Source organism: Variovorax sp. P1_H12_2 (assembly GCF_056405335.1).
Genome location: NZ_JBFUCI010000006.1, coordinates 1 through 43440, shown reverse-complemented (window position 1 = coordinate 43440; position 43440 = coordinate 1). Strand labels below are relative to the sequence as shown.

Here is a 43440-nt window from a genome sequence, read left to right as displayed (position 1 = left end):
GGTCGGCCCGGACGGCTCCGGCAAGACCACCTTGCTGCGGCTCGCGGCCGGGCTGATGCGCGCCGACCAGGGCCGGCTCGAGGTCCTGGGCATCGACGTGGCGAGCGAACCGCAGGCGGTGCAGGACCGCATCAGCTACATGCCGCAGCGCTTCGGCCTCTACGAGGACCTCAGCGTGCAGGAAAACCTCGACCTCTATGCCGACCTGCACGGCGTCGACAAGGCAACCCGGCGCGAGCGCTATGCGCGCCTGATGGCGATGACCGACCTGGGCCGCTTCACGGCCCGCCCGGCCGGCAAGCTCTCGGGTGGCATGAAGCAGAAGCTGGGCCTGGCCTGCACCCTGGTGCGCTCGCCCGAACTGCTGCTGCTCGACGAGCCCACGGTCGGCGTCGACCCGCTGTCGCGGCGCGAGCTCTGGGAGATCGTGCAGCAGCTGGTCGAGCAAGAGCACCTCAGCGTGATCGTCAGCACCGCCTACCTGGACGACGCCGAGCGCTGCGCGCAGGTCTTCGTGCTGCATGGCGGCCGGCTGATCGCGCAAGGCGCGCCGCAGCAGCTGCGCGACCTCGCGAACGGCTTCTGCTTCGTCTCGACGCCGCCTCGCGGCACGGCGCCGCGCACCTTGCAGGCGCGCCTGCTCGATGCGCCCGCTTCGATCATCGATGCCGTGCCGCAAGGCGGTGAAGTGCGCTTCATCCGCCGGCCCGAGGCGCAGGCCGCGTCCGTGAACGCCCTGCTCGCGGGCGCGCCGGTGGCGCCCGTGCCCGCGCGCCTGGAGGACGGCTTCATGGTGCTGCTGCGCACGCAGCAGAAAGCCGCAGCCGCGACGGCCGCCCCACACCCGCCCGCGCAGTCGGCACCGCCCGCCGCCGACGCGCAGGAGATCGTCATCCAGGTGAAGGACCTGGTGCGCAAGTTCGGCGACTTCACCGCCGTTGCGAGCACCACATTCGACGTGCGGCGCGGCGAGATCTTCGGCCTGCTCGGTCCCAACGGCGCCGGCAAGACCACCACCTTTCGCATGCTCTGCGGGCTGCTGCCGGCCAGCAGCGGCTTCCTGCAGGTGGCCGGCCTGAACCTGCGCACCGCGCGCGCGCAGGCACGCGGGCGGATCGGCTACGTCTCGCAGAGGTTCGCGCTCTACGGCAACCTCACCGTCACCGAGAACCTCCAGTTCTTCGGCGGTGCCTACGGCCTGCGCGGGCAGCGGCTTCGCGAGCGCATGCAGACGGTGCTGCAGCAATTCGACCTGCTCGGCCAGGCGCATGCGACCAGCGGCCAGCTGCCCGGCGGCTTCAAGCAACGTCTGGCGATGGCGACCGGCCTGCTGCACGAGCCGGAGATCCTGTTTCTCGACGAGCCCACGAGCGGCACCGATCCGCTGGCGCGGCGCGAGTTCTGGCGCCGCATCACGGCGCTGGCCGAGGCCGGCGTGACGGTGATCATCACCACGCACTTCATGGAAGAAGCGGAGTACTGCGACCGCATCGTGATCCAGGACGCCGGCAAGCTGCTCGCCATCGGCACGCCGCAGCAGGTGCGCGTGCAGGCGGGCAGCGCCCCCGACAGCCGGCTCAGCATGGAAGAGGCCTTCATCGACATCGTGACGCAGGCCCGCGACGCCGCGAAAGCATCGCCATGACCGCGCCCACGCAGCCTCCGGCCGCCCACAGCCGCTTCTGGCAACGGCTGATCGCGCTCACGCGCAAGGAGACGCGGCAGCTGGTGCGCGACCCGAGCAGCCTCGCGATCGGCATCCTGCTGCCGATCATCCTGATCCTGATCTTCGGCTACGGGCTCTCGCTCGACGTCAGGAACGCGCCGATGGCCGTGGTGCTCGAAGACACCTCGCCCACCGCCGTGCAGGCGGTCGCGGGCCTGCAGCTCACGCCGTACATCTCGCCGGTGATGCTGACCTCGATGCACGAGGCCGAGGTGCTGATGCACCAGCGCAAGGTCGACGGCATCGTGCGCGTGCCCGGCGACTTCTCGCGCCGGCTCGCGGCCGGCGACGCCAGCATCCAGGTGATCGTGCACGGCGCCGATGCGAACAAGGCCGGCATCGTGCTGCGCTACGCGAGCGGTGCCCTGGCACAGAACGCGGTGCGGCTGGCCGACCGCGGCGCCGTCGCGGCGCCCGGCGTCGGCGCGGTCACCATCGAGCAGCGGCTGTGGTTCAACGCCGCCAACACCAGCACCTGGTACCTCGTGCCGGGGCTGATCGTGCTCATCATGACGCTGGTCGGCGCCTTTCTCACCGCGCTCGTGATGGCGCGCGAATGGGAGCGCGGCACGCTGGAGGCCCTGTTCGTCACGCCCGTGCGTCCGGTGGAAATCCTGCTGGCGAAGATCATTCCCTACTTCGGCATCGRCATGGTCGGGCTGCTGCTGTGCCTCATCGCCGCGCGCTTCCTGTTCGAGGTCCCGATGCATGGCTCGCTCATCGCGCTCGTCGTCAGCGCGATGCTCTATCTGTTGGTCGCGGTGGCCGTGGGCCTGGTCATCTCGTCCGTCACGCGCAACCAGTTCCTCGCGAGCCAGGTGGCGCTGATCTCGAGCTTCCTGCCGTCGCTGATGCTGTCGGGCTTTCTGTTCGACCTGCGCAACGTGCCGATGGTCGTCCGCATCGTGGGCCAGGCGCTGCCGGCGACCTACTTCATGGAGCTGCTGCGCACGTTGTTCCTCGCGGGCAACGTATGGTCGCTGATCTTCAGGAACTGCGCGATCCTGATCGCCTACGCGGTGGTGCTGCTCGGCGTCGCGCGCTTTGTCACGCGCAAGACGCTGGATTGAGGATCATGAACGGCTCATTCATCGACTTCGTGCGGCGCGTCGCCCACCTCTGCCGCAAGGAGCTGCTGGCGATCCTCAAGGACCCGTCCAGCCGGGTCATCCTGATCGTGCCGGCGCTGATGCAAAGCCTGCTGTTCGGCTATGCCGCCACCTACGACCTGAGCCGCGTCGACTACGCGCTGCTCGACCAGAGCCGCAGCGGCGCCTCGACCGCGCTCATCGCCAGGCTCGACGGCACCGGCGTCTTCCGCCGCGCGGCGACGCTCACCTCGCCCGAGCAGATCGCGCCGATCGTCAATGCGCAGGACGCGCTGGTCGTGATCCAGATCGGGCCCCAGTTCGCGCAGCAGCTCCACGCGGGCGAGGCGGCACCGATCCAGGTCATCATCGATGCGCGCAACTCCAACACCGCAGGCTCGTCGGCGGGCTTCGTGAGCTCGGTCGTGGCCAGCTTCAACGACGAATGGCGCCGGCAGCACGGCGGGCGCCAGGCGCCGATCGCGATCGAATCGCGCGCCTGGTTCAACCCCAACCTCGAAACGCGCTGGAACTTCATGCCCGGCCTGATCGCCGCGCTCAGCATGATCCAGACCCTGCTGCTGACCGCACTCTCCGTGGCGCGCGAGCGCGAGCAAGGCACCTTCGACCAGTTGCTCGTCACGCCGCTGTCGCCCACCGAGATCATGATCGGCAAGGCCATTCCACCGGTGATGATCGGCCTCGTGCAGTCCACCCTGGTGCTGCTCATCACGCTGCTGTGGTTCCGGGTACCGATGGCGGGCTCCTTCCTCACGCTCTACACCGGCCTGGCCTGCTTCACCGTCGCCAGCGTCGGCATCGGCCTGTCGATCTCGGCGGTGTCGGCCAACATGCAGCAGGCCATGCTCTACACCTTCGTGCTGATCATGCCGATGATGCTGCTGTCGGGCCTGACGACCCCTGTCAGCAATATGCCGCAGGCGCTGCAGATCGCGACGCTGGCCAACCCGCTGCGCTTCGCGATCGACCTGGTGCAGCGGGTCTATCTCGAAGGCGTCGGGCTCGCCGCGGTCTGGCACAACCTGATCCCGCTGCTGGTGATCGCGGCCGTCACGCTGCCGCTGGCGGCCTGGTTGTTCCGCCATCGGCTGGTCTGAGCCGCTCCCTTGCAAGGACACCGACATGACAAGCTCCCTTCGCTCACTGCATCGCACGGCGGGGCTGGCCGCGCTGATGCTGGCCGGCTGCGCCGTCGGCCCCGATTTCAAGCCCGAAGTGCCGGCCTCGCCGCCCAGCTTCTCGGCCTGGCACGGCGGCTCGCCGGAGCTGATCGCGCCGCAGGAGCGCGAGCGCACGAGCATGGCGCCGCCGGCCGCCTGGACCATGTTCGGCGACCCGGTGCTCGATGCGCTGGAGGCCCGCGCCCTGGCCGCCAGCCCCGACCTGCAGACCGCGGCGCTTCGCTTCGCGCAAAGCCGCACGCAACTGCTGGTCGTGCAGTCGCAGCGGGTGCCGCAGGTCAACGCCAGCGCCGGCGCGCGGCGCATACGCCAGAGCGAGGACGGCGATCCGACGCGCCTGATCGGCGCCCTCAACCCGGCCAACCGCGAGCAGCTGATCCAGACGCTGAGCGAACCGCACGACCTCTTCCAGGCCGGCTTCGACGCTTCCTGGGAGATCGACGTCTGGGGCCGCGTGCGGCGCTCGATCGAGGCAGCCGATGCCAACGTCGCCGCCTCGCGGGCACTGCTGGCGCAAGTGCAGCTCAGCGTGCAGGCCGAGCTCGCGCGCCACTATTTCGAGCTGCGCGCGGTACAGCGCCAGATCCGCATCGCGCGCGCCGACATCGCCGCGGCCGAGGAAACGCTCGAACTGGTCAGGGCGCGCGCCGACGCCGGCCTCACGACCGACCTCGACGTGACGCGGCAGAAGGCCCAGACGGCCGATCTGCGCGCGCGCGTGCCGCAACTGCTGGTGCAGGAGGCGGTGGCCGCAAACCAGATCACGCTGCTCGTAGGCGAGAGGCCCGGCGCGCTGCAGGCCCAGCTGGCCGGCCCGACCGACACGACCGAGCGCCCGCTGCCGGACCTGTCGCTCGGCCTGCCCTCGGAGCTGGCGCTGCGCCGTCCCGACATCCAGCTCGCCCAGGCGCAGCTGCATGCGGCCACCGCGAACATCGGCGTTGCGGTGGCGGAGCTCTATCCGCGCATCACGCTCGGCGCCAACTTCGGCTTCGAGTCGGTCGAGGCCAGCACCTTCGGCGAATGGGGCAGCCGCCAGTGGTTCGTCGGGCCCAGCCTGCAGATACCGGTCTTCGATGGCGGGCGCCGGCGCGCCACCGTGACCCTGCGCGAGCAGCAGCAGCAGGAGGCCGCCGTGGCCTACCAGCAGACCGTGCTCAAGGCCTGGCACGAGATCGACGATGCATTGAGCGTCTATTCGGCCGAGCGGCTGCGCAACGTGCAGCTGGCCGTGCGGGAGCSCAGCAGCCGCGACGCGCTGGAGCTGGCCCGCGTGCGCTACGACCATGGCCTGACCGATTTCCTGGTTCAGCTCGACGCCCAGCGCACCTGGCTGCAGGCGCAGCGCGAGTACACCGAAAGCACGAGCCGGCTGGCGCTGGGCCTGGTGGCGGTGTCGAAGGCGCTGGGGGGGGCCGGCGAACTGCCGGGAAAGTCCTGATCGGGCCGTCGCAGCCAGCCGTGGCCTCAATCCATCAAGTTGATCTGCAGATAGCCATTGGTGCCATGCGCGGGATCGTTGGCACCGATGATGGCGAAGACCTTGGCGCCCTGCATCGCAAAGTAGAAAGCGCCCGTGCTCGCGTTGGGCAAGCTGCGCATTCCATTCGGTTGGCTGGCTCCCATCGCATTGAAAGCATTGGAGGTCTGCACCGCGCTGCCATCGGTCGCGACGCCGCTGCGCGTCGACGTGTTGTTGGCCGAAACCTGTACGCGGGCCCACGAGCCCGGCGTGGCGGAGCCGTAGCCGGTGCCGGCAGGCCAGGCATTGCCTTCGGGCACGCCGATCCGGAAAACGGCGGTGCGCGGGTCGCTCGCGGACTTCCCGGCAATCAGGAAAATCTTCTGGTCGCCGATGCGCGCCAGCGCGATGTTGGCGGTGTTCGAAGGCGAGGCCGATTCAACCATGGTCCACATGCCGCTCACGCTGCCGGGGGAGATTTGCCAGGTCTGCTGATCAGCGATCGGGCAGAGTTCGATCCGGAAGATGTTGGCGGCGTTGCAGCGAACGAGCTTGGTGCCTCCTCCCGAGATCTCGAACTGGGAGATATCGGAGTTCTGCGCAGTCGGGCCTACGTCGATGCCGAAGCGGTTGTAGACGCCGTCCAGTGCCGCCTGCTGCGTTTCCAGCGCTCGCGAGGCCACGAAAGGCTGGATGGCATGGATCTCGGTCGCCGATTGCGTCACGACGAAGGGAAATGCGCCGATCACGGTGTCCTGGTTGACACGAAAGCGCGCGGTGTTCGCTGCGGTGGTGATCCGGGCGGACTGGAAGACATACGTGCCAGCCTCATTGGGATCCGCGGCAAAGGTCCCGGCGAGCACGGCGTTGTTGCTGTCGGTCCAGGTGTAGGCGCGGGTGTCGAAGTCGAGCGCAAGCGTTTGCCGGGTTCCGTTGGTGGCGAAGGCCTTGTAGCTTCCGTTGCGCAGGTCGGCGCCCGCCACCACGAATTGCAGCGCCTTGGTGTTTGCTGCTTCGGCGCCCGCCGACGCGGTCACCGTGTAGGTGGCCGGCGAGGAGGTCTCGTTGATCAGCTGCGCGCTCCATTGGGTGAGTGTGCTGGCGAGGCCCTTGGCGGTGATGCCGGCCGGCGAACTGCTGCCGGTCCACGCGACGCTCTGACTGGGCGTGATCTCCACCGTGTCGCCGGGCTTCACGGCGTACTGGTCTGCGCTCTGGGCCGTTGCGGCCTGCCCGTTGATCTTCACCGACGCGGTCAAGGCCGGCTTGGGGGCCACGCCTGTGATGCCACCGATGCCGCCGCCTCCCCCACCGCCGCCGCCGCCGCCGCCGCAAGATGCCAATGTCGCCGCGGCCAGGATGCCGGCGGCAAGAATCCACTTTCTCATTCACTCGTCTCCATCAAGATGTGTTTGTGTTGTTTTGCTGCGTTGCTGGCCAGGAACGCCTTGTGTTCCCACCGCCCCTACACGGCGGGGCCGCTGCGCAAACGGGCGCAAAGATACATGTAGTTGCATTATTCCGCAACAAAAAGTACTGCTTTTTTTGACAGGACACAATTCACGTCCTCGACGGGTGCGGCTTTCGTATCCGGTGCGCAACTCGATCGGCGTTAAACTCACGGCTGCGTTGAAATCGCAGTGGCGAGGTGAATTGGCAAACCGATCGTCGCTTTTGAGCTTCCAGAGCCACCTGGGTTTTGGTTGCGGACTTGCTCCTCGATGACGCACGTGCTCGTGCGGCCAATGAGCGGCCGATTTCAATTCGTTCTGATTCAAATCTGAGAGGGCTTCGCGTCAGCGATCGCGCCTCTAGGCGTGCCGGTCATCCCTGATCGGCAGCCAGGCTGCGTGCCCCATTTTTATTTTTTATTATTGGAGGCCCTTTCGAGGCCAGAGAATTCCTAGAGGGTGGCGACGAGTGTGAGTATTGTTTGTATGGGAGCCGGGGGCGACAGAGGGGTCGTTCGCCTGGTCGGGGTAGATGGTGAAATTCACACGGCTCTGGATCAGACCCTTCGGAATGAAGGGCATGGGGTTCGCGCCCACGCGTGCTGGGAATCGTTTGCGGAGTCGGGCATTGGCGGCGAAGCAGGCTGTCTGGTCGTCGACATCGATGCTCGCGAAATGCCGAACGAACTTCTGGCGCTGCTGGCCCAGGGAGCGGATTGTGGTGTTCCCGGCATCGTCATCGCGACAAGGCCGAGCCCGGCAGATGTCGTGTCCGTGATGAAGGCTGGCGCCTCCGACCTGCTTCTGAAGCCCTTCGGCAATGCGGCGCTCGTGAGCGCAATCGACAATGCCATGGCCAAAGGACTCACGCGGTACAGAAGACAAGTGCGACTGGGCAGAATGAGAATGTGCTACGCGTCGCTCACCCCGCGCGAACAAGAAGTGGCGCACCTGGTGGGCGCTGGGCATCGGAACAAGGAAATCGCCCAGGCCCTTGAGATTTCCGCGCGCACGGTCAAGGTCTATCGAGCCAACGCGCTGGTGAAGATGGCCGCCCGTGGCGTGCCAGACCTGGTTCGCGCGCTTGGAATGCTTCGCGTGGAGCATGAGCCCGCCGCGTGAACACCAAGGCAAAGGTGGCACACCTTAGCTTCCGATTTCGGGAGCCTTGCGACACGAACACGACGAGGTCGTACCTTCAGGTGCCGGCTCTGTAGACGACTCTGAACCGCTCGCACGCAACAGGCATGACCTGACTGGGTTCTCGGCCCAGGCGCGCGCATTCGCGGCCGAAGTAGGCCCAGTGAACGCGGCGCCAGTACGCCAGCGATCCATCGCCCTCCCCCTCGCTCGCGGCGAACTCTGCGCCGACTTGCTCGAAGGGCACAACCTCGACCTTCAGCGTCTCGATGACGCATGCAGGCTTTCCGTCCCAGTAGGTGACCACACTGAGGGCGCCCGGCTTGGGTGGCGAGCCGCCGGCATTCTCGAACGACCAGACGAGACTGGCAGTGGCCCGTTTGACACCTGCGAGTACCAGGTCCGCAAGTGCGTCGGCATCGGCTTCGTTGTCATCGAAGTGGAACGCCTCGAAGAACCGGGCGGCGCAGTCTTCTCCCATCTCGGCGCAGAAGGCGTCCCAGAAAGTGGCGATGCTTGAGGGAATGTTCATGCTTGTCCCAAGAGAGAAACCTCGCGCAACCGCTGGTGCGCCGTGCCATCCCAGGCAATGGGCTGCTGGTTCTTCGCATGCAGATAGTGATGGGTGAATACCGCCAGGTAGGCCTCCAAGGTTTGCTCGGCAAGGTGTTCTCCCGCCAGGTTCATGCACAAGGCAGCCACCTCGCTGGTGCAGAAGTGGTCGTCGCGGCCGGAGCGGCGCAGCTTGTAGTGCGATATCTGGTCAGGCTGCAGGCTCAGCACCGGCAGTGGATCCAGGTAAGGGCTTCGACGGAACATCTTGCGGGCCTCGGCCCAGGTCGCGTCCAGCAGGATGAACAGCGGGCGTTTTCCGGTCACACCACTGCGGGTCTCAGGCGGCTGCACGGTGCGCACCACCCGCTCGGGCGCCGCATACTGGCCCGGAAACACCACGTAGGGCTGCCACTGCGGGTCGCCCAGCAGGGCCAGAAGTGCGGGGTCGGTTTCGGTGCGCGCCCAGCCAAAGGCAAAGGTATCGGCCACCACGTCGGCGATCAGCCAGCCCGTGTTGCTTGGCTTGAGTGGCTCGATATCGGCCATGAGCAGACACACCCCTGCGCGTGTGGCCACCGACGGGCGCAAGGCACACATGCAATGGCTGGGGACGAGCCGGCAGCCCGCGCAACGCTCGCGCTTGAATCCACCACGGGCGAGAAAGGGTTTGACGCTGCGCRCCAGGCGGGCGGCGCGCAGGAGGGAGACGGCGTGGGGCATGCGGCGATTTTCGCTACTGCGCGCGAGGCACGGCTTCCATCAGCAGCGCAAGGGCCTTGTTGAGGCTGGTCACTCCGGAGCGCTCCCCCTTGTCGTGGCCCAGGCGTACGACGACCAGCTCGTGCGATGGAACCACGAAGACGAACTGGCCGCCCGCACCCAACATGTAGTACGCGGTCTGCGGCACGGCATAGGTCGCCGCTCCATTGATCCAGAAGAAGCCACCGTAGATCATGCGCTTGTCCGCCGCCCAGGCGGGGGCGACGGTGCTCACGAAGTTCACGAACCCCTCCGGCAGGATCCGCTCACCCTTCCATACGCCGTCCTGCAGGTAGAGATTGCCCAGGCGCGCCCAATCGCGCCCCGACATCGCCTCGTAGCCTTGCGTGAGAAAGTTGCCGTGGGGATCGGTCTCCATCACCATGCTGCGGATGCCGATCTTGTCGAAGAGATGGCGCTGTGGAAACGAGAGGTAGTCCTCGCCGCGCTTTTCGACTGCGAGGCGAATCAGGTAGCTCGCAAGCACCGGATCGGTGTTGCGGTAGCGGCCCACGGTGTTGGGGGGCCACTGCTGAGGCCGGGTCGCCGCGTAAGTGAACGCGTTGTTCCGTCCGGTGTAGAAGTAGAGGTGATCGGGGTAGGAGCCGTTGGGGTCGAAGTCCGGATCGTCCGGCGCCTTGATGCGCAGCCCGCTCGACATGCGAAGAATGTCCGAGATGCGGATCTTCCGCCGGCCATCGTCGGCGCCTTGCCACTCGGGAATTGGCGCGGGCTGGTCGAGCTGATAGACGCCCTGCTGGACAAGAACGCCCATCATCGTTCCAACCACGCTCTTGCCCATGGACCAGGACTGGAGCGGCGTTGTGATCCCGATGCCGTTCGTGTAGCGCTCGCCAACGAGCCGCCCCTTGTGCGTGACCACGAACGCTTCGGTGTACGCGTCGGGCGCAAACGCGGCCTCCACGGCCTGGCCGATTTTCGCCATGTCGACGCCGGCCGGTGGCGGGTCGGTGGGCAGCACGTCCCCCATCGGCCAGGGTACTTCCGCCGGATCCGGCAATGCGCTCTTGATCTCCACCGGCTTGAAGAAGACGTCGTCCTGGCCAGGCGGAAGGGTGATGCAACCCTGCGAGCCGAAGTGGCGCGCGACCAGGGTCGGGCCGTTCGGGATCGTGATGCGGATTTCTTTCCGCGCACGGTCGATCACCGGCTTTCCCACCTTCTTGCGTTGTTCATACGGTGCCGTGAAGTAGCCGACGCTCTCGGCCGCGAAATCGGGATCCAGCCCGGTGATGAACACCGCCGAACACATCGTCTTGGCAAAGCCGGCGGTGTGGTGCTCCAGCGGATCGCCGGGTGGCGGCACGTAGGTCGTGTCGAGCTCCAGGCCTCGCGCTCGAGCATTGAGCGCCTCTTTGGCCGGCAGTTGGGCGGACGTCTGTGCGGCTGGGGCAGGGGTCGCGGTGCCGCCAACGACACCTCCACCTCCACCGCCACCTCCTCCGCAAGCAGTGAGCAACGCGGCCACCGCCAGCCATGGAGTCACGGGCCGCACCTCTTGTGAGGCGCTCGAAAACTGAAAGGGAGTGCGCAGTCTCATCGTTCTTCTTTTTTTTGAAGGTTGAGCGGAAACGTCCGGTCGGCGACGCGACCGCGCTTGGCAGGGTGAAGCTCAGGGTGCGGCTGCGCAACCTTCGGGCTTGAACACCCGCGTGGTCGAAGCCGGGTATTTTTCGAGCTTGCTGGCCAAGCGTCGTGGACGCGCAAGCAACTCACCGCCGCAGTTCGGGCAGATTCCGCCCAGGCGCTGGCCGGCGCAATCGCTGCAGAACGTGCACTCGAAGGAGCAAATCCGCGCGGCTGCCGAATCGGGCGGCAAGTCTCGGTCACAACACTCGCACCCGGGACGCATTTGGAGCATGGCGAAGACCTCGGTTGGCATGGTCGGAGCAGCTTGAGCGAAGCCGTACCGGCGCCGCCTTGATATGACTGCTGGTGGCTGGAACTCAGCTTATCGTAATCCGGGCGTCGGCCGGCAACGGTCAACGACGTGCAGACCCGATCGCTTCCAGAGTGCAATCAATGCAGCGGCGCAGGCTTGATGGTCAACACGACGTCGAAGAACTCGCTGCTGCCGTCGTCGTTGTCGCTGACCAGGGCACCGGTGGCGCGACGCCGTCCCGTGTGCGTCAGCGCGATGGACTCCACCTTGGTCTTGAGCGGCACTCCGGCCTTGGACAGGCGCTGCGCGCTTCGGGTCAGGTCCAGTGGCGCTCCATCTTTCAACGTGGACAGGGGGATCAGCCCCAGGTAGCTGCCCAGCACCGCACCGTCGGCGTAGGCGTTGTCGGAGCCCTCCACGGACGCGCTGTAGACCAGGCTGTCGATCTCGGGCCAGTAGTCGGCACCCGAGAATCCCGCCTCGATCCCCTGCAGTTGCGGCAGCCTGGCCTCATGCAGGCGGATCTCCGTGATCTTGTCGGCCTTGCCGGTCATGTAGGCCATGAGGTCGTCGAGCGCCACCTTGAAAAGGAGGTTCCGGTCGGCGTTGCCCCGGTTGAAGAAATAGGCATCGCCATGGGCCACGGCCAGGGCCTCGATGTTGACCATCTGGCCGCCCTTGAAACCCGCGAGCGCGGCGAAGTCCCGGTAGAGCACGGCCATGTCCCGTACCTGCGAGGCGGACTTGCCATCCGTGGCGACCAGGAGGCCGGTTTCCCGCGCCCCCTTCTTGCCGCCGGAGCCCAGGATCAGATTCCAGACAGCCCCGTTCCATGCCACGGTGGCCATCGCCTCGTAGTCCGGCTTGATGTGTTTGGCGATGCGGCCGTTCTTTTGAACCGGAAAGTCCTGCAGCAGGGAACGATCGGTGATCGCGAACTTGCGATTCAGCGTGAACAGATAGGGGGAATCGTCCCCAACCACGAAGTACCTTCCCGCGTGCCAGGCCATGCCGGAGCCGGAAGGAAGATTTTTCCTGACCACGGGCCCGGCGATGACGATGCCGAGGTCTGCGGCATACGAACTCCACGCGGCCATGGCCAGCACCAGTGAAGCGGCAAGTCTCTTGTTCATAGCAACCATCTCTTGAAGAAAGCGCCGCCAGCATAGCCCGATGAGGTGGCCGGATTTCCCGTTCCGGCGGCGGCGCTCGGCATGCACGGCGTGCCGAACTTTCAATTCAACGACACCGTCATCGTCGAAGGCGCGCAACGCCCCGGCTTGCTGGTGGAAGCGATGCTTCGCACACTGACGCCTTCGATCCGACAGAGCGAAGGCCCGGAGCGTTACTGGGGCTGGTTCAACTGCGCGTAGGGCACGAAGGCGGCGCCGCCCCAGTTGGCCTGCAGCAAGAGGCCCTGGTCGGTGAACTGGTAGGTGGAGATGAAGGGATTGAAGGAGGTCGACAGGTCCGCGGACGCACCCTCGGAGCGCAGCTTCATCGTGGCGTCGGCCGACGCAGCCACGTCAGCGCCGAGTCTGCGAAACTGGTCGAACACTTCCTTGTTCTTGAAGACCATCACCTGGCGGAAATCCTTGTAGCCGATACCCGGGCCCGTACCGGCGCGCGTTGCCAGCATGAAGGTAGGCGCCTGCGTCGCGTTGTCGACCAGCACGCCTGTGCCGCGCGCCCCGACGAAGAGCACGACGTTGATCTGCGAGGAGTCGAACACCGCGTAGCCGACCGCCTTCCTCAACTCCTCGCGAGTCTCGGGCTTCTGGGCAAAGAGTTGGTCGAGCGTCTTGTCGCGCATGGCGAGAATCTGCGCCTTGACTTTCGGGACCTCGGCCGCCGCCAGCGTGGGCTGCACCGACTTTTCGACGTCTTTGGAACCCGAGGCGCAGGCCGCCAGCAGGAAGGGCAGCAGCATCATCCAGGCGAGACGTGTCATGTCGAAATCCTTTTGCGAGAGCCAGGGGGGACGCCATTGTGCGCCATCAACTGCCCGGCATGATGCCGGGCAGCCGCCAGCCATGGGGCAAGGCGGACGCATGCATGCCACCGCGCAAGCAGTCGTCGCGGAATCATGGTGCGACCGGTGGCGCAGCCGCCCACGCGGCGACCTGCGCAGACTGCGCGACGCAGGCCAGTCGCCGCAGCTTCTGCAATTCGGAGTCCTGAAACTGCGAGGACTGCATGCATCCGAAGGCCTTGGCTTCATCGGCAAACCGGTCGGCCGCATCCGGCAGCGCATCGCGACCTTCGAGGCGAAACGAAACCGGCGCGAGCGGCCCGAACAACAGGGCACGCCGAAGCTGAGGCCAGCGCTGCGGATCGGGCTCCACGCCCGCGGCGCGCGCAAACAGCAAGGCCATCAGGTTCATCTTGGTTTTCTGTGGGGCGCCACGCGCGCGGCACTCGGCAACGCCCACGTGCATCGCTTCCAGCGTCGGCGCTGCGATGGCGCCGCTCCACACATAGGCCATCCACCGGGCCTGCAACTCGATCGGCGGAAACATCGGGCCCGACTGATCCCAGAGGCCCACGAATGCAAGCCCGGGCAACTGCGGATGGAAGGTGTGCTGATAAAGATCGAGCCGCTGGGCGTCGAGGTTGAGCGTGCGGCGGATCGGTGCGCCGAGGAAGGGCATTTTCAGTTCGAAGCCGGTGCCGAACAGAATGCCGTCGAAGGTCTCCGCACGCCCGTCGCTGAAGCTGACCCGCGTGCCTTCGACCCTGTCGAACCACGGCCGCACCTCGATGCGGCCCTCGGCCACCAGCGGAAGAAAATGCTGGCTCAATGTCAGGCCCGCCTCGAGGATGCTGTCGGCGGGCTTTGGCGCACCGAACTGTTCCGGACTGCCGCCCCATCCCACCACCAGCTCCTTCAGCATCTCACCGAATTCGCTGCGCGGCAGCGACTCCTCCGCCAGCGCCTGGAAGCGCGTGAACACGCGATGGTCCGAAGGCACCCCGGCCGCGAGCTTCGGCAACACATAGCGCTGCCGACGGTGGCACACGACCACCCTTGCCGCGCCGAGCATGCAAAGATCGCTGGCAATCTCGAGGGCACTGATCGCGCAGCCCGCGACGAGGACGCGCTTGCCGCGGTAGCGCTCGGGATGCTTGTAGGCGCTGGTATGCGCCACGCCATCGTTGCCCGAGAACGACGCCAGCCCCGGCACCTCGGGAATCCGCGAATGCTGGAAGCGGCCACAGGCGATCACGGCTTTCTCGAAGATCTCTTCGTCGCGCGTGTCATGGCGCACGGCCCATCCCCCGGGCACCGCCGCAACCTCGCGCACCTTGGTGCGCAGACGGATCTGCGCGGTCAGGCCGAATCGGTCCGCATAGAGCTGCAGGTAGTCGCCGATCTCGCGACTGGACGGATAGACCGCGAGGCCCGGCGCATGCGGCAGGTCGCTGAACTGGGTGAGCACGCGGCTGGTGTTGGTGCGCATCGACGGCCATACGCCGCTGCAGATCGCGTCGCCGCTCCACTGGCCGCCGGGCAATGGCGCCTGCTCGAACAGCACGGGCTCGAAGCCTTCGGATTGCAGGTAGCGCGCCGCGATCAGGCCGCCCGGCCCGGATCCGATGATGGCGACTCTTGGCATCGTTGGAACCTCCATCCTCGTCGGGACCGGTACGCGTGCCGAGCGTTTGAGGGGGTCTGGCCTTCGCCTTCCTCGCCCCATGCAAACTGCCGCCCACTCTCCCGCATTGCGGGGCCGTCGACATGGTAAATCCCTTTACCCTCGTTCATCCGAGCGCAATCACGACGCGACCTCGCAGTCGCCAATCATGCCGGCGCACGCTGCGTTCCGCCCCACGAGCGCGACCGCGTCGGCACCGGCGGCATAGCGCAGCCGTGCAGAGGCATCGTTCACGGCATGCCATACGGCTTGCGCCACATCCGGTGCGGTCGTGACGGCCGCGGGCTGGCCCAGCGCGGCGAAGATCGACTGGGCATGGGACGCATAGGCATCCGGGATCAGCCCTTGCATTCGCTGCGCGCCATTCGCCGTGAACTGCGTCGTGGGCGCATATCCGGGCTCGATCAGCTTGACGCGGACGTTGAACGATTCCAGCTCGAAGGCCAGCGACGCAGTGAACCCTTCGATGGCCGTCTTGCTGGCGGTGTAGGCCGCCACCAGTGGCATGGGGGCCAGCGTGGCGCTCGAAGTCACGTTCACCACCAGGCCCGACCGGCGCGCGCGGAGCTGCGGCAAGACCGCCTGCGTCATCGCCATCGTGCCGAAGGTGTTGGTGTCGAAGATGTCGCGCACCGTCTCCATGGGCGTCGCCTCGAAGGCACCGAACAGACCCACCCCCGCGTTGTTCACCAGCACATCGATGGGCCCCGCGGCCTCCAGTGTCCGGGCGATGCTTTCAGGCCGGGTCACGTCCAGCGGCAGCATACGCAGCCGAGCCGACAGCGGCAAGAGATCGGCACGCGGGGTGCGCATCGTGGCGACGACGTTCCAGCCCTTGGCGTGGAAATGGCGAACGGTCTCCAGGCCGTAGCCGGAAGAGCAGCCCGTGATCAGGATGGTTTTCATGACGAGACTCCTTGGTTGCAGTGGAAGGTGGCCTCACGATATCGGGTCAAGTCCGGACTCACTACAATCTAAAGTCCGATTTTCTTTGGCAGGAGTCCGGACATGGTGGACCCACTCGCGGAGGTCATCACGTTGCTGCGACCGCGTGCAGTGTTCTCGAAGGTGATCAGCGGCGCCGGTTCCTGGGCTGTGCTCTACTCGGACTTTGGCCAGCCCAGTTTCTGCGCGATGCTGGAAGGCCGGTGCGTTCTGACCGTGGACAAGCAAGAGCCTGTGACCCTGGAGGCGGGCGACTTCGTGCTGATGCCGGCGACGCCCGGGTTCACGCTGTCGGGCATGGAGCCGGCGGTGCCGGTTTTCTTCGACCCCAAGCAGGCACCGACGCCAGAGGGCGAGTTGCGCCACGGCAGGCGCAAAGGCCCCCCGGATGTGCGCATGCTGGGCGGCTACTTCGAATTCGATTCACCCGACGCCGCGTTGCTGGTCTCACTGCTGCCAACCCTGCTGCATGTGCGAGGCATCGAGCGCCTGTCGATGCTGGTGAAATTGGTCAGGGAAGAGTGCATCGAAGCGCGACCTGGCCGCGACCTGGTGCTGGGGAGGCTCGTGGAGCTGCTGTTGGTCGAGGCGCTGCGCTCCCATACCCGTGACAGCGCCCCGGCCGGGCTCCTGCGTGGGTTGGCGGATGCCCGGGTGGCCGTTGGATTGCGGCTGATGCACAGCGCGCCTGCGCGCTCGTGGACGGTGGAGGCGCTTGCCAAGGAGGCCGCCCTGTCCCGATCCACCTTCTTCGAGCGATTCTCGCGTGCCGTGGGCGTGCCCCCGATGGAGTACTTGTTGGCCTGGCGCATGGCGCTGGCCAAGACCCTGCTCAGCCGCCATGGCGTCGCCATGACCGAAATCGCTGAAAAAGTCGGCTACAGCTCGGCCAGCACGTTCAGCACGGCGTTCAGCCGCCATGTCGGACAACCGCCCAGTCGCTACGCGCGTCATCCATAAGACGCGACCCCATCGTGACCCTCAGTGCGTGGACTGCGCGCACACCCGATTACCAACGAGCCCCGAAATTGCGCCGCAGCTCGTTGATCTCGGCCTCGCCGAGCCCATCGGGCGGATCCGCAGGCCCGTTCGCAAGCAGCCAGAGCCTGGCTGTTTCTTCGAGCTCCTCCAGCACCGCCATCGCCGCGGCGGGCGTGTCGTGCCAGACGTTGGGCCCCAGGCGCTCGAGCATCACGGCGCGGATCGGCGTGCCGGCGGCGCCATAGCGCTCGATGGCTTGGGCCACCAGCGCCGCCGCCTCGGGTGCGCCCGGGCGGTGGTAGCGGATCACGGGCACGTGGCCGACCTTCATCACGAAGTACGGTGTCAGGGCCGGCAGCAGTTCGTCGCCGGTCTCGCGCAGCGTGAGCGCCACGCAGTGCGTGCTGTGGGTGTGGATCACGCAGCGCGTGCCGGCATCGAAGCCGGYGGCCGCGCCGTAGATGCGTGCGTGCATCGCGATGGTCTTGCTGGCGCGGTCGCCGTGGGTCTGGCGCAGGCCGCTGTCGAGGCGCGCCAGCCTGGCCGGATCGAGGAAGCCGAGGCAGGCATCGGTGGGCGTGATCAGGAAACCGTCGTCGAGCCGCACGCTGATGTTGCCCGCGGTGGCGTGCACGTAGCCGCGCTCGAACAGGCTGCGGCCGATGCGGCAGATTTCCTCGCGGGCGCGATGCTCGTGCGTCACAGCAGCTCGAAGGCCTTGGTGAAGAAATCGTCGCTGCCGAAGTTGCCGGACTTGAGCGCGATGTGCAAGCCCGCGCCGCCGGCCGCCTCGCCGGCCGCATGGCACCAGGGCACGCCGGGGTCGATCTGGGCGCCGATCTGCAGCTGCGCGATGCCCAGCGCCTGCACGCAGGCGCCGGAGGTCTCGCCGCCCGCGACCACCAGCTGGCGCACGCCGCGCGCCACCAGCCCGCGCGCGATCGCGGCGATCGCGCGCTCGACCATCGCGCCCGCCTCCTCCACGCCCAGGCGGCCCTGCACCGCCTTCACGGCCGATGGGTCGGCGGTGGAATAGACCAGCACCGGGCCGCCGTCCAGCAGCGGCTCGGCCCAGGTCAGCGCCCGCCCGACGACGTCGATACCGGCCGCGAGCTGCAGCGGATCGACCGCCAGCGCCGGCCGGCCCGTTGCGATGAACGCCGCCACCTGGCGATTGGTGGCCAGCGAGCAGCTGCCCGACACCACCGCCCGGAGACCGGTCGGCGCCGGCAGCGCACTCGCGGTCGATGAGGGGGCGATGCCGAAATTCGCCGGCAGGCCGATCGCGACGCCCGAGCCGGCGGTCACCAGCGGCATGCCGGCCAGCGCGGGACCCAGGCGCAGCAGGTCGTCGTTGGACACCGCGTCGACGATCGCGATGCCCACGCCCTCGCTGCGCAACTGCGCGATGCGCGCGCGAATCGCCTCGGCGCCCTGCGCCACCGCGACGTGGTCGATCAGGCCGACCTTGCGCCGGCACTGCGCCTGCAGCACCCGCACCAAGTTGGCATCGGTCATCGGCGTGAGCGGATGGTTCTGCATGCCGCTCTCGTTGAGCAGCACCTCGCCCGCGAACAGGTAGCCCTTGAACACGGTGCGATTGTTGTCGGGGAAGGCCGGCGTGGCGATCGTGAAGTCGCAGTGCAGCGCGTCCATCAGCGCCTCGGCGACCGGGCCGATGTTGCCTGCGGGCGTGCTGTCGAACGTGGAGCAGTACTTGAAGTAGATCTGCCGCGCGCCCTGCGCCTGCAGCCAGTGCAGCGCCGCCAGCGATTGCGCCACGGCCTCGGCCGCGGGGACGGTGCGCGACTTCAGCGCCACCACGACGGCGTCGACCTCGGCGCCGAGCGGGCCTTCCGGCACCCCGATGGTCTGGACCACGCGCATGCCGGCGCGCACCAGGTTGTTGGCGAGGTCGGTGGCGCCGGTGAAATCGTCGGCGATGCAACCGAGGAGGATGGGATGGGCTGCGGGGGCGGGTGAGGTCACGGGGCGAGTTTACTGACAGGCCAGGATCGCCGCGCAAGCACGGCGACCGATGAACCGGCGCGCCTACCTTTCGCTACATCTGTGTCGAGCCCGTACGGCAGAAGCGCTGGCGGATCGCGTCGGCGCATGCGAGCATCGACGCCCATGATCAAACCCTGGCTGATTTGCTGTGCCTGGGCTCTCGCCGGCGCCGCCAGCGCCGCCGAGAGCTGCGAGGCCCTGCGCGCCGAGATCGAGGCGAAGATCGCCGCGGCGGGCGTGGCGCGCTTCACGGTCACCACGGTCGATGCCGCGGCGCCCGCGGATGGCCAAGTGGTGGGCAGTTGCGAGCTGGGCAGCCGGAAGATCGTCTACCAGCGCGACCGCGGCGCCGAGCCCGGGGCCGCTGCGCCACGCCCGCGCGGCGAACCCATCCTGACCGAATGCAAGGACGGCAGCGTGTCCGTTGGCGGTGATTGCCCCCGATAGCGGCGGCGCCGGCGCGGGATCACGTTCAGCGGCAGACCGTGGTCGTCCCCACCGGCCGGCAGGTCCTGCCGTCGAGGCTCTGGTAGCGTTCCAGCTGTCCGGAATGGTTGTACCGGTTGCCCTGCCTGTCCTCGCAACCGGCTTCATCGCAGCGGCGCACGCGCGGCCGCATGTCGCGCGGCGGCGGCGGCCGGCGATAGGCGCCCGGGACGGCGTAGCCATCGTCCGGCACCCAGGCATCGGCACCGCGATCGCTCCAGCGCGAATCGCCGGCCGGCTCGACACCGCTGCCGCTGTGGCCGCGCGAGTCGATGACGATGGGGCCTGCGGGTGCGGGCGGCAGGCGCGCGGCGGCCTCCGTCGGTTCGCGCTGCAATGGCCTTGCCCGGTCGGCGTCGACGACCGGATCGGCCGGCGGCGGGATCACCACGCGCCCCACGGGGCGGGCGCCTGCGGGACAGGCGCCGTCGGTGTAGCTGACATTGCCCGCGGCGTCCGCGCAGCGAACCACCTCGGCGCTGCAGACGGCGCCGAGCGTGATGGCCATCACAAGGACGAGAAACCGGGGACGCATGGTGCACTCATTGTGCCGTTCCTGGTCCGTGCGCGCTAACATGCTCGACCGAGCGAACCATTCCACAGAGAGAGCACAAGCCGCATGGCGAACGAGTCCAACCGACAGGCCGAATTGAAGAAAATGGTGCTTTGCGCCTCATGCGCCGGCATCCAGCGCAACTGGCGCCGCGCGCCCGGGCATGCGGAGCTGGTGCAGCTGTCCAGCCGCAAGGAAGAGCGCAGCGACGGCGACAGCGGCGGCCACACCGTCAACGTCACCAGCTACCGATGCGACGCCTGCGGCACGCGCTGGGAGTACGAGAACGACAAGACGAACCAGCAGGCGGGCTGGTCGGTCGTCGGGCAGTAGCGAGGCAGCTATGCTGCGGCCTTGGTCAACCGCTCTCGCACGTCGGCGCGCAGCAGGTCCTTCTTGACCTTGCCCGAGGCCGTCTTCGGAAAGTCGTCGACGAAGAACAAGCGCTCGGGGTACTTCTGCTTCGCCACGCCGGCCGCGTCGAGCAGCGCGGTGATATCGGCCGCCGTGACGCTCGCCCCCGGCTTCGCGATCACATAGGCGCACACCGTTTCGCCGAGCCGCGCGTGCGGCATCGCGACCACCGCCGCGTTCATCACGGCCGGGTGCTGGTGCAGCAGGTCTTCCACTTCCTTGGCGCTGATCTTTTCGCCGCCGCGATTGATCAGGTCCTTGATGCGGCCGGTGAACACCACCGCGTGGTCGGCCGTCACATAGCCGACGTCGCCGGTGCGGAAAAAGCCTTGGGCGTCGAAGGCCTCGGCCGAATGCTCGGGGTCGGCATAGCCGAGGAACAGCGACGGCCCGCGCGCGCAGATCTCGCCTTCCTGCCCCGTTTCGAGCGTATGGCCTTCGACGTCGACCACCCGGACTTCATAGTCGACGATCTCGCCGTCGGTCTCGGCGGCCAGGCGCTCCTGGCCCGGCGCGCAGAAGCCGAGCGTGATCATCGGCGCCTCGCTCGAGCCGTAGACGCGGAACGCGCGGCAGTTGGGCAGCACGCGCGCCACGCGGTAGATGATCTCGGGCGCCACCGCCGCGCCGCCGCAAGGAAAAAGGCGCAGCGACGGCAGGGCGAGGCCCTGTGACTCGGCCACGTCCATCAGTTCCTGAAGAAACGGCGTGGCACCGATGGTGAACGACACCTGCTCGCGTTCGATGATGGCGGCCGCAGCGGCCGCGTCCCACTTCTCCATCAGCACGCAGCGCGTACCGCCGTAGAACGGCATCTCCAGTGCGTGGCTGAAGCCGGTGACATGGGTGACGGGCGATGGCATCAGCGTCGTGTCGCCGGGCGCGATGCCCCAATGCCGCGCGCACATCAGCGTGGCGCGGATCAGCGAATTGTGCGAGTGCAGCACGGCCTTCGGGCGGCCCGTGGTGCCCGAGGTGTAGAGCACCAGCTTGACGGCATCCGGCGACACCGGTGGCAGCGCGGGCAGCGGTGGCGCCGTCGCGATCAGGTCCTGAAGATCGCAGCCCGTGCCCGGGGTGCCGCGCACCGTCCACACATGCCGCAATGCAGGCAGCGCCGGCTGCAGCCGGGCGAGCATGGCGGCGAAGTCGAAGCCGCGGAAGTTCTCCGCGATGAAGATGCCCTTGGTCCGGCTGTCGGACAGGATCTGCTCGACCTCACGGTCGCGGTAGATCGTGACGATCGGGCACACCACCAGCCCGAGCAGGCAGGCCGCAACGTCGATGAAAGCGGCCTCGTGCCAGTTGGGCGTCTGGAACGCGACGACATCGCCGGCGCGAAAGCCGTGCTGCCACAGGGCCGAGGCCAGCCGCCGGGCCTTGTCCCACACTTCGCCGGCCGTGACCTCGCGGCCGCCGCAAAGCTGCGTGACGCGTCCGGGTTCTGTCTGCGCCGCCTCGCGTACCGCGTCGGCGAGGGTGCGGTTGAGCCACTGGCCACCGGCCACCCATCGCGCGGCGCGCCCCTCGTCCCAATGAACGTTCCATCCGCTGATGTCTAGTCGCAAGTCGGTCTCCTGGTGCCTACACGGCGAGGTAGCGGGCCTTGAGTTCCGGCCGCGCATCGAAGGCCGGCCAGTCGCCCTGGAACACCAGCGCGCCGCTGTCGAGCAGGTACACGTACTCGGTGCACTGGCGCGCATAGGCGATGCTCTGTTCGGCCACCAGCACGGTGAGCCCGAGCTTCTCGCGTGCAGCGCGCACCTGGCGCGCCAGATCCTGCGCCACCTTCGGCGCCAGGCCCTCGGCCGGCTCGTCGAGCAACAGCAGCACCGGCGAGGCCATCAGTCCGCGCGCCACCGCCACCAGCTGCTGCTGACCGCCGGAGAGCTGATAGCCCAGGCGGTCGAGCAGATCCTTCAGAAGCGGAAACAGCGCGCACACGTGGTCGATGCTCATCGTGGGCCGCGCGTTGCCGACCGCATGCCAGGCCAGTTCGAGGTTCTGTCGCACGGTGAGCGTGGTGAAGATGCGCCGATCCTCGGGCACCAGTGCCAGCCCGAGCCGCGCACGCGCCTCGGTCGTCAGGCCGGCCAACGGCTTTCCATGGAGCCGGATCTCGCCGCTGGTTTGCGGTCCCGCATCGAGCAGCGATTTCATCAGCGTCGACTTGCCTGCGCCGTTGCGCCCCAGCAGCGCCACGCCGCCCTGCGCCGGCACGTCGATGTCGATGCCGAACAGCGCCCGGCTGTCTCCGTAGCGGGCGTGCAACTGGCGCACCTCAAGCATGGTCTTCTTCCCCGTCGCCGAGGTAGACCTCTTTGACCTTGTCGTTGGTGCGGATCTCTTCGGGTGTGCCCGAGGCGATGAGCTGCCCGTAGTGCAGCACCGAGATGCGATCGGCCAGGCCGAACACCACGGACATGTCGTGCTCGGTCATGAGCATCGAGAGGCTGCGCTTGCGCTTGACGGCCTTGAGCAACTCGACGGTGGCGTGGCGCTCGGCGGCCGACATGCCGGCGGTCGGCTCGTCCAGGAACAGCACGGCGGGCTCAAGCGCCAGCACCATCGCCATCTCGAGCCGCTTGCGGTCGCCGTAGGCCAGCATGCCCGAGATGCTGTCGCGCTGGGCGCCGAAGCCTGTGTCGTGGAGCAGCGTCTCGATGGCGCCGGGAAAGGCCTCCGCCTGCGCCTTCGGCACACGGCCGAGCGGATTGGCGCGGCGCACGCGCGCCTCGAGCGCGACCCGCAGGTTGTCCTGCACGCTGAGCCTGGGGAACACCTTGGCCACCTGGAAGGTGCGGCCGAAGCCCAGATGCACACGCTGGTGCGCGGACATGCGCGTGACGTCGCGGCTTCCGAAGCGCACGGCGCCACGGTCGGCGTACAACTCGCCGGTGAGCACCTTGAACAGCGTGGTCTTGCCGGCACCGTTCGGGCCGATCACCACATGCGACTCGCCGGTGCCGACGGTCAGACTCACGTCGCGCAGCACGCGAATGCGCCCGTACGATCGGTCGAGTGCAGTGGCTTCGAGCAGGGTCGGGTTCATCGCGGGCCCTCCCTGCGCGTCCAGCGCGCGAACAGACCGAGAATTCCGCCCGGCATCGACACCACCACGACCAGCAACAGCAGCCCGGTGACCATGTCCGACATGCCCGCCAGCGTGCGCGTGAGGTAGAACACCGCCGACAGCACCACCGCGCCCAGCGCAGGCCCCCAGAAATAGGCGCTGCCGCCGAGCAGCGTGTAGAGGATAGGGTTGGTGGAGTTCGACCAGTGCGCCAGATCCGGCGTGACGATCTGCGCCCAGGGCGCCACCAGCGCACCGGCCGCGGCCGTGGTGGCCCCGGCCAGCACGAAGACCACGAGGCGGTGCATGCGCACCGGAATGCCCAGGAACTCGGCACGCTCCGGGTCCTGCTTGACCGCCTGCAGCGCGCGGCCGAACGGCGTGTCGATGACGCAGCGGATGAACAGGATCAGGAGCGCACATACGGCCACGATGAAGTAGTAGAAATTGTCGCCCGCCGCCAGGTCGACCTGCCAGCCGCCGAAGCCCAGGCGCGGCCGCTGCAGCCCGGGCAGCCCGTCGTTGCGGCCGAGCAGCGCGGTGTTGGCGATCAGCAGGTGCAGCAACTCGGCGAACGCCAGCGTGAGGATCGCGAAGTACACGCCCTCGCTGCGCCGCAGCGCCACCACGCCGACGAGACCCGCGAGCACCGCGCCTGTCAGCGCCGACAACAGCAGCGCGGGAACGAAGGGCAGGCCCAGATGCTGCGTCAACACGGCCGCCGCATAGGCGCCGGCCGCGAAGAACATCGCCTGGCCGAAGCTCAGCACGCCCGATAGCCCGAACAGCAGGTTGAACGACAGGCCGAACACCGCGTTGATCCAGATCATGCCGGCAATGAACACCAGCCCGCGGTTCAGCAGGCCCGGCACGCAGCAAGCCAGGGCCATCACGCCCAGCAGGATCAGCAGGTCGCGGCGCAGTCCGCCGCCGATGAAGCTCGTGGTGGTGGTGGTGGTGCGCATCATCAGTGTTTCGCCTTGCCCATCAGGCCCTGGGGACGCAGCAGGAGGATCAGCGTCATCGCCACGAAGAACGGCAAGCCCGGCAGGCCCGGCAGGACCCACTGCCCGAACGCATCGATGCAGCCGAGCAGGATCGAGCCGAGGAACGCGCCGCTGATGCTCCCCATGCCGCCGATGATGATGACGCCGAAGGCCTGGATCACGAAGGCGCTGGCGAGCGTGGGCGACAGGGTCTGGTTCGAGACCAGCAGCCCGCCCGCGATGCCGGCCAACGCAAAGCCGAGCGCCACGGTCGCGGTGTAGACCAGCCGCACGTTGACGCCCAGCAGCCGTGCCATCCACGGGTCGGCCGCGATGGCCTTGACCAGCCGGCCGGGCTTGGTGCGGTTGAGGAAGTATTCGAGCGCCGCGTACACCACGACCCCCGCGCCGATGATGAAGAGAGACAGCTTGGGCAGCACCGCGTTGCCGAGCAGCCAGGCGCCGTCGAGCGAAGCCGGTGGCAGCACGCTGTGGTAGTTGAGGCCCCACACGAGCTTGGTCGAGCCTTCGCACACCAGCAGCAGTGCGTAGGTCGCGATCAGCACGTAGGCATCCTCCACGCCCGCCAGCCGCCGCAGCACCAGCCGGTCGACCACCAGACCCAGCAATGCGACGAGCACGCCGGCCACCAGCGAGCCGAACAGGTAGACCGCGATCGACGGCGCACCACCGATCGCGCCGGCCAGCGAATAGGCCATGTAGGCCCCGATCATGAAGAAGCCGCCGTGCGAGAAGTTCAGGATGTGCAGGGTGCCGAACACCAGCGTGAGCCCGGCCGCCACGAGAAACGTCGCCATGGCCCAAGTGAGGCTGTTGACCAGCAGGGTCGCGATATCGGCAGCTTGCATTGGCGCGCGCGCTGTCCGCTCAGGCGGTGCGAAGCGTGAGCTTCTTGCCGGGCGCGGGCGGGAAGATCACGGACTTGCCGTCGACCTTCACGTACTGCGTGACCTTGTAGCCCTTCTCGCCGGTGCCCGGCTCGATATACACCAGCTCCACGTCCTTGATCGCCTGGTTGTCCTCGGCGCGCATGGTGCGCGGGCCGGTGACGGTGTCCCAGGTCAGCCCCTTGAGGTTGGCGATCACGGCGGCGGTGTCGGTGGACTTGCCCTTCTCGATCGCCTGCTTGAGCGCATAGATGCTCGCATGCGCTTCCGCGGCCCAGCCCAGCGGCTCAGGGTCCTTGGTCTTGGCCAGGTAGTCGGCGACGAAACGGTCGCTCAGCGGGTTGCCCTTGTTGGCTTCGGCGTAGTAGTGCATGCCCGTCCATTGAGGTGGCAGCTGCGCCTTGAGGCCACGCGCCACCAGGAACTCGTTGGCCGCGTCGCACACCACCTTGTAGCGCTGCATCAGGCCGAAGCCGCGCGCCTGCTGGAACATCGTGATCGCGTCGCCGCCGTAGGTGCAGTTGAAGACGCCGTCAGCCTGCTGGCGCAAGGCCTGCGTGATCGAGTTGCGGTAGTCGGCCACGCCGTAGGGCATGAGGATCGGCTCGAGGATCTCGGGCTTCTTCTTCGCGATCGACGGATAGTATTCCAGCAGGCCGTCCACGAAGATGGCCCAGGTGGTGCGGCCGTATTCGTGATCGGGCACCAGGCCGGTCCAGCGCGTGATGTCGGGGTACTTCTGCGCCATCAGCTTGGCCTGCGCGCGGGTGCGCGCGTCGGGCGAGTCGCCCGGGCGGAACAGGTTGGGCGAGTAGTTCTCGTGATTCATCTTCTCCGTGCCGGCGCCACAGGTGACGAACACGCCGTTTTCCTGCTGCATCACCGGGCCGAGCGCGAGCACCACGGCGCTCGAGATGCCGCCGATATGCAGATTGATGCCGGCGCCGAGCAGCTCGCGGGCCGCGGCCAGCGCCGCCGCCGGATTCGCCTTGTCGTCACGGATCTCGAGCGCGACCTGGCGGCCCATGATGCCGCCGGACTTGTTGATCTGGTCGACCGCGATCTCGGCGCCATTCTTCACGTAGGAGCCGATGAACTCCTGCGGGCCGCTGAGCGGCGTGATCAGGCCGATCTTGAATGGGCCGCCCTGCGCGCGCACCAGGCCCGGCAGGCCGGTCGCGGCTGCGGCAGCCGCCGCGGAGTACTTGAGGATGCTTCTGCGATCGATGCGGTTCATGTTGTCTCCTTGAAAGATTCAGCGGCCGGTGAACACCGGCTTGCGGCGCTCGCGGAAAGCCTTGACTGCCTCGGCATGGTCGGCCGTGAGGTTCGACATGCATTCGTACGCCACGCCGGCGTCGAAATAGCTGTGGAACAGTTGGCGCAGCGGCAGATTGGTCGCGACCTTGCTCCAGCGGATGGCCTTGGTGGCGCCCGACACCAGCCGCTGCGCCATGCCGTCGACGGCGGCATCGAGCTCGGCACGCGGCACGACGTCGGTGATGAGGCCGATGCGCTCGGCTTCGGCCGCGAGCATGAGTTCGCCGGTCAGCAAGTACTTCTTGGCCTTGGCGTAGCCGACCAGTTGCGGCCAGATCAGCGCACCGCCATCGCCCGCCACCAGGCCCACGCTCACGTGCGGGTCGCCGATCTTGGCCTCGTCCGACGCGATGATGATGTCGCACAGCAGCGCGAGGCTGGCTCCGAGCCCGGTCGCATGGCCGTTGAGCTTGCAGATCAGCGGCTTCTCGAGGTCGAGCTGCGAGTAGACGATGTCCTTGGCTTCGCGCGCCGTCTTCTCGAACTCGTCGGGCTCGTCGACGGACAGCTGCATCCAGTCGATGTCGCCGCCGGCACAGAACGCGCTTCCGTTTCCCGTGAGCACGACGATGTCGGAATCCCGGTCGCGCTGCACGTCGGTGAACACGCGCGAGAGTTCGTGGTGCAGCCGCGCATTGACTGCATTGCGCTGTTCCGGTCGGTTCAGCACCATGGTCAGGATGCGGCCGTCGCGGCGGAACTCGATGCACTGGTAGGAAGCGAAATCCATGAACGTCCTCGTCAAATGGTGGCGGCCGGCGCGGCGGCCGCGAACGCCAGAAAGTGCTGCTCTGCCGAGCCCCAGAGCTGCTCGTTGACGCGTGCGCGGCGCAAGTAGTGACTGGCCGCGTACTCGTCGGTCACGCCGATACCCCCGTGCAGTTGCACCGCCTCCTGCGTCACGCGCCGGGCGCTTTCGCCGATCAGCGCCTTGGCGGCATGCACGTCGCGCGCTGCATCGGGGGCGCCGGCCTGGAGCGATTCGATGGCCTGGTCCAGCACGGCGCGGCTTTCGCCGAGCGCAACGTAAAGGTCGACGGCGCGATGCTGCAGCGCCTGGTAGGTGCCGAGCGGGTTGCCGAACTGACGCCGGGTCTTGAGGTAGTCGAGCGTGAGGTCGAAGGCGGCAGCCATCGCGCCATGCGAATCGGCGGCGGTGGCCAGGGCGGCGAGCCAGAGCGCGTGCCGCAGGTCGGCGGGATCGCCGGCGCCGAGCGGCGTGGCCTCGGCCGCTTCGAAGGTCACGGTGGCCGCACCCCGGCCGTCGAGCAATGGATACGTCCGGCGCGTCACGCCCGGAGCGTTCACGTCGACCAGCCAGAGGCGATCGCCGCTGCGCACCAGCATCTGCTCGGCGATGTCGGCATCGACCACGACCTGCTGGCGACCGTGCAGGCGCCCGGCTTCGACGCGCACCGCGTCGCCGGCCAGCAGGCAAGCAATTCGCAGCGCGCCGGCATGCAGGCGCGGCAACAGCGCATTGCGCTGCGCTGCGCTACCATGGCGCGCCACGAGGTACGGCGCGAGCACGCCGCTCGAAGTCAACGGCTCGGTGACGAGCGCCCGTCCAGCCGCTTCGGCCAGCAGGCAGATCGATGCGACGCGCAGGCCGAGGCCRCCCTCTTCCTCGGGCGTGGCCACGCTGAGCCAGCCCATGTCGGCCATGTCCTTCCAGACCGCGGCGTCGAAGCGGCGCTCGTCGCGCGTGAGCCGTTGCCGCACCTCGAAACGGTAGCGCTCGGCCGTGTAGCGGCTCGCCGCATCGTCGAGCGCGGCATCGGTTTCGTCGCGCCAGATCTTGGTCTTCACAGGCCCAGCTCCGCTTTGCTGATGATGTTGCGCTGGATCTCGTTCGATCCGCCGTAGATGGTCGAGGCCCGCCCATGCAGGTATTCGCGGATCGCGCCGCTCGCGTCGGCCGGGCCAACGGGCGACGCCGCGTGCGCGCCGTGCACGTCGGCCGGGTCGTACGCAATGGCGCTGCTGCCGAGCCAGTCGAGCGTGGCTTCGGATATCTGCTGCTGCAGTTCGGAGCCGCGGATCTTCATGATCGACGCTTCGACCCCGGGCGGCTGGCTGGGATCCATGCTGCGCGCATAGGCCAGGCAAAAGGCGCGCAGCGCGTGCAGTTTCAGCTCCATCTGCGCGAAGCGGCGATCGAAAGCCGCACGATCCACCACGCCGTCGCTCGGCGAACCGTCGACCAGCGCTTTCAGGTGCCCGAGCTGGCGCATCGATCGCCCGGTTTCGGCCGACAGGATGCGCTCGTTGCTGAGCAGGAACTTGGCATAGCTCCAGCCCTTGCCCTCCTCGCCGACGATGTTCTCGACCGGCACCCTGACTTCGTCGAGAAAGACTTCGTTGACGTGGTGGCAGCCGTCCATGGTCTTGATCTGCCGCACCGTGACGCCCGGCGTGCGCATGTCGATCAGCAGGAAGCTGATGCCCTGTTGCGGCCGCGACGCCTCGCCGGTGCGCACCAGGCAGAACATCCAGTCGGCCCATTGCACGTAGCTCGTCCAGGTCTTCTGGCCGGTCACGACGTAGTGGTCGCCCCGGCGCACCGCGCGGGTCTTGAGACCCGCCAGGTCGGAGCCGGCACCCGGCTCCGAATAGCCCTGCGCCCACCACTCCTCGGAGGCCAGGATCGGCGGCAGAAAGCGTGCTTTCTGGGCCGCCGAGCCGAAGGTGTAGATCACCGGTCCGACATAGTTGACGCCGAAGGGAATGAGCCAGGGCGCACCGCAACGCATGCTCTCTTCCTCGAACACGAAGCGTTGCAGCGGCGTCCAATCGGCACCGCCGTATTCACGCGGCCAGTGCCCCGCCACCCAGCCGCGACCGGCCAGCGAGCGGAGGAACTTCAGGTTGTCTTCCTTGGTGAGGAACAGGTTGCCGAGCACCTTCTCGCGCACGTCGTGCGGCAGTTCGCGCTCGCAGTAGTCGCGCACCTGGCGGCGAAATTCGTTCTCGGCCGCTCGGGCGTCAGGCGTCGCGGGGGCGGCATCGAGCAGGCGGTCCATGGTCATCGGGCTGGTGATTTGTGCCCCCCGAAAGGGAAGCAAATGAATTAAACTGAATAATGAGTCAGTGCTCAGTTTGATTCATTTTTCTGGCGAACGCGCTAGGTAGAAACGCGCAGACCGGAGACGCAGAGACGATCCGGTAGACTGAAAAAATGAGCTCGCGCGCCTGCATCCTGGCGCCGTGCGGCCCGCGAAAGGATTGGTTTGGCAACGGTTTCGACTCCCCCCCGAAAGACGCGCAAGGTGTCGGCCAGCGTGCAGCTCACGCGGGAAGAACGTGCGGCACGCACGCGTGAGCAGTTGCTCGTGTCCGCCGCGCGCGTCGTCGGCGAGTACGGCTACCGCGACGCATCGATCCAGCGCATCACCGCGGACGCCGGCATGGCGCAAGGCACCTTCTACTTGTACTTCGAATCGCGCCAGGCGCTGTTCGACGAACTGTTGCCGCATTTCGGCCTGCACATGCTCGAGCGGGTGCGCGAGCGTGCACACGGCGCCAAGGGCTTCTTCGAAGTCGAGGAGATCGGGGTGCGCGCAGTCTTCGAATACCTCCACGAGAACCCGTGGTTCTGGCGCGTGCTGAACGAAGCCGAGGTGGAAGCGCCTTCCGCGTGGGCCCTCCATCACCGCCAAGTCACGAAGAGGTACCTCAGGTTCCTCAAGCGGGCGCATGCGGAAGGCGAACTCTCCGCTTACAGGGAAGACGAACTCAGCACCCTGGTCTACTTGCTGATCGCGGCGCGGGACTACCTCTACATCAAGGCGCTGAGCGATACCAGCCGCGACGCGGCCATCCCCGATTCGGTGATCAAGACCTACATCCATTTCCTGCGGCACGGGCTCGGGCCAGGCAGCGCAAGCTCTCTGTCTCAGCGGAGCTGAAGTGGGCAAGGGCGGCCGGCAGTAGCCGACATGCGATTGGCGGCAGATACTCCGGTCGATGCACGACCCTGTTGCGCCGGATTTTCCGCAAAGAAACCCCCTGCGAGGACGGGCGTTCGCGCGCACCGCGGGATCTGCATGAAGGCATCGGACATCGAACCCTCCTGGAACGGGGTCGTGAAGTTCCTCCACTGGCTGATCGCGCTGCTGATCTTCACGCAGTTCGCGCTCGGCTGGCTGGCCGCGACCTGGCGGCTGTCGCCGACCAAGATCGATCTCTTCGTTTGGCACAAGTCCATCGGCATGCTGGTTCTGACCCTCGTGGTCCTGCGTCTCGTGTGGAGGCTGGCGACCCCTGCGCCGCCGCTTCCGGCCGGGATGCCGGCCTGGGAGCGGGCCGCGGCTCGCACGAGCCACGTGCTGCTCTACCTCGTCATGCTCGGCATGCCGCTCGCCGGCTGGGTCATCACCTCCGCCTCGGGCGTGCCGTTCAAGATCTTCTGGCGCCTTCCGCTGCCATCCATCACCGCGGTCGACAAGCAGGTCGCGGATGTCGCGTCGCTCGTGCATTTTTCGCTCGGCGTGCTGCTGGCCTTGCTCCTGCTGGTGCACATCGGCGCGGCGCTGCGCCATCACTTCATCCAGCGGGACAATGTGCTGATCCGCATGCTGCCTGCAAGGATTCTTCCAAAATGAAAAGACTCGCCGCTCTCGTCTCGCTGCTCGCCTGCGCAGCTTTTTTGCAGATCGCGCACGCGGCCGACTGGAAGATGGAGCCATCCGGCAGCCGCCTGGAGTTCGTCGCCTCCTTCGAGACCGTGCCGGCGCCGGGTGTGTTCAAGGACTTCGACGTCCGCGCCCGCTTCGATCCGCCGACTCCGGTCGGCGGTCGGCTCGATGTCACCATCAAAGTGGCCAGCGCAGACATGGCCAGCGCCGACATCAACAAGGCGATCGCCGGCCCCGAATGGTTCGATTTCGCCAAGTACCCGCAGGCGGAGTTCCGCGCCACCGACATCGCCCGTGTCGCGAATCGCTTCGTGGCGCACGGCACGCTCACGCTCAAGGGCGTGCAGCAGCCGGTCGAAGTGCCGTTCAGCTGGACGCCCGCCGGCGACGGCGCGACCCTGGACGGCGAGTTCGTGGTCAAGCGGGCGCCGTTCGGCATCGGCACCGGCGAATGGGTCGCGACCGACGTGATCGGCCCCGACGTGACCATCAAGTTCCGCGTGCGGCTGCGCAAGGACGGCTGAGGTGACCCGGCTGCACGCGGTGCAGTGCGCCGTTCTGCTCGCGCTGGTGGTGGCCGGGTGCGCGCAGCAGGGCCGCGAGCCGGTGCGGGAGCCGGATTCCGCGACAGCCCTGGCGCCCGAGATGTCTCTTCGCAAGGCCTACGAGGAGGCCGCGGCACAGGGACGTTCGGTCCATCGCGTGGACGCCGCGCAATCGCTGGTCGTGATCACGGTGCGACGCGGAGGATCGCTCGGGCACCTCGGCCACGATCACGTGGTGGCCAGCCATGCGGTTCAGGGATGGATCGCGCCGGACGCCGGCCGCGCCGATCTTTTCGTGCCGCTGGCGGAGCTCGTGGTCGACGAGCCGCTGCTTCGCGCCGAGGCGGGCCTGGACACCCAGCCAAGCGCATCCGACATCGCCGGCACGCGCGCCAACATGCTCGACAAGGTGCTCGAGACGCAGAGGTTTCCCTACGCCCTGATCCGCGTCGCCAGCGGCGACCGCACAGCCACCGGCGTGGGCCTGAATGTCACGATCACGCTGCGCGGCGTGACGCGCACCTTCGTGGTCCCGGCACGGGTCGAGGCCGGACCCGACACGATGGCAGTCGGTGGCTCGTTCGAGTTCAACCAGTCGGACTTCGGCATCGTGCCGTTTTCCATCCTCGGCGGCGCGGTGCAGGTTCAGGACCGGTTGAGCCTGCGCTTCAGGATCCGGTCGCGCCGTACCGTGCTGCCGGGTGATCTGGATTGACCGCCATGCCAGGCCGGACGATCGCCATCCTCCTGGCCCTGGCCCTGCTCCTGCTCGGGATGCCGGGCGCGCACGCCGAGGCGATGGCGCAGCAGCTCGACATCGCTGCCGAGAACCGGGGGGGCTTCATCGCAGTGACGGCTTCGGCGGACCTGGAGGTCGACCCGCGCACGGTGTGGGCGGTGATTTCGGACTACGACCATCTCGCCGAATTCATCCCGTTCATGCGCAGCTCGAAGGTGGTGCGGCGCGACGGCGACAAGCTGCAGGTCGACCTGGCCGGGGATTTGTCCTTCCTGTTCTTCAGCCAGCCGATCGAGGTGCGGCTGGAGGTGCTCGAGACACCTCAGCGGCGGATCGTCGCGCATGCCGTGAGCGGCAACCTCCGGGCCATGGAGGGCCGCTATGCGGTCGACTCGCTGCCGTCGGGCCTGGTGCGGCTGTCCTATGCGGGCGGCCTGACGCCGGCGTTCCCGGTGCCGCCGGTGATCGGCACCGTGATCGTGCGGATGGTCCTCGCGAGGCAGTTCCAGGCGCTGGTGACGGAGATTGTCCGCCGCGACACGGCCGAGCGCGGCGCGCCGGCGAAGTAGCCAGGCGCTCTTCAGCTCATCAGCTCATCCAGCGTCTTGCCGCCGGCGATGGCCTCCTTCATCCAGCGCGGTCGCGGGCCGCGGCCGGTCCATGAGTTCCCGGCACCATCGCGATACAGCACCGTCGACGGCCGGCGCTTGGCGGTCTTGGTCTTCGCCGCCGCGCCGATCACTTTGGCGGGTGCGCCGGGCGTCGCGAGGAACTCGTCGAGAGCCCGGCCGCCAGCGATCGCCTCGCGCAGCCAACGCGGACGCGGGCCGCGTCCAGACCAGGACTGCCCATTGCCGTTGCTGTACTTGTGCTTCGTGGCGGCCGCAGGCTTGCCGAATTGCCTCGCCTTCTTGGACGGCTTGGCCCTGGTCACGGCCTGGCCCGGCGCGGGTCCGTCGGCCAAGCCGAGTTGCCGAGCCGTCAAGCCATAGTGTTCGATGGCGACCTTGATGCGCGAAACGACGCCCGCCACTTCCTTCTGCCGCAGCGCGTCGGCAGCCTTTTGGAGCTTCGCGATCTTGTTCTGGAGTTGGGAATAGGTTTGAGTCATGAGTTGAATTCGTCGTCCATTCGGGAGTGGTAGCTTAACGACCTTCCTCTCCCAGAGTAAGTCCGCACTCATCGCCTCATCTGGTGAAGACCCTCGGCCGACCCCATCTCATCGCGTGATCGTGACAAACGTCGCGCAGCGTGTGGCGCTTGCCGCCGACCGATGGAGACGTCGCCCCTTCGGCGATCCAAGAAGCGGATGCATTTTGATACCTTGAAAAGCAACAAAGCGCATCAGATCATTGGGCGTGTCCCGGGGCTTCAACGGACTTCCGGGAGGCCAGAGGCCGGGGCACGCCGATCGCCCCGGCCACCGGACGGCACGGTGTCAGTCGGACATCGCCCGGCCGTGAATGGCCGGGTCCATGYGCGAACCCGCGCCGTACAGGCCGCGCCAGCGCGAAACCACCTGGTCGAGCTTGGCCACGCCCGGTTCGGAGGTCGACGCGGCGACACGGGGTGCGAACACGAATTGCCTGGGCTCATCGCTGCCGGACTGGCCGGGCAGAGGCGCGCGCACCACTTTCAGGCCATCGATGTGCGCCTCGGTCCAGAACACTTCCTTCCAAGGCGTGCCGGGCGGAAAGCCGGACGCCCAGTCGGTGCGCCCCTTGACCCAGACGCCGCAGACCGTGCCCAGCCGCCCCCTCCACGCTGGCGGACAGACAAAGATACCGACGTCGCCAGGCTTGAGCTTCATCAGCTGCGAGGGGTAGGCATACAGACCCATCCAGTCCATGCTCTCGCTCAAGTCGCGCGCCTGGCGCGCTTGTTCACTCAGCCGCTCTCGGACCTCGACGAACCGTGGCTTCGCGGCCTCTTCGGACTTCCTGAAGCCGACCCCGGTCGACGGTGCCCACTCGGCGCCGCGGCGCTGGCCCTGCAGCGCGGTGGCATTCGGCAGAAAGTCGAGGCCCACGCGGGCCAGCGCTTCGCGCAGACGGCCCACGGTCTTGGCACCGATCGCCTCCTCTTTCAGCAAGTCCTCTTCGCTGATCGCGGAGAGGTCGTCGATGCAGAAGATGCTGAGGTTCTTGAGGGCCTCCCGGGCGCCCACGCGCATCGAGATCTCATCGATCGGCGTCTCGCGACTGAGCTGGTCGGGCATGCTGAAGCGCTGGGCACCCCGGGGGCGCCAGTCGAACGATGGAAAGCTGAACGGCGAGCCCGGCGGGATCAGCTGCTCGCGCAGCGCAGACGCGTGCTGGCGCTTGGCCTCATGGATGGCGGTTCGCAGGGCGCCGAGGCAGGCCAGCATTTCGGCGTCGGGAAGTTGGGCGAGGTCATCAACGGATCGTATCGTTCGTGACATAAAGGAGGAGCTACCAATACATGCGTCCGAAGTCCGGTCGCGCCGATCCTCGGGATCCTTGCGGGCCGAATCAACGGCAAAGCTCAAGTATTGAGAGTCCACGGCGCCTTGTCCATGCTGCGCAGGGATGTGCTCTATGCACTTATCGAATAAAAGTGTCTGTGAGTAACATGTCGGTCCCCTGCCGGCTCGGGTCGAGGCTTTGCATCACCTGGTCGCGAAACCAGATGTGGGCGCTGTGACGGTGGGTGCGATCGTGCCAGGAGATGTGGACCTCGAACTCCGGCACGTCCATCGGCAGCGCCAGTTCGGCGAGCCCGAAGCGATCGCGAAAACGCGACGCCAGCGACAGGGGCAGAAGCGCCACCATGTCCGTTTTCTCCAACAGATGCGAAGCGGTGATGTAGTTCGGCGTGACGAAGCGGCGGTTGCGCTCCAGGCCCTGGGCCTCGAGCGCAACGTCGACCGCCTCGCCGAAGGTGTGGGTGGTGTTCGGCATGATCACCAGGTGGTCGAGCGCGGCGAACGCCGCCGGTGACAGCGCCCGGCCGATCGCCCGGTGGCCCGCGCGCGCCACGCCGACGATGCGATCTCGAAAGAGCAGCCGGTGGCGCAGCTCGCGCATGTTGCTCGGCAGGATGCCGACCGCGAAATCCACTTCGCCGGACTCCAGCACCTTGCTGAACTCCGAGGGATGGACCGGATGCCGGACCGACATCGCGATCCCCGGGAAGCGGCTGCCGAGATGCTGGACAAGTCGGTCCATGAACAGACACTCCAGATAGTCGGTCGCGATCATCCGGAACTGGTAGCGCGTACGGTACGGGTCGAAGGCGACCGCGTTGCCCAGCAGTTCGCTCATCTCTCCGAGGATGCGCTCGGCGAACTCGCGCAGCTGGAGCGCCTTGGCGGTCGGAATGAGCCGGCTGCCGCCTTTCACGAGAATGGGATCGCCCGTGATCGCGCGCAGCTGGCTCATGGCGCGGCTCATGGCCGGCTGGCTGACCGACAACGCGTCCGCGGCGCGCGACACATGCGAGTGATCGACCAACGCCACCAGGCATTTCAAAAGGTAGAAGTTGAGTTCGCCGCCGTAGTTCTTTTTCTGCCGCATGGATCCGGTACACCTTCGAAAGATGGCATCGGCATACTATGTCCAATTCCCGGCACCCGGCACCCGGACCCGGTGCATCCATGACGTAGATCAATACCGGACGATCGAGCGCCCGATCGGCGAAGCCGGATGGCCTCGCGCCCGAGATCAGAAGCTGGCCTGGATCGTGGCGCCACCCTGGATCTGGCATTCGCCGGTGCCGCCGCCCGACATGCCCTGCTGGGGCCGCAGCATGTGCAGCCGGCAGCGCATCACGCCGCCCTGCGGGCTCTTCAGGTTGGCGATCACCTTGCCGCTGTAGACCGTGGCGAACTGGACCGAGTCGAAGCCCGGCATCATGCCCATGCCGCCCATCCCCGCGACGCTGCCGTAGCCCCAGTAGGACCAGTCGGACCAACCCACCGGCCAGCCGCCGCCCCACATCGGGTCCATGGCCTCGCTGCGGGTCTGCTGAGTGATCTGCAGGAAGGGGCCCTGGTAGGTGGCATTGGGCAGCGTGGCGGTCATGGTGCCGGTGATGCCGCCGTCGGTGCTCTTCCACGAGAACAGCACCGGCTTGTCGGGCTGGCCCTTCTGCACGATCTCGCCGCCTCCCATGCCGGTGGTGGTGCAGCCGCCGAGCAGCAATGCGGCGGCCGCCAGCGCGCCAGCGAACGAACTCTTGAACTTGAGCATGGGGTCATCTCCTCATCAGCGAAAGTCGGGCCGAAGCGATTGTTCCGCAGCGCCATTCAAAAGTCATCCATTGAAGCGATCGCCCAAGCCATCTTCGGCAAGGACACCACCGGCTACCGGCACGCGGGGCTTCGTCGGTCACGCCCACCCACATCCACGCATCAAGGTTGCGCGACCAGGCGACCGCCCACATCCTTCAGCAACCGCTTGAACTCGGGTGAATCCGAGATGATCGTGCCCGCCGCGGTGCGCAGGCGATCGACCGCCTCGTCCGGCAAGACGAAGCTGGTCGGCTGCCGGTTCAGGTAATCCAGTTCCGCCTTGTCCTTCAGCGCGGGGAACGACACGTCGATCGCGTAGATCTCGGCGTCCGGCCCCCGTATCGCTGCCGCCAACGCCGGGTCCTTGTTGTCCGCCATCGCCGCCGAATTCCGGATCTTGCGCATCGTGTTCCACCGGGCCGCCATGTCCTTCAGCAGTTCGACGGCCTCGAACGAATAGCGATCGATCGGAACGCCGCTCGACTTGAGCAGGATCTGCACGTTACCGGGCGGCGACTCCGATGCGTCCCATTGGGTCGGCGGCACGGAGAGCGAATTGACAATGAAGACGATGATCCGTTTCGCGCTGTCGAGCTTGGTCGGCATGCCGGCTTCCTGCATCGCCTCCAGGACCTCCAGCGCATCGAGCACGCCGCGCATGCCGACGTTGTCCGAAACCCCACCGTCCACCAGGTGCAGGTAGGGTCGCCTGGCGCCGTCGCCGAACTCGTTCAGCGACCTGAGCGAGCGGATCGCCCGTGCGGCCGGACGCGGTGGATTGTCGGTGTCGAGGAAGCGCTTCACCCACGGAGGCTGGGCCATGTTGCAGGTGCCGCCGTAGTTGTTGAGCGTGATCGGCGAGAGCACCACCGGCACCGCCGAAGAGGCCGCCGCCGCGCGCGACAGCGGCACGGCGTTCAAGTCCGAGCACAGGACGTCGAAGACGCCCTGCTGGAAGACCAGGCGGGCGCCGCTCGAAATGTCGGTCGCCGATGCCAGGATCAGCGGCCCGTTGCCGCGGTTCAGGTCACCGAAGGTGGCGTTGTTGAAGAGGAGCTCGTCGTAAAGCTCCGACGCCAGTTCGGAGCGCCCCCACCCCTGCGACGACAGCCTGGCCCAGTTGCCCGGGCTCAGCGACCGGGACACGATCGCGCCCTGGACGTCGCGTTTGAGAAAGCGCTGCTCGTAGTCGTCGAACAGCTTGTCGCCGTAGAGGCCGTAGGCCAACGCGGTGAAGCTGCCGCCCGATACGCCGGTGATAATGTCGACCTGATCGAGCAGACGGCCCTTTCCCTTCGGCGTGACGATCTCGGTGCGCCGAAGATACTCGAGGACGCCGTACGAAAACGCGGCGGCGCGCGTGCCGCCGCCCGAGAAGGCAAGGATGACCAGCGCATCCTTGTCCTTGACCTCCGCCTGGCGCGTCTCGAAGCGGTAGCCACTGCTGGCGTCGACCTGGGCGAGCGGCGGATTGAGCGGACGCGTGGCGCATCCGCCGAGCAGCAGCAGGGAGGCCGCAAATCCCCATCGGGCCAAGCGAAGTCCCTCTCGCAGGCGTTGAAAAGGCATCGTCATACAGGGTTCCGTCGGTAGATCGGTGGGTGGTCCATGAATCGTCAGCAGTGGCCCTTGGAACGAAGGGCGTTCGCGGCGAGACCCCGGTCAGGGTGTCGCTCTCCCCGCGAAGCATTCGAGCCAGCGTCGCTCCGAGATGATCGCGATGGCGTGGCCTGCCTGCTGCAGAGCCAGCGCGTCCTTGATCGTCTGCCCAAGGGGTGTTTGCGTCCAGTTCGGCGAGACCTTGGACCCGATGACGAGGTAGCGGACGTTCCGGCTGACGGCTGCTGCCGGCCACCCGCCGGCGCGTTCCAGAAGTCGCTCGCAGGCTGCCTTTGTTCCATGGAGGAACTCGCCCGCCAGACAGACCAGCGAGTCGCGCAGCGTGACCTCGATGGCGTTGTCCAAAGGAAGCGCGAATTCGGCCACGCCGTCCCGATCATCGAAAGCGAATTCCCCCGAAGCCAATTGCTTGAGCGTGGTCATCAGGTAGGCGCGCTCGTCCTCGCTCACATGGCCGTCCGCCAGGACCGTTTCGATGGCGCCGCTGACCGCATGGCCAGGCCACACTTGCGCGACCTCGGTGTGCTCGGCAAGCCACACCTTGAGGAACTCGATCTCCAGGTCGTGAAGATGACCATCCGCGACCATGGCCTCCACAATGCCCAGGAGCTGTTCGATGGCTTGTCGCATGGCTGGGTCTCCTGTCATGGCGTGGCCTCCGGGCCCCATCCCCCGCCAAGCGCCAGCAGGAGATTGACGCGCTGCACGCGCCGTTCGGCCTGCACGCGCAGCAGGGTGGAACGCGCCGCGAAAACGGCCATCTCCTGCTGCGTCACGGTGCGCTGATCGCGCGAGCCGACGCGATAGCGGGCGTTCTCGATCTCGAGTCCTCTTTGCGCCTCTTTCACCTGTCTGTCGAGGATCGGTTCTCGTTGCCGCAGCGTGGCCTCTTCCGAGAGGGCGGTCTCGACTTCGTTGAAGGCCTTCAGCGCCGTCTGCGCCCAGGCGGCGGTGGCCTGCTTCTGCTCGGCGCTGCGCGCCTCCACTTGCGCCTGCAGCGCACCGCCATGGAACAACGGCGCGACCAGCCCGGCACCGATGCTCGCGTTCGGGTTGTCGCGATCCTTCAGGACGAACATCTCGCTGGTGATCGAGGAGAGCCCCGCCGTCAGGGAAATGCGCGGCAGCCGGGCCGCCTGCGCCTCCTGCATGCGGTCGAAGGCCGCCGCCACGCGGCGCTCGGCGGCGACGATGTCCGGGCGCCGCTCGAGCAGTTCGGACGGCAGGCCCGCTTCGACCGGCAGGTCGATGCGCGGCCACGCGTCGATGGTCTTGAGCTCGGCGGCCGGATAGCGGCCCAGCAGGAGTTCGAGCGAACGCAGCGACTTCGTGTAGGCGAGATCGAGCTGACGTTCGGCGTCGAGATAGGTCTGCAGGGACGCCTGGGCCAGGACCACGTCGGACTCGCTCGCCGCCCCGATGCGCCAGCGCTGATCGGCGAGCGTGATCGATTGACGGCCGGCATCGATCATCTGGCGTGCCAGCTGGCGTTGCAGCGAGGCCTCGGTCGCAAGGAACCAGGACTTCGCGACGAGCGCTGCGATCGACTGCCGGGCCGCCGTCAGGTCGGCCTGGGTCGACGCATGCTGCTCTTCGGCCGCGCGCGTGGCGGAGCGCACACGGCCCCAGAGATCGATTTCCCACGAGGCCGAGATCAGCCCGCCGTTGAGGCCCGAGCCGTCGCCGCCGAGCTTGCCGCCGCGCCGGCCGATGAAGTCGATGGCGGGCAGTGCCTGGGCGCCGGCCGCCTTGACGCCCGCCGCAGCCGACTCGACCCTCGCGGCCGATGCGCGCAGATCGTTGTTGTAGTCCAGCGCCTCGGCGACCAGCCGGCTCAGCACCGGATCGCCGAAGCCCGCGATCCAGCCGTTGCGCACGCTGCCCGGCAGCGCGCCGGCCTTCCAGGCGGCCGGCGTCGGCGCGTTCGGCAGCGACTCGCTCGCGAGCGTGGCGCTGTCGGGCGGCGGCTTCAGCGCGCAGCCGGCGGCGCCGAGCCCCGCCAGCGTGAGCGCCATCCAGATGCGCAGGGAGAGCGTGTTCATGCGCGACTCAATGCAGCTTGAGGATCAGCACGTCGAGCTTCGCGCCGACACGCAGGATGATCTTGCGGATGATGTGGATCAGCGCCAGGTGCTCGGTGTAGATCGCCCCCTCGCCCACCGCGCCCGCAGCGAAGAACTCGTTCTGGTGCTTCGGGTCGACCTCGAACCTGACACCGAAGCGGCCCGGCGGGATCGCGGCCGTTCCGGTCGTCGGCAGCTGCGTCGAGTTCACCTGCTGGCCCTGGGCCTGCGCCCAGATGATGGATTCGACCTTGGCCTTGAAGATGTGGCCGGGCCGGGTCTTCAGCGAGAACTCGGCTTCGTCTCCGGTCGCGACCTGGTGCAGCTCGTTCTGCTGGTAGAGCGCGACGACCTGGTACTTGTTCTCGACGAAAGTCATCGCCGGCGTGATCGGAAACGCCGTCGTCATCGAGCCGGGCCTCAGCTGCAGGTTGATCGCCTGGCCGTCGGAGGGCGCGACGACGGTGGTCTGCGAGAGCTCCCACCTGGCGCTCTCGAGCTGCGCCTTGATCTGCGCAATCTCGGCCTGGTCGTCGTCGACGGTCGCCGACAGGCTGGCGCGCACCTGCGCCTCGCCGGCGATCGACGCCGCGAGCTGCGCCTGCAGTTCGAGCACGTTGGCTTGCGCCTGCTCGAGCGCGAAGCGATCGCCGGCGCCTGCCGCGACCAGCTGTCGGTTCTGCTCGACCCGCTTGCGCGCGAGTTCGAGCTGCGCCCGCACCGCGCCGGATTTCGAGGTCGCGGCATCGAGTTCCGCGCGCATCTTGCGCGTCCCCCCCTGTGCATTCGCCAGCTGGGCCTCCAGCGCCTTGACCTGCAACCGGTAGGGCGTCGGGTCGATCCTGAACAGCACGTCGCCGCGCTTGATCGGTTGATTGGGCTCGACCGCCACCTCGATCACCTGCCCCTTCACCTGCGGCACGATGTTCACCACGTACTTGAAGACCCGCACGTCGGCGCTCGACGGTGCGTAGATGTTGAGCAGCATGATCAACAGCGACATCGCGACGACCGGGATGGTCACCACGATCACCATCGCGATGTTGTTCCAGGGCAGCCACTTGAACTTGAAGAAGATCAGCCAGACGAAGAAGGCATAGATGCCGAGCAGGATCGCTTCCATTACGCGGTGATCCCTTCGGGCACTGCGGCAGCCTGGACCCTGCGTTGCTGCGCGGCCCGCAGGCGCTCGCGCACCAGCTTGAGTTCGGGCGTCAGCCCGCCGCGCTGCTCCAGCGTATTGAGTTCGTCATGAAGGTGATCCACGTGCTCGTGTTCGAGCTCGTCGCGGTGGGCCCGCTCGCCATGCTCGATGTAGAAGTCCTCGTGCTTCTCGGTGCCGAAGGCCATCTTGTAGCCGATGGGCCGCGTATAGGCCCAGAGCCACGCGATCGGCCACAGCAGCCCACCGAAGACGAGCGACAGCAGGCAGAGCGTATGGATCGCGGCCTTCTGCGGGTGATGGTTCTTCTCCGCGATCTTCTCGGGCATCACGTGCACGAGCCAGAACAGCGCGATCACGAGGACCGGCACCAGCCCCAGGACGACATAGGACATGACGTCGGCCATCGTGTCGAGCGCTTCGCCCTCGAGAAACGAGGCATGCGCAGGGAGGGCCCACCCCGATGACAGCACCAGGACGGTACTCAGACAGGTGCGTGGCGCAGCGCTGCGCGAGTCTCTGGAACATTCAAGAAGCGGATGCAAGTGCGATCTCCTGGTCGGGGGGGTAAATGTAACAAGAAGATCTTCATTGCAACCGGAATGGGCTACAGATGTTTCGCTCATTTGGAAGCAACGAATCGGTAGTTCGGCCTGGGAAGGCACGCCCGCAGAATCGGCCACCTCGTGCAGCTTGGCACGGCTTTCCGTTTGGCTCCCCATGAATTTCCAACAGCTGCGCTCCGTGCGCGAGGCCGTGCGATGCGGTTTCAATCTGACCGAAGCGGCCCATGCGCTTCACACCTCGCAGCCCGGCGTCAGCCGGCAGATCCGCGAACTCGAGGACGAGCTCGGCCTCGCCCTGTTCGCCCGCGCCGGCAAGCGCCTGACCGGACTCACCGCGCCCGGCGATCACCTGCTGCCGATCATCGAGCGCGTGCTGCTCGAAAGCCACAACCTGCGCCAGGCGGGGCAGGAATTCCTCGCACAGGAGAGCGGCTCGCTGTCGATCGCGGCCACCCACTCGCAGGCACGCTACGCGCTGCCGGTCGCGGTGCAGGAGTTCCGCGGCAAGTTCCCCAACGTGCAGTTGCACCTGCGCCAGGGCTCGCCCAAGCAGGTGGCGCAGATGCTGCTCGAGGGCGAAGCCGATGTCGGCATCGCCACCGAGGCACTGGGCGACTACCCGCAGCTGGTCGCCCTGCCCTGCTACCGCTGGACCCACTCGGTGATCGCGCCGCCCGGGCATCCGCTGCTCGACGGCCCGCTCACGATCGAAGGGCTGGCGCGCTTTCCGCTGGTCACGTACGACAGCGGCTTCACCGGCCGCACCCGCATCGACGAGGCCTTCGCCCAGCGTGCGATCAAGCCCGATTTCGCCATCACGGCGATGGACGCCGACGTGATCAAGACCTATGTCGAACTCGGAATGGGCGTCGGCATCGTCGCCGGCATCGCCTTCGAGACCGAACGCGACACGCAGTTGAGCGCGATCGACGCCGGTCACCTGTTCGGCATCAACCTGACCAAGCTGGCGGTGCGCCGCGGCAACTACCTGCGCGCCTACGTCTACGCCTTCATCGAGTGCTTCGCGCCGACGCTGTCGCGCGCGGTGGTCGAGGAGGTGCTGGGCAACAGCGTCGCCGAGGACACCTCGCCGCTCGATGCGGCGCTCGCGCATTGAATCAAAATTTCACCCTGGCTCAACGCCACTGCAGCAGCAGCGACCAGGGCTGGCGGCTCATGTGGCGGTCGACGCAGCCGGCCTGTTCGGCGCTGCAGCCCGCGGGCAGATAGCTCGGATC

At 67.3% G+C, this 43440-nt stretch carries 44 protein-coding genes; 14 read left to right on the top strand and 30 right to left on the bottom strand.

The window, feature by feature from the left end; translation table 11 throughout:
* The 4 genes from AC1D2K_RS01740 to AC1D2K_RS01725 all read left to right on the top strand — a co-directional run.
* On the top strand, nt 1–1645 hold a 1645-nt coding region (locus AC1D2K_RS01740; protein WP_478085812.1), incomplete at its 5' end, for an ATP-binding cassette domain-containing protein.
* Nucleotides 1642–2796 (top strand): ABC transporter permease, encoded by a 1155-nt coding sequence (locus tag AC1D2K_RS01735; RefSeq protein ID WP_478085810.1) that lies wholly within the window; start codon nt 1642–1644, stop codon nt 2794–2796. The genes AC1D2K_RS01740 and AC1D2K_RS01735, both read left to right, overlap by 4 nt.
* A 5-nt stretch (nt 2797–2801) precedes the next feature.
* On the top strand, nt 2802–3932 hold the full coding sequence (locus AC1D2K_RS01730; protein WP_478085808.1) for an ABC transporter permease: 1131 nt from the start codon (nt 2802–2804) through the stop codon (nt 3930–3932).
* A 25-nt stretch (nt 3933–3957) separates the two neighbouring features.
* On the top strand, nt 3958–5457 hold the full coding sequence (locus AC1D2K_RS01725) for an efflux transporter outer membrane subunit (RefSeq protein WP_478085807.1): 1500 nt from the start codon (nt 3958–3960) through the stop codon (nt 5455–5457).
* A 26-nt stretch (nt 5458–5483) separates the two neighbouring features.
* Here the strand turns inward: AC1D2K_RS01725 and AC1D2K_RS01720 are convergent, their stop codons facing one another.
* On the bottom strand, nt 5484–6866 hold the full coding sequence (locus tag AC1D2K_RS01720) for a hypothetical protein (protein WP_478085806.1): 1383 nt from the start codon (nt 6864–6866) through the stop codon (nt 5484–5486).
* Between the two features lie 738 nt (nt 6867–7604).
* Here AC1D2K_RS01720 and AC1D2K_RS01715 point away from each other — a divergent pair.
* A complete protein-coding gene (locus tag AC1D2K_RS01715) occupies nt 7605–8051 on the top strand; it encodes a response regulator transcription factor (RefSeq protein ID WP_478085805.1) in 447 nt (148 codons plus the stop codon).
* 76 nt (nt 8052–8127) lie between these two features.
* Here AC1D2K_RS01715 and AC1D2K_RS01710 read toward each other — a convergent pair whose 3' ends face one another.
* From AC1D2K_RS01710 to AC1D2K_RS01675, 8 genes are all read right to left on the bottom strand, one after another.
* Nucleotides 8128–8601 (bottom strand): ASCH domain-containing protein, encoded by a 474-nt coding sequence (locus AC1D2K_RS01710; protein ID WP_478085803.1) that lies wholly within the window; start codon nt 8599–8601, stop codon nt 8128–8130.
* Nucleotides 8598–9344 carry a tRNA-uridine aminocarboxypropyltransferase gene (locus AC1D2K_RS01705; protein ID WP_478085802.1) on the bottom strand — a complete coding sequence of 249 codons (747 nt, stop codon included), beginning with the start codon at nt 9342–9344 and terminating at the stop codon, nt 8598–8600. The genes AC1D2K_RS01710 and AC1D2K_RS01705 overlap by 4 nt, the downstream gene beginning before the upstream one ends.
* Before the next feature lie 13 nt (nt 9345–9357).
* The gene (locus AC1D2K_RS01700) at nt 9358–10890 is read right to left on the bottom strand and encodes a serine hydrolase domain-containing protein (protein ID WP_478085801.1); all 1533 of its coding nucleotides are present in this window, start codon (nt 10888–10890) and stop codon (nt 9358–9360) included.
* Between the two features lie 126 nt (nt 10891–11016).
* Entirely contained in the window at nt 11017–11265 is a 249-nt protein-coding gene (locus tag AC1D2K_RS01695; RefSeq protein ID WP_478085813.1) for a DUF1272 domain-containing protein, read from the bottom strand.
* Nucleotides 11266–11423: 158 nt separating this feature from the next.
* Nucleotides 11424–12557, bottom strand: coding sequence for a DUF6929 family protein (locus AC1D2K_RS01690; protein ID WP_478085799.1), 1134 nt, complete (start codon nt 12555–12557; stop codon nt 11424–11426).
* 74 nt (nt 12558–12631) lie between these two features.
* A complete protein-coding gene (locus tag AC1D2K_RS01685; RefSeq protein ID WP_478085798.1) occupies nt 12632–13237 on the bottom strand; it encodes a lipid-binding SYLF domain-containing protein in 606 nt (201 codons plus the stop codon).
* A gap of 133 nt (nt 13238–13370) precedes the next feature.
* Entirely contained in the window at nt 13371–14903 is a 1533-nt protein-coding gene (locus AC1D2K_RS01680; RefSeq protein ID WP_478085797.1) for a flavin-containing monooxygenase, read from the bottom strand.
* Between the two features lie 159 nt (nt 14904–15062).
* Nucleotides 15063–15848 (bottom strand): SDR family oxidoreductase, encoded by a 786-nt coding sequence (locus AC1D2K_RS01675; RefSeq protein ID WP_478085795.1) that lies wholly within the window; start codon nt 15846–15848, stop codon nt 15063–15065.
* Nucleotides 15849–15950: 102 nt separating this feature from the next.
* Between AC1D2K_RS01675 and AC1D2K_RS01670 the strand changes: the two genes are divergently transcribed.
* Nucleotides 15951–16847 (top strand): helix-turn-helix transcriptional regulator, encoded by an 897-nt coding sequence (locus AC1D2K_RS01670; RefSeq protein ID WP_478085794.1) that lies wholly within the window; start codon nt 15951–15953, stop codon nt 16845–16847.
* Between the two features lie 49 nt (nt 16848–16896).
* Here AC1D2K_RS01670 and AC1D2K_RS01665 read toward each other — a convergent pair whose 3' ends face one another.
* A complete protein-coding gene (locus AC1D2K_RS01665; RefSeq protein WP_478085792.1) occupies nt 16897–17571 on the bottom strand; it encodes a class II aldolase/adducin family protein in 675 nt (224 codons plus the stop codon).
* Entirely contained in the window at nt 17568–18857 is a 1290-nt protein-coding gene (gene otnK, locus AC1D2K_RS01660; protein WP_478085791.1) for a 3-oxo-tetronate kinase, read from the bottom strand. Before otnK ends, AC1D2K_RS01665 begins: the two co-directional genes overlap by 4 nt.
* A 144-nt stretch (nt 18858–19001) precedes the next feature.
* Between otnK and AC1D2K_RS01655 the strand changes: the two genes are divergently transcribed.
* A complete protein-coding gene (locus tag AC1D2K_RS01655) occupies nt 19002–19325 on the top strand; it encodes a DUF1161 domain-containing protein (protein ID WP_478085790.1) in 324 nt (107 codons plus the stop codon).
* Between the two features lie 25 nt (nt 19326–19350).
* Here AC1D2K_RS01655 and AC1D2K_RS01650 read toward each other — a convergent pair whose 3' ends face one another.
* Complete coding sequence (locus AC1D2K_RS01650) at nt 19351–19899, bottom strand: hypothetical protein (protein ID WP_478085789.1); 549 nt, start codon at nt 19897–19899, stop codon at nt 19351–19353.
* 84 nt (nt 19900–19983) lie between these two features.
* Between AC1D2K_RS01650 and AC1D2K_RS01645 the strand changes: the two genes are divergently transcribed.
* The gene (locus tag AC1D2K_RS01645; protein WP_478085787.1) at nt 19984–20250 is read left to right on the top strand and encodes a hypothetical protein; all 267 of its coding nucleotides are present in this window, start codon (nt 19984–19986) and stop codon (nt 20248–20250) included.
* A gap of 8 nt (nt 20251–20258) precedes the next feature.
* Here AC1D2K_RS01645 and AC1D2K_RS01640 read toward each other — a convergent pair whose 3' ends face one another.
* Genes AC1D2K_RS01640 through AC1D2K_RS01600 form a run of 9 tightly spaced genes read right to left on the bottom strand, consistent with a single transcriptional unit; the run spans nt 20259 to nt 29647 of the window.
* A complete protein-coding gene (locus AC1D2K_RS01640; RefSeq protein WP_478085786.1) occupies nt 20259–21899 on the bottom strand; it encodes an AMP-binding protein in 1641 nt (546 codons plus the stop codon).
* A 16-nt stretch (nt 21900–21915) separates the two neighbouring features.
* Nucleotides 21916–22620 carry an ABC transporter ATP-binding protein gene (locus tag AC1D2K_RS01635; RefSeq protein ID WP_478085785.1) on the bottom strand — a complete coding sequence of 235 codons (705 nt, stop codon included), beginning with the start codon at nt 22618–22620 and terminating at the stop codon, nt 21916–21918.
* Nucleotides 22613–23383, bottom strand: a complete 771-nt coding sequence (locus tag AC1D2K_RS01630; protein WP_478085784.1) for an ABC transporter ATP-binding protein — start codon at nt 23381–23383, stop codon at nt 22613–22615. Before AC1D2K_RS01630 ends, AC1D2K_RS01635 begins: the two co-directional genes overlap by 8 nt.
* Nucleotides 23380–24372 carry a branched-chain amino acid ABC transporter permease gene (locus tag AC1D2K_RS01625; protein ID WP_478085782.1) on the bottom strand — a complete coding sequence of 331 codons (993 nt, stop codon included), beginning with the start codon at nt 24370–24372 and terminating at the stop codon, nt 23380–23382. Before AC1D2K_RS01625 ends, AC1D2K_RS01630 begins: the two co-directional genes overlap by 4 nt.
* Complete coding sequence (locus AC1D2K_RS01620) at nt 24372–25259, bottom strand: branched-chain amino acid ABC transporter permease (protein WP_478085781.1); 888 nt, start codon at nt 25257–25259, stop codon at nt 24372–24374. Before AC1D2K_RS01620 ends, AC1D2K_RS01625 begins: the two co-directional genes overlap by 1 nt.
* Nucleotides 25260–25278: 19 nt before the next feature.
* Nucleotides 25279–26535 carry an ABC transporter substrate-binding protein gene (locus AC1D2K_RS01615; RefSeq protein WP_478085779.1) on the bottom strand — a complete coding sequence of 419 codons (1257 nt, stop codon included), beginning with the start codon at nt 26533–26535 and terminating at the stop codon, nt 25279–25281.
* 18 nt (nt 26536–26553) lie between these two features.
* Complete coding sequence (locus tag AC1D2K_RS01610) at nt 26554–27348, bottom strand: enoyl-CoA hydratase/isomerase family protein (protein ID WP_478085777.1); 795 nt, start codon at nt 27346–27348, stop codon at nt 26554–26556.
* Between the two features lie 11 nt (nt 27349–27359).
* The gene (locus tag AC1D2K_RS01605; RefSeq protein WP_478085776.1) at nt 27360–28427 is read right to left on the bottom strand and encodes an acyl-CoA dehydrogenase family protein; all 1068 of its coding nucleotides are present in this window, start codon (nt 28425–28427) and stop codon (nt 27360–27362) included.
* A complete protein-coding gene (locus tag AC1D2K_RS01600) occupies nt 28424–29647 on the bottom strand; it encodes an acyl-CoA dehydrogenase family protein (protein WP_478085774.1) in 1224 nt (407 codons plus the stop codon). Before AC1D2K_RS01600 ends, AC1D2K_RS01605 begins: the two co-directional genes overlap by 4 nt.
* Nucleotides 29648–29848: 201 nt before the next feature.
* On the opposite strand from AC1D2K_RS01600, the gene AC1D2K_RS01595 reads away from it, so the two are divergent.
* From AC1D2K_RS01595 to AC1D2K_RS01575, 5 genes are all read left to right on the top strand, one after another.
* Nucleotides 29849–30526, top strand: coding sequence for a TetR/AcrR family transcriptional regulator (locus tag AC1D2K_RS01595; protein ID WP_478085772.1), 678 nt, complete (start codon nt 29849–29851; stop codon nt 30524–30526).
* A gap of 138 nt (nt 30527–30664) precedes the next feature.
* Entirely contained in the window at nt 30665–31222 is a 558-nt protein-coding gene (locus AC1D2K_RS01590) for a cytochrome b (RefSeq protein ID WP_478085770.1), read from the top strand.
* Complete coding sequence (locus AC1D2K_RS01585) at nt 31219–31779, top strand: YceI family protein (protein ID WP_478085768.1); 561 nt, start codon at nt 31219–31221, stop codon at nt 31777–31779. The genes AC1D2K_RS01590 and AC1D2K_RS01585 overlap by 4 nt, the downstream gene beginning before the upstream one ends.
* 1 nt (nt 31780) lies before the next feature.
* Nucleotides 31781–32515 carry a YceI family protein gene (locus AC1D2K_RS01580; protein WP_478085767.1) on the top strand — a complete coding sequence of 245 codons (735 nt, stop codon included), beginning with the start codon at nt 31781–31783 and terminating at the stop codon, nt 32513–32515.
* A gap of 5 nt (nt 32516–32520) precedes the next feature.
* Nucleotides 32521–33108 (top strand): SRPBCC family protein, encoded by a 588-nt coding sequence (locus AC1D2K_RS01575; RefSeq protein WP_478085766.1) that lies wholly within the window; start codon nt 32521–32523, stop codon nt 33106–33108.
* Nucleotides 33109–33119: 11 nt separating this feature from the next.
* Here AC1D2K_RS01575 and AC1D2K_RS01570 read toward each other — a convergent pair whose 3' ends face one another.
* From AC1D2K_RS01570 to AC1D2K_RS01530, 9 genes are all read right to left on the bottom strand, one after another.
* Nucleotides 33120–33722 carry an H-NS family nucleoid-associated regulatory protein gene (locus AC1D2K_RS01570; RefSeq protein WP_478085764.1) on the bottom strand — a complete coding sequence of 201 codons (603 nt, stop codon included), beginning with the start codon at nt 33720–33722 and terminating at the stop codon, nt 33120–33122.
* A 255-nt stretch (nt 33723–33977) separates the two neighbouring features.
* Entirely contained in the window at nt 33978–35063 is a 1086-nt protein-coding gene (locus AC1D2K_RS01565; protein WP_478085763.1) for a DNA-directed RNA polymerase subunit alpha C-terminal domain-containing protein, read from the bottom strand.
* Nucleotides 35064–35103: 40 nt separating this feature from the next.
* Nucleotides 35104–36075, bottom strand: coding sequence for a LysR family transcriptional regulator (locus tag AC1D2K_RS01560; protein WP_478085761.1), 972 nt, complete (start codon nt 36073–36075; stop codon nt 35104–35106).
* Nucleotides 36076–36222: 147 nt separating this feature from the next.
* Complete coding sequence (locus tag AC1D2K_RS01555; RefSeq protein WP_478085759.1) at nt 36223–36750, bottom strand: hypothetical protein; 528 nt, start codon at nt 36748–36750, stop codon at nt 36223–36225.
* A gap of 161 nt (nt 36751–36911) precedes the next feature.
* Nucleotides 36912–38327, bottom strand: coding sequence for a patatin-like phospholipase family protein (locus AC1D2K_RS01550; protein WP_478085758.1), 1416 nt, complete (start codon nt 38325–38327; stop codon nt 36912–36914).
* Nucleotides 38328–38453: 126 nt separating this feature from the next.
* Nucleotides 38454–39041, bottom strand: a complete 588-nt coding sequence (locus tag AC1D2K_RS01545) for a BRCT domain-containing protein (RefSeq protein ID WP_478085756.1) — start codon at nt 39039–39041, stop codon at nt 38454–38456.
* A 14-nt stretch (nt 39042–39055) separates the two neighbouring features.
* Nucleotides 39056–40453: a TolC family protein gene (locus AC1D2K_RS01540; protein WP_478085755.1), complete on the bottom strand. Its 1398-nt coding sequence runs from the start codon at nt 40451–40453 to the stop codon at nt 39056–39058.
* Nucleotides 40454–40460: 7 nt separating this feature from the next.
* Nucleotides 40461–41597, bottom strand: a complete 1137-nt coding sequence (locus AC1D2K_RS01535) for an HlyD family secretion protein (protein WP_478085754.1) — start codon at nt 41595–41597, stop codon at nt 40461–40463.
* Nucleotides 41597–42043 (bottom strand): DUF3302 domain-containing protein, encoded by a 447-nt coding sequence (locus tag AC1D2K_RS01530; RefSeq protein ID WP_478085752.1) that lies wholly within the window; start codon nt 42041–42043, stop codon nt 41597–41599. Before AC1D2K_RS01530 ends, AC1D2K_RS01535 begins: the two co-directional genes overlap by 1 nt.
* 313 nt (nt 42044–42356) lie before the next feature.
* Here AC1D2K_RS01530 and AC1D2K_RS01525 point away from each other — a divergent pair, with 313 nt between their 5' ends.
* A complete protein-coding gene (locus AC1D2K_RS01525) occupies nt 42357–43319 on the top strand; it encodes a CysB family HTH-type transcriptional regulator (protein WP_478085751.1) in 963 nt (320 codons plus the stop codon).
* Nucleotides 43320–43440 lie beyond the last annotated feature (121 nt).

What these genes read in the sequence shown, in the direction of transcription:
- AC1D2K_RS01610 (WP_478085777.1), bottom strand. Translation starts at nt 27,348, where the DNA reads ATGGATTTCGCTTCCTACCAGTGCATCGAGTTCCGCCGCGACGGCCGC.
- AC1D2K_RS01715 (WP_478085805.1), top strand. Translation starts at nt 7,605, where the DNA reads ATGCCGAACGAACTTCTGGCGCTGCTGGCCCAGGGAGCGGATTGTGGT.
- AC1D2K_RS01535 (WP_478085754.1), bottom strand. Translation starts at nt 41,597, where the DNA reads ATGGAAGCGATCCTGCTCGGCATCTATGCCTTCTTCGTCTGGCTGATC.
- AC1D2K_RS01625 (WP_478085782.1), bottom strand. Translation starts at nt 24,372, where the DNA reads ATGATGCGCACCACCACCACCACCACGAGCTTCATCGGCGGCGGACTG.
- AC1D2K_RS01630 (WP_478085784.1), bottom strand. Translation starts at nt 23,383, where the DNA reads ATGAACCCGACCCTGCTCGAAGCCACTGCACTCGACCGATCGTACGGG.
- AC1D2K_RS01730 (WP_478085808.1), top strand. Translation starts at nt 2,802, where the DNA reads ATGAACGGCTCATTCATCGACTTCGTGCGGCGCGTCGCCCACCTCTGC.
- AC1D2K_RS01540 (WP_478085755.1), bottom strand. Translation starts at nt 40,453, where the DNA reads ATGAACACGCTCTCCCTGCGCATCTGGATGGCGCTCACGCTGGCGGGG.
- AC1D2K_RS01710 (WP_478085803.1), bottom strand. Translation starts at nt 8,601, where the DNA reads ATGAACATTCCCTCAAGCATCGCCACTTTCTGGGACGCCTTCTGCGCC.
- AC1D2K_RS01615 (WP_478085779.1), bottom strand. Translation starts at nt 26,535, where the DNA reads ATGAACCGCATCGATCGCAGAAGCATCCTCAAGTACTCCGCGGCGGCT.
- AC1D2K_RS01585 (WP_478085768.1), top strand. Translation starts at nt 31,219, where the DNA reads ATGAAAAGACTCGCCGCTCTCGTCTCGCTGCTCGCCTGCGCAGCTTTT.
- AC1D2K_RS01560 (WP_478085761.1), bottom strand. Translation starts at nt 36,075, where the DNA reads ATGCGGCAGAAAAAGAACTACGGCGGCGAACTCAACTTCTACCTTTTG.
- AC1D2K_RS01720 (WP_478085806.1), bottom strand. Translation starts at nt 6,866, where the DNA reads ATGAGAAAGTGGATTCTTGCCGCCGGCATCCTGGCCGCGGCGACATTG.
- AC1D2K_RS01680 (WP_478085797.1), bottom strand. Translation starts at nt 14,903, where the DNA reads ATGCCAAGAGTCGCCATCATCGGATCCGGGCCGGGCGGCCTGATCGCG.
- AC1D2K_RS01650 (WP_478085789.1), bottom strand. Translation starts at nt 19,899, where the DNA reads ATGCGTCCCCGGTTTCTCGTCCTTGTGATGGCCATCACGCTCGGCGCC.
- AC1D2K_RS01575 (WP_478085766.1), top strand. Translation starts at nt 32,521, where the DNA reads ATGCCAGGCCGGACGATCGCCATCCTCCTGGCCCTGGCCCTGCTCCTG.
- AC1D2K_RS01555 (WP_478085759.1), bottom strand. Translation starts at nt 36,750, where the DNA reads ATGCTCAAGTTCAAGAGTTCGTTCGCTGGCGCGCTGGCGGCCGCCGCA.
- AC1D2K_RS01590 (WP_478085770.1), top strand. Translation starts at nt 30,665, where the DNA reads ATGAAGGCATCGGACATCGAACCCTCCTGGAACGGGGTCGTGAAGTTC.
- AC1D2K_RS01530 (WP_478085752.1), bottom strand. Translation starts at nt 42,043, where the DNA reads ATGGCCGACGTCATGTCCTATGTCGTCCTGGGGCTGGTGCCGGTCCTC.
- AC1D2K_RS01600 (WP_478085774.1), bottom strand. Translation starts at nt 29,647, where the DNA reads ATGACCATGGACCGCCTGCTCGATGCCGCCCCCGCGACGCCTGACGCC.
- AC1D2K_RS01545 (WP_478085756.1), bottom strand. Translation starts at nt 39,041, where the DNA reads ATGCGACAAGCCATCGAACAGCTCCTGGGCATTGTGGAGGCCATGGTC.
- AC1D2K_RS01675 (WP_478085795.1), bottom strand. Translation starts at nt 15,848, where the DNA reads ATGAAAACCATCCTGATCACGGGCTGCTCTTCCGGCTACGGCCTGGAG.
- AC1D2K_RS01570 (WP_478085764.1), bottom strand. Translation starts at nt 33,722, where the DNA reads ATGAGTGCGGACTTACTCTGGGAGAGGAAGGTCGTTAAGCTACCACTC.
- AC1D2K_RS01525 (WP_478085751.1), top strand. Translation starts at nt 42,357, where the DNA reads ATGAATTTCCAACAGCTGCGCTCCGTGCGCGAGGCCGTGCGATGCGGT.
- AC1D2K_RS01635 (WP_478085785.1), bottom strand. Translation starts at nt 22,620, where the DNA reads ATGCTTGAGGTGCGCCAGTTGCACGCCCGCTACGGAGACAGCCGGGCG.
- AC1D2K_RS01645 (WP_478085787.1), top strand. Translation starts at nt 19,984, where the DNA reads ATGGCGAACGAGTCCAACCGACAGGCCGAATTGAAGAAAATGGTGCTT.
- AC1D2K_RS01620 (WP_478085781.1), bottom strand. Translation starts at nt 25,259, where the DNA reads ATGCAAGCTGCCGATATCGCGACCCTGCTGGTCAACAGCCTCACTTGG.
- AC1D2K_RS01670 (WP_478085794.1), top strand. Translation starts at nt 15,951, where the DNA reads ATGGTGGACCCACTCGCGGAGGTCATCACGTTGCTGCGACCGCGTGCA.
- AC1D2K_RS01685 (WP_478085798.1), bottom strand. Translation starts at nt 13,237, where the DNA reads ATGACACGTCTCGCCTGGATGATGCTGCTGCCCTTCCTGCTGGCGGCC.
- AC1D2K_RS01695 (WP_478085813.1), bottom strand. Translation starts at nt 11,265, where the DNA reads ATGCTCCAAATGCGTCCCGGGTGCGAGTGTTGTGACCGAGACTTGCCG.
- AC1D2K_RS01655 (WP_478085790.1), top strand. Translation starts at nt 19,002, where the DNA reads ATGATCAAACCCTGGCTGATTTGCTGTGCCTGGGCTCTCGCCGGCGCC.